Annotated in this window: 32 protein-coding genes (2 of these 32 running past the window's edge); 26 read left to right on the top strand and 6 right to left on the bottom strand. The window is 69.5% G+C overall.

The genetic code is table 11. The annotated features are described in order from the left end of the window. The 5 genes in view from KRR26_RS04120 to KRR26_RS04100 are tightly spaced (at most 38 nt apart) and all read left to right on the top strand, a layout consistent with a single transcriptional unit that may run on beyond the window. Positions 1–650, top strand: the 3' portion of a protein-coding gene (locus KRR26_RS04120) for an efflux RND transporter permease subunit (protein ID WP_328707053.1). Its footprint begins 1849 nt before the window's first position; the window shows 650 of its 2499 coding nt (coding positions 1850–2499); its start codon lies beyond the left edge, outside the window; its stop codon occupies positions 648–650. Beyond that, complete coding sequence (locus KRR26_RS04115) at positions 647–1624, top strand: phosphatase PAP2 family protein (RefSeq protein ID WP_233577384.1); 978 nt, start codon at positions 647–649, stop codon at positions 1622–1624. The genes KRR26_RS04120 and KRR26_RS04115 overlap by 4 nt, the downstream gene beginning before the upstream one ends. Positions 1625–1662: 38 nt before the next feature. Then, a complete protein-coding gene (locus tag KRR26_RS04110) occupies positions 1663–2856 on the top strand; it encodes an aminotransferase class I/II-fold pyridoxal phosphate-dependent enzyme (protein ID WP_217079165.1) in 1194 nt (397 codons plus the stop codon). A gap of 10 nt (positions 2857–2866) precedes the next feature. Further along, positions 2867–3589, top strand: coding sequence for a class I SAM-dependent methyltransferase (locus KRR26_RS04105; protein WP_120209452.1), 723 nt, complete (start codon positions 2867–2869; stop codon positions 3587–3589). Further along, entirely contained in the window at positions 3582–4565 is a 984-nt protein-coding gene (locus tag KRR26_RS04100) for a hydroxymethylglutaryl-CoA lyase (RefSeq protein WP_407931707.1), read from the top strand. The genes KRR26_RS04105 and KRR26_RS04100 overlap by 8 nt, the downstream gene beginning before the upstream one ends. Before the next feature lie 16 nt (positions 4566–4581). Here KRR26_RS04100 and KRR26_RS04095 read toward each other — a convergent pair whose 3' ends face one another. Then, positions 4582–6543 carry a TIM44-like domain-containing protein gene (locus tag KRR26_RS04095; protein WP_217079164.1) on the bottom strand — a complete coding sequence of 654 codons (1962 nt, stop codon included), beginning with the start codon at positions 6541–6543 and terminating at the stop codon, positions 4582–4584. A gap of 100 nt (positions 6544–6643) precedes the next feature. On the opposite strand from KRR26_RS04095, the gene KRR26_RS04090 reads away from it, so the two are divergent. After that, on the top strand, positions 6644–7420 hold the full coding sequence (locus KRR26_RS04090) for an enoyl-CoA hydratase-related protein (protein WP_217079163.1): 777 nt from the start codon (positions 6644–6646) through the stop codon (positions 7418–7420). 56 nt (positions 7421–7476) lie between these two features. On the opposite strand, the gene KRR26_RS04085 is transcribed toward KRR26_RS04090, so the two are convergent. Beyond that, on the bottom strand, positions 7477–7836 hold the full coding sequence (locus tag KRR26_RS04085) for a YtxH domain-containing protein (RefSeq protein WP_120209448.1): 360 nt from the start codon (positions 7834–7836) through the stop codon (positions 7477–7479). A gap of 204 nt (positions 7837–8040) precedes the next feature. Between KRR26_RS04085 and KRR26_RS04080 the strand changes: the two genes are divergently transcribed. The 14 genes from KRR26_RS04080 to KRR26_RS04015 all read left to right on the top strand — a co-directional run bounded on the left by KRR26_RS04080 (position 8041) and on the right by KRR26_RS04015 (position 21576). Further along, on the top strand, positions 8041–9570 hold the full coding sequence (locus KRR26_RS04080) for an acyl-CoA carboxylase subunit beta (protein ID WP_120209447.1): 1530 nt from the start codon (positions 8041–8043) through the stop codon (positions 9568–9570). Positions 9571–9640: 70 nt separating this feature from the next. After that, positions 9641–10786, top strand: coding sequence for an acyl-CoA dehydrogenase family protein (locus tag KRR26_RS04075; RefSeq protein WP_217079162.1), 1146 nt, complete (start codon positions 9641–9643; stop codon positions 10784–10786). Next, the gene (locus KRR26_RS04070; RefSeq protein WP_199723904.1) at positions 10786–11649 is read left to right on the top strand and encodes a hypothetical protein; all 864 of its coding nucleotides are present in this window, start codon (positions 10786–10788) and stop codon (positions 11647–11649) included. The genes KRR26_RS04075 and KRR26_RS04070 overlap by 1 nt, the downstream gene beginning before the upstream one ends. Positions 11650–11714: 65 nt before the next feature. Beyond that, positions 11715–12497 (top strand): ribonuclease III, encoded by a 783-nt coding sequence (gene rnc, locus KRR26_RS04065; protein ID WP_120209560.1) that lies wholly within the window; start codon positions 11715–11717, stop codon positions 12495–12497. A 66-nt stretch (positions 12498–12563) separates the two neighbouring features. Further along, positions 12564–13244: a peptidylprolyl isomerase gene (locus tag KRR26_RS04060; RefSeq protein WP_120209444.1), complete on the top strand. Its 681-nt coding sequence runs from the start codon at positions 12564–12566 to the stop codon at positions 13242–13244. Positions 13245–13315: 71 nt separating this feature from the next. Continuing rightward, positions 13316–13870, top strand: coding sequence for a peptidylprolyl isomerase (locus tag KRR26_RS04055; protein ID WP_120209443.1), 555 nt, complete (start codon positions 13316–13318; stop codon positions 13868–13870). Between the two features lie 89 nt (positions 13871–13959). Continuing rightward, on the top strand, positions 13960–14904 hold the full coding sequence (gene era, locus KRR26_RS04050) for a GTPase Era (protein ID WP_217079161.1): 945 nt from the start codon (positions 13960–13962) through the stop codon (positions 14902–14904). Positions 14905–14929: 25 nt separating this feature from the next. Continuing rightward, positions 14930–16321, top strand: a complete 1392-nt coding sequence (gene der / locus KRR26_RS04045) for a ribosome biogenesis GTPase Der (protein ID WP_120209441.1) — start codon at positions 14930–14932, stop codon at positions 16319–16321. Positions 16322–16412: 91 nt separating this feature from the next. Beyond that, a complete protein-coding gene (locus tag KRR26_RS04040) occupies positions 16413–17213 on the top strand; it encodes a tetratricopeptide repeat protein (RefSeq protein WP_120209559.1) in 801 nt (266 codons plus the stop codon). A gap of 10 nt (positions 17214–17223) precedes the next feature. Continuing rightward, positions 17224–18384, top strand: a complete 1161-nt coding sequence (locus tag KRR26_RS04035; protein ID WP_199723903.1) for an outer membrane protein assembly factor BamB family protein — start codon at positions 17224–17226, stop codon at positions 18382–18384. Further along, entirely contained in the window at positions 18381–18809 is a 429-nt protein-coding gene (locus tag KRR26_RS04030) for a (deoxy)nucleoside triphosphate pyrophosphohydrolase (protein ID WP_120209439.1), read from the top strand. Before KRR26_RS04035 ends, KRR26_RS04030 begins: the two co-directional genes overlap by 4 nt. Next, positions 18809–19690, top strand: a complete 882-nt coding sequence (locus tag KRR26_RS04025) for a ribonuclease H-like domain-containing protein (RefSeq protein WP_120209438.1) — start codon at positions 18809–18811, stop codon at positions 19688–19690. The genes KRR26_RS04030 and KRR26_RS04025 overlap by 1 nt, the downstream gene beginning before the upstream one ends. Before the next feature lie 68 nt (positions 19691–19758). Beyond that, positions 19759–20727: a hypothetical protein gene (locus tag KRR26_RS04020; RefSeq protein ID WP_217079160.1), complete on the top strand. Its 969-nt coding sequence runs from the start codon at positions 19759–19761 to the stop codon at positions 20725–20727. Positions 20728–20748: 21 nt separating this feature from the next. Next, entirely contained in the window at positions 20749–21576 is an 828-nt protein-coding gene (locus KRR26_RS04015) for a DUF3014 domain-containing protein (RefSeq protein ID WP_217079159.1), read from the top strand. A gap of 6 nt (positions 21577–21582) precedes the next feature. On the opposite strand, the gene KRR26_RS04010 is transcribed toward KRR26_RS04015, so the two are convergent. Then, complete coding sequence (locus KRR26_RS04010) at positions 21583–22146, bottom strand: hypothetical protein (RefSeq protein WP_120209435.1); 564 nt, start codon at positions 22144–22146, stop codon at positions 21583–21585. Positions 22147–22455: 309 nt separating this feature from the next. Here KRR26_RS04010 and KRR26_RS04005 point away from each other — a divergent pair, with 309 nt between their 5' ends. Then, entirely contained in the window at positions 22456–23070 is a 615-nt protein-coding gene (locus tag KRR26_RS04005) for an MBL fold metallo-hydrolase (RefSeq protein WP_217079158.1), read from the top strand. Positions 23071–23131: 61 nt separating this feature from the next. Here KRR26_RS04005 and KRR26_RS04000 read toward each other — a convergent pair whose 3' ends face one another. Continuing rightward, entirely contained in the window at positions 23132–23983 is an 852-nt protein-coding gene (locus KRR26_RS04000; protein WP_217079157.1) for an MBL fold metallo-hydrolase, read from the bottom strand. Between the two features lie 72 nt (positions 23984–24055). Here KRR26_RS04000 and KRR26_RS03995 point away from each other — a divergent pair, with 72 nt between their 5' ends. Further along, a complete protein-coding gene (locus tag KRR26_RS03995; RefSeq protein ID WP_217079156.1) occupies positions 24056–24910 on the top strand; it encodes a helix-turn-helix domain-containing protein in 855 nt (284 codons plus the stop codon). Positions 24911–25219: 309 nt separating this feature from the next. Beyond that, the gene (locus tag KRR26_RS03990; RefSeq protein WP_120209431.1) at positions 25220–27313 is read left to right on the top strand and encodes a S46 family peptidase; all 2094 of its coding nucleotides are present in this window, start codon (positions 25220–25222) and stop codon (positions 27311–27313) included. A gap of 84 nt (positions 27314–27397) precedes the next feature. Here KRR26_RS03990 and guaA read toward each other — a convergent pair whose 3' ends face one another. Continuing rightward, on the bottom strand, positions 27398–28951 hold the full coding sequence (guaA, locus tag KRR26_RS03985) for a glutamine-hydrolyzing GMP synthase (RefSeq protein WP_217079155.1): 1554 nt from the start codon (positions 28949–28951) through the stop codon (positions 27398–27400). Between the two features lie 104 nt (positions 28952–29055). On the opposite strand from guaA, the gene KRR26_RS03980 reads away from it, so the two are divergent. Then, positions 29056–29679: a hypothetical protein gene (locus KRR26_RS03980; protein ID WP_120209558.1), complete on the top strand. Its 624-nt coding sequence runs from the start codon at positions 29056–29058 to the stop codon at positions 29677–29679. Between the two features lie 51 nt (positions 29680–29730). On the opposite strand, the gene guaB is transcribed toward KRR26_RS03980, so the two are convergent. Continuing rightward, positions 29731–31188, bottom strand: coding sequence for an IMP dehydrogenase (gene guaB, locus KRR26_RS03975; protein WP_120209429.1), 1458 nt, complete (start codon positions 31186–31188; stop codon positions 29731–29733). Positions 31189–31344: 156 nt separating this feature from the next. Here guaB and KRR26_RS03970 point away from each other — a divergent pair, with 156 nt between their 5' ends. Together KRR26_RS03970 and KRR26_RS03965 are read left to right on the top strand one after the other, a co-directional pair. Further along, the gene (locus tag KRR26_RS03970; protein ID WP_217079154.1) at positions 31345–33597 is read left to right on the top strand and encodes a TIGR02266 family protein; all 2253 of its coding nucleotides are present in this window, start codon (positions 31345–31347) and stop codon (positions 33595–33597) included. Positions 33598–33734: 137 nt separating this feature from the next. Further along, positions 33735–57671, top strand: partial view of a non-ribosomal peptide synthase/polyketide synthase gene (locus KRR26_RS03965; RefSeq protein WP_217079153.1) — the 5' portion only. Its footprint extends 12444 nt past the window's final position; only the first 23937 of its 36381 coding nucleotides appear in the window; it begins with the start codon at positions 33735–33737; its stop codon lies beyond the right edge, outside the window.

Here is a 57671-nt window from a genome sequence, read left to right as displayed (position 1 = left end):
ACGAAGTGGTCGATGGCGCCAAGGCGCAGGGCATCAACCTGGCGGTGCTGGACAGCAACCGCATCGCGGCGCGCATCTTCTCGCTCGTGCGCGGTGATGGCCCGTTCATCCTCTGGTCCGCCGCGGTGGTCGTGTTCCTGGTCATCTTCGCCAGCCTGCGCAGCCTCAAGCGCGCGCTGCTCGTGGCCGGCCCGCTCTTCCTGGGCATGACGTGTCTGGCGGGCGGCATGTACCTGTTCGACGTGCAGCTCAACTTCATCAACGCGGTGGTGCTGCCCAACCTGTTGGCCATCGCGGTGGACAACTCGGTGCACCTGTTCCACCGGTACGAGGAGGAGGGCCCTGGCTCGCTCGGCAAGGTGGTCCGGCACACGGGCCTCGCCGCCGTGGTGGCGACCATCTCCAACGCGGCGGGTTACGGCGCGCTGCTCATCGCGAACCATCAGGGACTGCGCAGCATTGGACAGATTGCGCTCCTGGGGGTCGTGTGCACCTTTATGGGGACGACAGTGTTCTTCCCCGCCATGCTGGCGCTGCTGGAGCGATGGAAGGGGCGGCATCAGGGCGACAAGGTGGGCGTTCGGAACCTGGATCTCGGCGTGGCTGGCGACGTGTCGGCCGGGCCGCCGGGGGAGCGAAAGTCGGCGTGAGTTCCTGGTCCTTCACCCGAGAGCGCGGCCGAACCCTCGCGGATGCGCGCCAGCCGGTGGTCCGCTTCCGCGGCGTCGACATCGTCATCATCGTCGCCTGCTCGCTGGCCGCCCTGGTGCTCGTGGGGCCGGCGCGCTGGGGCTATCACGCCACGCGCAACGGCTGCCTGTTCGGGATGATGGCGCTCGGGCCCCTGGTGCTCCGCACCCTGGAGGCGCGCTTTCCGCGGCAGCGGCTACTGAGCGTCGCGGCGGACTTCTGGCTGCTGCCCGTGTCCGCCATGGTGCATGGGTGGCTGGGGCCGGTGGTGGACTGGGCCAACCCGCTCGTGAAGGACGCGCAGCTCATGGCCACGGATCAGCGCCTCTTCGGCCTCCAGGCCGCGGTGGAGCTGGCCCACCGGGTGCCTCCGCTGCTCACCGACGTACTGATGCTCTGCTACTACGGCCACTTCATGTGGCCGCTGTTGCTGGGCATCCTGCTCTACTACCGGGGGCGGGGCGCCACGGCGGCCTTTGACGAGTACCTCCTGGGCCTGGGCCTGCTCTTCAGCCTCAACTACGCGGCCTACTCGCTGGTGCCCGCGGTGGGCCCGCGCTACTTCCTCATCGGCGCGTTCGACGGTCCGGGGCTGCACGGCGGGCCGCTCACGCCGCTGCTCGAGTCGATGATGCGCACGCCGCTCTTCACCCGGGACTGTTTTCCTTCCGGGCACACCGGGGCGACGCTGCTGGTGCTCTTCTACGCGTTCCGGTTCTACCGCGGGCTGTTCTGGGTGATGTTGGCGCCGGGCATCGGGCTCATCATCGCGACGCTGGCGGGGCGGTTCCACTACGCCACGGATCTGCTGTGCGCGGTGCCGCTCGTGGTGCTGGTGACGAGCCTGGCCCTCGTGCTGTCTCGGGCCGTCCGGCAGCGTGCGAGCGAGGAAGCCGCGCGTTCCGTCCCGGTGGACGCTATCGTGCGCCCCTGAATGGCCGGTCCTCCGGCCCACCGGAGGACCCGTCCGCCATGCCCAGGCCCGTGTTCGCAGAGCGCGTCTCTCGCTTCGGCACCACCGTCTTCTCCGAGTTCAGCGCGCTCGCCGCCAAGCACGGCGCCGTCAACCTGGGGCAGGGGTTCCCCGACTTCGATGGCCCCGAGGCGGTGAAGGAAGCCGCTCAGCGCGCCATCCGCGACGGCATCAATCAGTACGCCATGGGCGTGGGCGCGAAGGACCTGCGGCAGGCCATTGCCGAGCACGCGCTGCGCTTCCATGGTCAGACGGTGGACCCCGACACCATGGTCACCGTCACCAGCGGGGCCACCGAGGCGATCCTTGATGTGCTCCTGGGCCTGGTGAACCCCGGCGACGAGGTGGTGGCCTTCGAGCCGTTCTACGACTCGTATGACGCGAACGTCGCGTTCCTGGGGGCCACCTCGCGCTACGTCCCGCTGCGCCCGCCGGACGCGGCGCACGCCACGTGGTGGTTCGATCGAGACGAGGTCCGCGCCGCGTTCGGTCCGCGCACACGCCTGCTCATCCTCAACACGCCCCACAATCCCACGGGCAAGGTCTTCACGCGCGAGGAGCTGGAATTCCTCGGCGGGCTGTGCGCGGAGCATGGGGCGTGGGTGCTCTCCGATGAGGTGTATGAGCACCTCGTCTTCGCGCCGGCCAGGCACCTGCGTCCCGCGACGCTGCCCGTCTTCGCGGATCGCACCGTCACGGTGAGCAGCGCGGGCAAGTCCTTCAGCCTCACCGGCTGGAAGGTGGGGTGGGTGATTGCGCCGCCGCCCCTGCGGGACGCCGTGCAGCGGGCCCACCAGTTCGTCACGTTCGCCACGGCGTCGCCGTTGCAGGCCGCCGTGGCCACCGCGCTGCGACTCCCGGACTCGTACTTCGAGGACCTGGCGCGCCTCTATCTGGGGAAGCGTGAGCGGCTGCTCGCGGGCCTGCGTGAAGCGGGGCTCCCCGTGCACACGCCCGAGGGCAGCTACTTCATCCTCGCGGACATCGCGCGCCACGGCTTCGCGGACGACGTGGCCTTCTGCCGGCACCTCGTCACGGAGGTGGGGGTGGCGGCCATTCCGCCCAGCGTCTTCTACAGCCCGGAGCACCGCCACCTGGGGCAGGGCATGGCGCGCTTCGCCTTCTGCAAGACGGACGCGGTGCTCGACGAGGCCTCGAAGCGCCTGCGCGCACGGCTCGCCCCCGCTCGCTGAGCCGCGCGCGGTGGGGTTCTTCGGCGAGCTGTACCTGCGCAGCACGTTGCCCTTCCTCTCCGAGCCCGTCACCGCGCGCGAGGCGGACTACCTCGCGTCCGCGTTCGCGTCGGTGCCCGGGCCGGTGGTGGACCTGGGCTGCGGGCACGGCCGCCACGCGGCGCGGCTGAACGCCTCGGGGCCCCTGGCGGGACGCGTGCTGGGCCTGGAGTTGGATCCGCTGTCCCTGGCCATGCGCCGGCGCGGCTTCCCCGCCGTGCGCGGGGACCTGCTCGCCCTGCCGTTTCGCGCCGCGTCGTTGGGGGGCGCCTATGCGTGGTACTCGACACTGTTCGCGTTCTCGGACGAGGCGCACGTGCGGCTCTTGCGAGAGGTGGCCCGGGTGCTCCGGCCCGGCGGCACGCTGGTCTTCCAGACCGTCCCCGCCGAGCGACTGGCGGCTTCGCCAAGCGCGGCGTTCACCCGGCGGTTACCGGATGGGAGTGTCCTGGAAGAGGAGAGCCACTTCGACGCGGTGCGTGGCCGTGATGTGGGGCGCCGCACCTTGACCCTCGCGGAGGGACGCGTGCTGTCCGCGTCCTACACCATCCGCTACTATCCCCTTGCGGAACTGACGCAACTGTTGGAAAGCACGGGGTTTTCGACGGCGTGGGTGCACGGCGGGCTGGAGGGCGAGCCACCGACCCCCGAATCGACCGAGCTCATCGTGGGAGCAGTGCTTCGACATGGCTGAGATGGCGCCGAACGAACGTCCCCGGAGTCCCGTGGCGCTGCTGGGGCAGCTGCCTCGCCGGGTGGATGTGTACGAAGTGGGCCCGCGCGACGGCCTCCAGAACGAGCTGCGGACGCTGCCCACGCGCGACAAGGCCCGGTTGATCGACGCGCTCGTCGCCTCGGGCGAGAAGCGCATCGAGGTGACGTCGTTCGTGTCGCCCAAGTGGATTCCGCAGCTCGCGGACGCCGAGGAGCTGATGAAGCTCGTGGGGCGGCGCGAGGGCGTGGTGTTCTCCGCGCTGGTGCCCAACCTCAAGGGCCTGGAGCGCGCGAAGGAGGCGGGCCTCCAGGAGGCCGCGGTGTTCATCTCCGCGTCCGAGGCCCACTCGAAGAAGAACATCAACAAGACCATCGCCGAAGCCCTGGCGGGCGCGCGCGAGGTGACGGCGGCGGCCCTCAAGGCGGGCCTGCGCGTGCGCGGCTACCTCTCCACCGTCTGGGGCTGCCCCTACGAGGGCCACGTCCCCGTCGAGCGCGTGGTGGACATCTGCCGCCAGCTCGCGGACGCCGGCATCTACCAGCTCAGCCTGGGGGACACGATTGGCGTGGGCACGCCGCGCCAGACGGGCGAAATCCTGGAGGCGCTGCTGCGCCACATCCCCGTGGAGAAGCTGGCGCTCCACCTGCACGACACGCGCGGCACCGCGCTCGCCAACACCCTGGTGGGCTTGTCCGCGGGCGTGACGACGTTCGATGCGAGCATCGGCGGTTTGGGCGGCTGCCCGTATGCGCCGGGCGCGGCGGGCAACCTGGCCACCGAGGACGCGGTCTTCATGCTCCACGGCATGGGCGTGGAGACGGGCATCGACCTGGACAAGCTGGTGGAGGCCGGGGAGATCGCCCAGGAGCTGATCGGCCGCAAGCTCGCGGGCAAGTACCTGCAGGCGGCGCTGGGAGAGCGGGAGAAGAAGGCCTCCCGCCGCGCCCAGACCTGAAGCCCGCGCCGGGCGCTCAGTGCCCGTCCAGCATCTGCGTGAGCTCCGCCTCCAACCCGAGGTGCGCGGCGGCCGTCTCCAGCATGCGCCGCTCCTTCCGGTCGATGCGGCCGTCGACGAGCGCGATGTCCACGATGTGCCGCAGGAAGACCTCGGCCTCGGGGCTGCCTCGGGGCAGGAGGCGCTCGAAGAGCTGCGGACCGGCGCCCAGGGCCATCTCCACGTTGGCCCACGCCACGCCCCAGCGCTCCGAGCACAGCTTCAGCATTCGCCGCTCGGCGGGGCTCACTTCGCCGTCCGCGGCCGCGATCGCCGCCATCATGTAGAGCAGGCGCTCGCGCTCCCGCACATCCGTCACCGCGCGAGCCCCCACGCTGGGCGACACCGCCGCGCCGCCGGGACGGGGAATCGGGCGCTGCGAGCGTTCCATGTCCCGGTAGCCGCCGCCCGCGCGGGCATTCCACGCCTCGAAGGGCAGGGCGGACGCGAGCACCCAGTCCCGGGCGCCCGTGCCCAGCTCGGCGCCGCAGAACTCGCAGGTCGTCGCGGCGCTGTCGGTGAGCGGCGCGTTGCACTGGGGGCAGCGGTCCGTGGACATGCCGTTGGCGGTGTTCGTCGTCGCACCGTGCCGGCGCGCGAGCGTGAAGATCCAGCGCTGCGGCACGGTGGGCAACTGCGGCGGGGCCTCGTTCACCGGCCCCACGCCCATGCGCGCGCTCCAGCGGATCTCCACCTGGGCGCGATCGAAGTCGCCGGCGTTCACCTCCAGCGCGCGCACGTCCACCGCGCCCACCGCGCACTCCAGGAACACGCGCCGCCGGCCCTGCTTCGCGAGCGCGTCCAGCTCTCCGCCCAGCTTCGTGACGGCCTCGGGCTGGGCCACCTTGCCCAACCGGCGCGCGTCGCCCCGGCTCTGGGCGTCGATCCACTTCCAGAACAGGAGCGAGGCGCGGTCCTCCAGCATCTCCAGGTTGAGCGCGGGATCCGCCTGCCGCGCCTCTCGCAGCCCGTCCACCGTGGTGTGGTAGCGCACGTGCTCCACGCCCTGGGTGATCTCCGCGAGCGTCCAGTCGTAGTTTCCGGAGTTCACCACCGCCTGGCAGAACTCGCAGCGGTTGCTCGCGCCCCCCTGGTAGGGCGCGCCGCAGTTGGGGCACTTGCCCTGGTACAGGTCCTCGCCGATGCGCGTCTTCGCCCCGGGCTTGCGCACGAAGGTCCAGACCTCGGTGAAGGGCTCCAAGGGGGCGCGCCGCGCGGCGGCCTCGGCCTGCGCCTCGCTGTAGCTGGCGGGAACGTCCGTGTCGCGCATGCGCGCGTGCACGCGCACGAGGACGCTGTCGTACCACTCGCTCTGGTGCAGCCCGATGAGCTGGAGGCCGAGGACCTCGATGTCGGTGATGGCGTCCCGCACCCCTTGGGAGTTCATGAGCTGGAGCTGCACGTTGAAGCGCTGCCACGTCGCGTCCGACAGGAACGGCCGCACCGGCGTCATGTCCCGGCGGAACCAGGACTGCTGCAGCTCCATGAAGAGCCAGCGCACCTTGCCGAGCAGTGCCTCGGGCTCGAAGTCTGGGTCCTTCAGCTTGAGCGCGTTGACCCAGCCCTGCACGTCGCGCTGGGACACCTGCGTTCGGACCTCGGCCTCACGCTGCTCCAGCGCGCGGCGCGTGGTGGCGGTGGGGTGCAGGTTGCGCTGATAGAGCCAATAGAAGGCGCCGCCAATGACGATGAGCGGGATCATCACCTTCGGATACATGAAGACGAGCTGAACGAGCCGGACCAGCAGGTAGATGGGGAGCCCGCCACCTCCACCGCCGCCCTCGTGGTCGTCGCTCTGGCTGGGGCGCGTGTAGTGCTCGCCGCCCCCGCCGCGGGCCCATGCGAGCAGGGGCACGGCCAGCGCCACCAGGGAGAGCAGGCCGGGCGAGCAGAGGGCCCGACGAAGGAGGCGGATCGAGGTGGAGGGACGCGGACGCATGGGGAAATCCTAACCGTTTCCGCCTTGCCAGACTGGGGAACCCGCCGCAGTCTGCGGCCCGCCACGGTGGGCCGCTGCGGGGCCCGAAAGGGAAGCAACCATGCCGGAATTCAAGGTCGACGCCCGGGGGGCCATCGAGATCTGGACCATCGACGGGGAGAGCCGTCGCAACGCCGTCAGCCGCGCCATGCTCCGCGAACTGGGTGAGATGGTGACGCGCGTGTCCACGGGCCGCCAGGTGCGGGCCGTCATCGTCACGGGCGCTGGCGACAAGGCCTTCTGCGCGGGCGCGGACCTCAAGGAGCGCGCCGGCATGAGCGAGGACGATGTCCGCGCCTTCCTCGACGGCCTGCGCGTCACGCTGCGCGCGGTGGAGCAGAGTGACTGCGTCTTCATCGCCGCCCTCAACGGCGCGGCCCTGGGGGGCGGCACCGAGCTGGCCCTCGCGTGCGACCTGCGCGTGGCGGCCCCCGCCGCGGAGCTGGGGCTCACCGAGGTGAAGCTGGGCATCATCCCCGGTGGTGGCGGCACCCAGCGGCTCACACGGCTGATTGGCCCGGGCCGCGCCAAGGACCTCATCCTCACCGCCCGGCGCCTCAACGCCGCCGAGGCCTTCAGCATCGGCCTGGTGAATCGGCTCGCGCCCGAGGGCCACCTGTTGGAGGTGGCCTTCCAACTCGCCGAGGCCGTGGTGGTCAACGCCCCCATCGCCGTCTCCACCGCCAAGCACGCCATCGACGAGGGCCTCGGCCTGGAACTCGGCGACGCGCTCGCGCTGGAGCTGCGCAAGTACGAAGAGGTCCTCAAGACCGAGGATCGCCTCGAGGGCCTGCGCGCCTTCGCCGAGAAGCGCGCCCCCGTCTACCAGGGGCGCTGAGGCACGCGGGGCCTGGAGCGCATGACTCCGGGCCCCCGCCTCGCCCGCGGGGGGCTTCAGGCGCTGGCGGTCTTCTCCGAGCCGAGCGTCACGCCCTGCTTGTTGAGATAGCCCATCGCCTTGTCCTTGACGGTGTTGCGCAGCTCGGTGCCGGGCCGCGGCGCCATCATCAGCCCCACCACGCTGCCCAGGGCCGCCCCGAGCACGAAGAGCCCCAGGCCGCCCAGCCCCGACCGCCCCGGCCGGTAGGTGGTCAGTCCGACATGATGCAGCGCATCATCCGGATCGAAGTCATCCCACTTGGCCTTCGCGTAGCGGGGGAACTGGTTGAGCAGCTTGTGGGCGAGGTAGCGGCGATACAGGTCGCTCCTGGCGATCCCCTTGGCCATCCACTTGGCTTTCTTCGTTTCGAACATGGTCGTTCCTCCCGGACGCGAGGGTTGCCGGGGGCGGCCTGCGCGCGAATCCCCCGTGCGACATGAAGCTAGGCAGGGGGGCTCGACCCGACATCCCCAGCGCCCCAAGGGAGGCGCGGTGCGTCGTGGGCTGGACGGCCGGCGAGGAAACGAACTGGCGAGAAGGGAGCCAGCCGGGGACCTTTTTGCTATGTCGCCGGGGCCATGGCCAACGACGTGAAGCTGCTCGAGAAGATTGCCCAGGTAGAGAAGGGCGGAGCCGAGAAGTACCACGCGAAGAACAAGGAGGCGGGCAAGCTCTTCGCTCGCGAGCGCATCCGCCTGCTCGTGGACGCGGGCTCGTTCGTCGAGGACGCCAAGCTCGCCAACAACGTGGATCCCGAGCTGCCCTCGGACGGCGTCATCATCGGCGTGGGCCGCGTGGCCGGCCGCACCGTCGCCATCATGGCGAACGACTCGACGGTGAAGGCCGGGAGCTGGGGCGCGCGCACGGTGGAGAAGATCCTCCGCATCCAGGAGACCGCGCGCTCGCTGCGCTGTCCGCTGCTGTACCTGGTGGACTCGGCGGGCGCTCGCATCACGGACCAGGTGGAGATGTTCCCCGGCCGGCGCGGCGCGGGCCGCATCTTCTACAACGAAGTGCACATGTCCGGCTTCGTGCCGCAGATCTGCCTGCTCTTCGGGCCGTCCGCCGCGGGTGGCGCGTACATCCCCGCGTTCTGCGACCTGGTCATCATGGTGGACGGCAACGCCTCCATGTACCTGGGAAGCCCGCGCATGGCGGAGATGGTGATTGGCGAGAAGGTCACCCTGGAGGAGATGGGCGGCGCGAAGATGCACTGCTCCGTCTCCGGCTGCGGCGACGTGCTGGTGAAGACCGAGGAGGAGGCCATCGCCGCCGCCAAGCAGTACCTCGGGTACTTCCCGGAGAACTTCAGCCAGACGCCGCCCCGCGCCGAGCTCAAGGCGCCCAAGGCGAGCGGCAAGACGGTGGACGAGATCATCCCCGCGGATCAGAACAAGCCCTTCGACATGCACGCCCTCATCGGCGAGCTCATCGACGAGGGGAGCTGGTTCGAGGTGAAGAAGCTCTTCGCCCAGGAGATCATCACCGGACTGGCGCGCATTGGCGGGCGCCCGGTGGGCATCGTGGCCAACCAGCCCAAGTACAAGGGCGGGGTGCTGTTCGTGGACAGCGCGGACAAGGCCGCCCGCTTCATCTGGCTCTGCGACGCGTTCAACATCCCGCTCCTGTACCTGGCGGACGTGCCCGGGTTCATGATCGGCACCAAGGTGGAGCGCGCCGGCATCATCCGCGCGGGCGCGAAGATGATCTCCGCGGTGTCCGAGGCCAGCGTGCCGCGCATCTGCGTGGTGGTGCGCAAGGCCTACGGCGCCGGCCTGTACGCCATGAGCGGCCCGGGCTTCGCGCCGGACGCCACCCTGGCGCTGCCCCAGGCGATGATCGCCGTCATGGGCCCCGAGGCCGCCGTCAACGCGGTCTACTTCAACAAGATCCAGGAGCTGCCGGAGGCCGAGCGGCCCGCCTACGTCCAGAAGCTGCGGGACGAGTACCGGGCGGACGTGGACATCTACAAGCTGGCCAGCGAGCTGGTCATCGATGAGATCGTCCCGGGCCAGCAGCTCCGCGACCAGCTCCTCCGGCGCTACGAGCTGTACTCCCAGCGACACGCGCCCCGCGCAGAGAAGAAGCACGGCGTCTATCCTGTCTGAGTAGCCCCACTTGAGCCCGGCAACAGCCGCCGCTCACGGCGACCCCCTCTGCTATACATCCAGCCCGACCATGGAATTCGATCTTCCCGAAAGCCACCGCGCCCTCCAGTCCTCCCTCCGTGACTTCTGCGAACGCCGCGTGAAGCCCTACGCCCGCGAGTGGGACAAGGACGAGAAGTTCCCCATGGAGGTCGTGCGCGAGCTGGGGCAGCTCGGCGTCATGGGCATCCTCGTCTCGGAGGACCTGGGCGGCGCGGGCATGGACGCGCTGGCGGTGGCCGTGGCGGTGGAGGAGATCGCCCGGTTCGACGGCTCGCTGGCCCTCACGGTGGCCAGCCACAACGGCCTGGGGACGAGCCACGTGCGCGTGTTCGGCAGCGACGCGCAGCGCGCGCGCTACCTGCCCAAGCTGGCGTCCGGCGAGTGGCTGGGCGCCTGGGGCCTGACCGAGCCGGGCTCGGGCTCGGACGCGGCCGGCATGCGCACCACGGCGGTGCGCAAGGGCAACGGCTGGGTGCTCAACGGGAGCAAGATGTTCATCACCCAGGGCACCGTGGGTGACGTGTTCGTCGTCCTGGCGGTGACCGCGCCGGAGAAGCGCCAGAAGGGCATCACGGCCTTCGTCCTGGAGAAGGGCCTGCCGGGGTTCAGCCAGCGCGCCATCCACGGCAAGCTGGGCATGCGGTCCTCGGACACCGCCGAGCTCATCCTGGAGAACGTGGAGGTGCCGGACTCGGCCCGCGTGGGCGAGCTGAACCACGGCTTCATCGACACGCTGAAGATCCTCGACCGCGGCCGCATCACCATCGGCGCGCTGGCGGTGGGCCTCGCCCGGGGCGCGCTGGAGGAGTCCGTCCGGTACTCGCGCGAGCGCACCGCCTTCGGGCAGGCCATCGGCGAGTTCCAGGGGCTGCGCTGGATGATGGCGGACATGAAGACGGAGCTGGAGGCGGCGCGCCTCCTGGTCCACCGCGCGGCGCGGCTGGCGGACGCGGGCCAGCCGTACTCGAAGGAGGCCTCCATGGCGAAGCTGTTCGCCTCGGAGGTGGCCACCCGGGCGTGCGGCAAGGCGGTCCAGATTCACGGCGGCTACGGCTACACGCGCGAGTTCCCCGTGGAGCGCTACCTCCGGGATGCCAAGCTGTGTGAGATTGGCGAGGGCACCAGCGAGATTCAGCGCAGCATCATCGCCAAAGAGCTCTTCAAAGGGGCCTGATGGACACCACGCGGCTGGAACAGCTCGGGTTGAAGGTTCATGAGGATGCGGCCGGCGTCGAGGCGCGTCTCGACCTGGAGTCCGCGCCGCTGGTGAACCCCATCACCAAGGCCTTCATCCCCGAGGTGACGTTCCAGGTGATGGGCGACCGGCTCATCCCCATCGCCCCCTCGGCGGTGGTGGGACTGGCGCCCATCCTCGTGGGGGCGGTGGCCGAGGTGCAGGACATCGAGGCGCTCCTGGCCGATGCCTTCAACGAGCACATCTTCCACGTGCAGCGCCGCTCCTCGGAGCTCCAGGTCCTGGGCTTCGTCCCGGAGGTGGACCCGGAGACCTTGGAGCTGGCGACGAACGTGGAGGAGGGGGGGCTGTCCGTCCACCTGGTGTCGGACCGCCTGGGCAACTTCCGCGTCGTCCGCGCCCGCCGCGCAGGGGAGGAGCTGCCCACGGCCGCCGGACACATGCTGGAGCTGTCCGAGTTCCGTGAGCGCGAGGCCCTCACCGGCTACCTGGCCGCCCTCTTCGGAGAGCCGCACGAGCGCCCCCGGCCCGCGCGCACCACCGCCGGGCTGGTGCGCTTCTCCGAGGTCGTGGAGAAGTTCGGCCTGGAGGCTCTGGTCCCCCCGCGCAGCGGCTTGGAGCTGCTCGCCCAGTTGCAGGTTGACGGACGGGCCTATCGGTTCGCCGCCGCCCGGGTGGCCGGCCGGACCTTCCGGGGCCTGCTGGCGGGAACGCAGGGAAAGGTCTGGGCCGGGCGTTTCGAGTTGGATGACTTTCCCGGCGTGGTCCGCATGGTCGCGAGCCTGCTGAACGTCCCCGCGGAGTCGGTGAGCCTGGTGGGCCCCGACACGCCACAGGAGTGAGCCACGGTGAGTCGCAGTCTGTTCCAGCGCGGGTCCCAGGAGTGAAGGCCTTGGAGAAGGACAAGATGCCCCCGGCCGAGCGAGTCCAGGCCCTCGAGGCGCGCCTGGGCGTGACGTTCGCGCGCCGCGAGCTGGGGCTGGAGGCCATCACCCACAAGACGTACGTCAACGAGAACCGCGAGCTGAACCTCAAGGACAATCAGCGCCTGGAGTTCCTCGGGGACACGGTGGTGAACCTGGCCGTGAGCCACCGGCTGATGGAGCGCTGCCCCGGGGTGCCCGAGGGCGAGCTGACCAAGATGCGCGCCCGCATCGTCCACGAGGAGGGGCTGGCTCGGGTGGCGCGCTCCATTCCACTGGGAGACCTGCTCCTGCTGGGCCGAGGCGAGGCGCTCTCGGGCGGGCGGGACAAGAACTCACTCCTGGCGGACGCGCTGGAGGCCGTGTTCGGGGCCGTGTACCTGAGCGCGGGCCTGGAGCCGGCGGTGTCGCTGGTGGACCGGTACTTCGCGGAGATGCTGGACGAGGTGTCCTCCGGAGCCGGGCGGCTGGACTACAAGACGCTGCTCCAGGAGCTGGCGCACGAGCGGCTGAAGGCCTCGCCGCGCTACCGGGTGGTGTCCGAGTCCGGCCCCGAACACTCCAAGCTGTTCGAGGTCGAGGTCACCATCGCCGAGGTCATCTACGCGCGGGCGACCGGGCGCAGCAAGAAGGAGGCGGAGCAGTCCGCGGCGCGCGCCACCTTGGAGCGGCTGAAGGTCACGGCGGACTCGCCCGTGCTCCCACCCCCTCCGCCCGGGGGGCTGGAGGCCTCCCTGGAAGTCCCACGAGGTGACAGCCCGGCGTGAAACCCCTTGGAGGGGGCGGGGGTTGCGAATAGGGTCCCCCGCCGTTTGCCAAGGGGATTGTCTCGCATGCACCGCATCCTGGGAGTCGCCGTCGCGCTGGTCGCCACCGTGGCGCTGGCTGGAGCCCCGTCTGCCGCGGGCAAGTGGACCCAGAAGGCGCAGGCGGGCCAGGAGCTGTTCGCCACCCTCAAGACGAGCGAGGGCACCCTCATCGTCCGGCTGTTCTCGAAGGACGCGCCCAAGACAGTGGCCAACTTCGTGGGTCTGGCCTCGGGCGAGAAGGAGTGGCGGGACCCGAAGTCCGGCGCCATGTCCAAGAAGCCCCTCTATGACGGCACCGTGTTCCACCGCGTCATCCCCGACTTCATGATTCAGGGCGGTGACCCCACCGGCACTGGAATGGGCGACCCGGGCTACCGCTTCGAGGACGAGTTCCAGAGCGGCCGCCGCTTCGACAAGAAGGGCCTCCTGGCCATGGCCAACGCGGGCCCCAACTCCAACGGCAGCCAGTTCTTCATCACCGTCTCCACGCCGGACTACCTGTCCGGGCGGCACACCATCTTCGGAGAGGTCGTCCAGGGCTACGACGTGGCGGAGAAGATTGCCCACGTGAAGCGCGACGGGCGGGACCGCCCCCAGACGCCGGTGGTCATCTCCCAGGTGGTGCTGAGCGACAAGGGCCCCAAGGGCGTGAGCGCCCCCAAGGCCCCCGCGGCGAGCAAGCCGCAGGCGGGCGCCAAGCCGTAGGGCAGGGCGAGCGCGCCGAGAACCGATGACAACCCCGGGGCCACGCGCCCCGAGACCACGAGGACGACACCATGGGAATGATGGAAGAGGCCCGCGCGGGCAAGGAGCTGTTCGCCACCTTCGACACCACCGAGGGCAAGGTGGTGGTGAAGCTGTTCAGCAAGGACGCGCCCAAGACGGTGGAGAACTTCGTGGGCCTGGCCACGGGCGAGAAGACCTGGAAGAACCCGGCCACGAACGCCCAGGAGACGGGCAAGTCCCTGTATAACGGGACGATCTTCCACCGCTGCATTGGCAACTTCATGATTCAGGGCGGCGATCCGCTCGGCCGGGGCACGGGTGGCCCGGGCTACAACTTCGAGGACGAGTTCCAGAGCGGCCGCCGCTTCGACAAGAAGGGCCTGCTCGCCATGGCGAACCGGGGCCCCAACACCAACGGCAGCCAGTTCTTCATCACCGTGGTGCCCACGCCGCACCTGAACAACGGCCACACCATCTTCGGTGAGGTCGTCCAGGGCTACGAGGTGGTGGACCGCATCGCGAACGAACTGCCCAAGGATCACAACGACCGTCCCAAGAAGGACGTGAAGATCAACACGCTGACCATCTCGACGTCGCAGCCGTAAGCCTGTAAGGGCCTGTCGCAAGACAGCAGCGCCGTCCTTGTCGCAACCCGGGGCCCTCGCGAGGGGGCCCTCAGATCACCTCCGGAAGCATGTCCCCCCAGCAGAAACATCGCGCCGGCTTCGCCGCGCTCATTGGTCGCCCCAACGTGGGCAAGAGCACGTTGCTCAACGCGCTCACGGGCGAGAAGATCGCCATCGTCTCGCCCAAGCCGCAGACCACCCGCAACCGCATCCTGGGCGTGGTGACGCGGCCCGAGGGCCAGGTGGCCTTCCTCGACACGCCCGGCATCCACCAGGCGAAGGGCGAGCTGAACCGCTACATGGTCGAGGTCGCCCTCACGGCGGCCGAGGAAGTGGACCTGGTCCTCTTCCTCATCGAGCCCCCCGCGGGCGAGACGCCGGATGTGAGCCCGGGCAACCGGGCCGTCCTGGAGCGGCTCCAGAAGATCGGCAAGCCGACCTTCCTCGTCATCAACAAGATCGACTCCATCCCCAAGCAGCAGCTGCTGCCGCTCATTGAGCTGTACCGCCACCAGTTCCCCTTCGCGGAGGTGGTGCCGGTGTCCGCGCGCGAGGGCGACGGCGTGGAGCACCTCTATGCGACGGTGCTGAGCCACCTGCCCGAAGGCGAGCGGCTCTTCGACGAGGACATGCTCACGGACCAGCAGGAGCGCGTGCTGGTGAGCGAGTACATCCGCGAGCAGGTGCTGCGTCACTGCCGCCAGGAGATTCCGTACTCCACGGCGGTGATGGTGGACGTGTTCGACGAGTCCGAGCGCGAGCCGCGCCCGGGCACGCCCCCCGGGCAACTGGGCGGGCTCATCCGCATCGCCGCGTCCATCTACGTGGAGCGCGACAGCCAGAAGGCCATCATCATCGGCAAGAAGGGCCAGATGCTGAAGGTCATCGGCACGGACGCGCGCAAGTCGGTGCAGCGCCTGTTGGGCGCGCACGTCTATCTGGATCTGCGCGTGCGGGTGGAGCCTCGGTGGAGCGAGCGCCCCGAGGGTCTCAAGAAGCTGGGTTACGAGTGAAGCTGTCGCAGGCGAAAGAGAATTCATGAAGCCGCTGGTCGCCATCGTGGGACGCCCCAACGTGGGCAAGAGCACCCTGTTCAACCGCCTGGCGGGTCGTCGCATCGCGCTCGTGGAGGACCTGCCCGGCGTCACGCGGGACAGGCACTACGCCGACGCCGAGTGGGCGGACCGCGCCTTCACCCTCATCGACACGGGCGGGTTCGTCCCCGGAGAGAAGGACACGCTGCTGTCGCAGGTGCGCGAGCAGGCGCAGCTGGCCGTGGAGGAGTGCGACGCCATCATCTTCGTCGCCGACGCGCGCGTGGGCCTCACCTCGGATGACGAGGCGGTGGCGTCCTACCTGCGCAAGAGCGGCAAGCCCGTGGTGGTGGCCGCCAACAAGCTCGACAACGAGTCCGGGCAGATGCAGGCCCTGGCCGCCGAGTTCTTCCGCGTGGGACTGGGCGAGGTGCAGGCCATCTCCGCCGAGCACAACCTGGGCGTCGCCAGCCTGATGGACGCCGTGGTGGCGAAGCTGCCGCCCAAGGAAGAGGGCGAGGACGCGGAGGCCCCGCCCGACGACGGCACCATCCGCGTGGCCATCATCGGACGGCCCAACGTGGGCAAGAGCACCCTGGTCAACGCGATCCTCAAGGAGAAGCGCGTGGTGGCCAGCGACGTGCCCGGCACCACGCGGGATCCCATCGACTCGGCCATCACCTACAAGGAAAAGAAGCTCATCCTCACGGACACCGCGGGCATCCGGCGCAAGAAGACCATTGCCCACCGCGTGGAGCAGTACTCGGTCGTCGCGGCCATGAAGGTGCTGGAGCGCAGCGACGTGGCCGTGCTGCTGATGGATGCCACCGAGCCCGCCGTGGATCAGGACGCCAAGCTGGCCGGCCTGACGGCGGACCGCGGTCGGGCGCTCGTCATCGTGGTGAACAAGTGGGACCTGGTGACCACGGACCAGCGCAAGCAGGACACCTATCGCGAGGACCTGAAGCTCGCGCTCAAGTTCGTGGGCTACGCGCCGGTCATCTTCACCTCGGCCCTCACGGGCTCCAAGGTGGAGAAGGTGGTGGACCTGGCGGTGGAGATGGCCGAGCAGTTCCGGTTCCGGGCCCCCACGCCCCAGCTCAACCGGTTGCTGGAACACATGGTGGACAACAACCCGGCCCCCATTGTTCGCGGCAAGCCCTTGCGCCTGTACTACATCGCCCAGGTGGGCATCGCGCCGCCCACCTTCGCCCTCACGTGCAATGTGCCCGAGGGCGTGCCTGACATGTACAAGCGGTACATCACCAACCAGATCCGCAAGACGTTCGACCTGCGGGTCCCCATCCGACTGCTGTTCCGAGAGCGACCGGGCAAGGCCAAGCGAGAGGCCCGCAAGAAGCCGCACCTGGTCAGTAAGAAGTCCGGGAAGCACTGACGCTCCAACGCGTTGACACTTCCGGTGGGCGCTCTTTACAGTGCGCCGCTTCTCAGAAAAGCACCGTCGAGCCGAGAGAGGTCCTGTGACCGTGGCCCAGCAGAAGACCGAGAAGATTCGCCAGCGTGAGCTTCGTCAGCCGGACGCCTTCCAGAAGGCGGGCGCCGACGCGCGCGATTGGCTCATGCAGCGCCAGAAGCTGCTCGCCATCGCCGCGGGCGTGCTCGTGGTGGGCGCCGTGGGCGTCGCCATTGGCAGTGAAGTGTCCAAGCGGGGCGAGGAGAAGGCCACCCAGGGACTCGGGCAGGCGCTGGCCGTGCTGGACCGTCCGGTGACGGGCGTGGACGCCGCCAACCCCTCGGATACCGAGCCGCCCTTCAAGTCGGTGAAGGAGAAGGACGAGGCGGTGGTGAAGTCCCTCACGGACTTCCGCAAGGAGCACGGGGGAACCCGGGCCGCGACGACGGCGGCCCTGCCGCTGGGCAAGGCCGAGTTCCGGCTGGGCAACTTCGACAACGCCCTGACCGCCTTCGGTGACTTCCTCAAGTCCGCGGCCCCGACTGATCCGCTGCGCGCCAGCGCGTTCGAGGGTCAGGGCTACGCGTACGAGGCCAAGGGCGACCACGCGAAGGCCATCGAGTCGTTCAGCCAGATGGACGCGGCGGACTCTGGCGAGTACCTGGCCGGCATGGGCCAGTACCACAAGGCCCGCATGCTCATCCTGGACAACAAGAAGGAAGAGGCCGCGCAGGTGCTGTCCAAGATTCCCACGGACCACCCGAACAGCGCGGCGGCGCGTCAGGCCACGGAGCGGTTGGCGGTGCTGAGCGCCGAGGGCGTGAAGGTTCCGGCGCCCACCCCCGCCGCGACGACGACGCAGGACGCGGGGTAGCGCAGTGACCATGAAGCAGCTCACGTGGTGGAAGCGTTGGGTGGGTGGCGCCGCGGCTGTTGGACTGCTGGGCGCGTGTGGTTCGGTGCCGTTGTACGGAAACCCGGAGCTGCCCCGGGCCCCCCGTCAACCACCGGTGAGCTTCTTCGAGATCGACTGGTGGACGCCGCTCGTCAAGCCACCGCTGCTCGAGTACGCGCCGCGCGAGTTCGCCTCGCCGGCGTTCGATCCCGACAGCCGCCACGTGGTGGCGCTCACGCGAGATGGCATCGCCCGCGGGCTCACGCCTGACGGGAAGGTCGTCTGGAGCGTGGAGACGGGCATCCGGTTCAACGCCGGCGCGGCCGTCCACAACGGCGTGGCCTACGTTCCGGGCGGCAACGGCATCCTCTACGCCATCGATGTCCGCACCGGCGCGGTGAAGTGGAAGTACACGGCGGGGGAGTCGCTCGCCACGGTGCCCGTCGTGGCGGACGGGCTCGTCCTCGTGGTGTCGGAGAGCGACACCCTGTTCGCGGTGAAGGCGGACGACGGCCAGTGGGCCTGGCAGTACCGCCGGGATCCGCCCTCGGGCTTCACCATCCATGGCGCGTGCCGGCCGCTCGTGCACGAGGAGACGGCCTACGTCGGGTTCTCCGATGGCTACCTGGTCGCGCTGAAGACGTCCGATGGCAGCGTGACCTGGGAGAAGTCCCTGTCGGGTGGTGGCACCGAGTTCCTGGACGTGGACACCACGCCGGTGCTCGACGAGGCCGGCCACCTGTATGTCGCGTCGTACAAGGGCGGGCTGTATGCCCTGGAGGCCGAGTCGGGCGATGTCGTCTGGAACACGGCGGTGGAGGGCATCACCTCGCTGCTCGCTCGGGGACAGGTCCTGTTCACCAGCGGGGACGGGCGGGTGGAGGCCTTCCTGGGAGAGAACGGCAAGCGCATCTGGACGCTGAAGCTTGGGGAACGCTCCGGCTATTCGCCCGTGTTCGCCAGGGGAATGCTGCTGGTTCCCATCCAGCGCGCGCTGCTCTTCGTGGATCCGGTGACGGGCCAGTCCCGGCTCTCGTGGAACCCGGGCGATGGCATCTCGGCCACCCCGTATGTGCAGGGCAGCAAGGTGTTCGTGCTGTCGAACAACGGCTACCTGTACTCCATGGACATCCTGGGGACGCACGGTTGACGGCCCCCGCGCCCAGGACGGTGCGGGTGGTGGCGGCCTTGATTCCCCAGCCAGGCCAGCCCCAGCGCTTCCTGGTGCAGCAGCGCCTGCCCGGCGGAAGCCGGGCGCTCCTGTGGGAGTTCCCGGGCGGCAAGGTGGAGCGCGGCGAGTCCGATGAGGCCGCGCTCGCCCGCGAGTGCCGTGAGGAGTTGGACGTGGAGCTGCGCGTGGGCCCGCGTCTGTGGGAGGGGCGGCACGCGTATCCCGACCTGACGGTGGAGCTGGCGCTGTACGGCGCGACGCTCGTGTCAGGTGAGCCTCGGCCGCTCGGCGCCCAGGCGCTCGCATTCCACACGCCCACGGAGATGCAGGCCCTGCCGTTCTGCGAGGCGGACGTGCCGCTCCTGGACGAACTCCTGGCCGGAAGATTGGGCGCTCCCACTTGATGTTGCAGCGAACCTTCCAGCACATCCCCGGCGTGGGACCGTGGCGCGAGAAGGACTTGTGGTCGCGCGGGATCCGCACCTGGGATGACTTCCCGGCGGCGGGCACTGGCATCGCCATCAACCGCAAGTCGGACGACGTGGCGCGCGCGCGGATCGCCCAGGCGCGCGAGGCGTTGGCGCGCAGAGACCTGCAGGCGCTGGCGCAGCTCTTGCCATCCCGCGAGCACTGGCGACTGTACCCAGAGTTCGCACAGGAGGCCGTCTACTTCGACATCGAGACGGACGGCAGCAAGACCCAGGTCCCCACGGTGGTGAGCCTGTTCGACGCCTCGGGGCTGAGCGTCTTCGTCCAGGGCCGGAACATGGACGCGCTGCCCGAGGCGATGGCCGCTCGGCGGCTGTGGGTGACGTTCAACGGCTCCTGCTTCGATGTCCCCGTGTTGAGGGACTACTTCGGCCACGGGCGGTTCCCGGTTCCCGCGGCGCACATCGACCTCCGGTTCGTCACGCGACGCCTGGGCATGGGCGGCGGGCTCAAGGAGATCGAGGACAAGATCGGCGCCGCGAGGCCACCGCACCTCAAGGGCGTGCATGGCTGGGACGCAGTGCTGCTGTGGCGCGCCTATCTGCGCCGCGGTGACGTGGAAGCCCTGCGGTTCCTCGTCGAGTACAACCTGTACGACGCGTTCCAGCTCCGGACGTTGATGGACGTGACCTACAACCGAGGCGCGGACGATCTGAACCAGGACGTTCCCCGGCTGCCCGTGTTCGATCGCGGAGATGTGCTCTACGACGTGAGCCGGGTCATCCTGGAGCTGGGGCCCACCGAGCGCGACCTCGACACGCTCGCGCGCGTGCGCGCCATGGAGCAGGACGCCTGAGTCCGCCTGGGGACAGGAACCTCCCCAGCCATGCGGTCCGCCTCATCCGGCAGGACCTGCCTCGGCCGGTGCAGGTGGAGTGGGCCCGAGACGGTGTCATTCGCGGAACGTCCGATCGCGTCCTGGGGTTGCCCTCGGGCCCGGGGCGACTCACGCTGCTGCGCGCCTCGGATGATTGGCACGTGGGGCCGGGCTTGGAGATTCCGCTCCACGCGACGCGATTGGCGCTGCATCCCGACCTGGAGCGACTCATCGTCATGGGACCCGGACGACTGGAGCTGCGCCGAGGGACGCCACGAGACGTGCCCACGCTGGGGTCTCGGCTCTGGCCGCATCCGTCGCTGGCGCTGGGCTTCGATGCCTCCGGCCAGGAGCTTTGGACCAGTGAGGAGGCCGGGGGCCAGCATGTCGTCCGGGTCCTCGATGGCGAGACGCTGACCGATGGAGCCTCGGGCCCGGGCGCGGTCACCGCGGTCCTCGACCCGGAGCTGGAGGGGCTGCATGAGCTGATGCCGCATCCGTCGGCGCCCGTGATGGGCGTGTCCGTGAGCCAAGGCCAGGATGGCACCTGGCTCGTGTTCCTCCGGCGCGAGCGTGGCCGCCTGGTTCGCGAGGGCGCGCTCGACAGCCCGGATGCGCCGTTCTTTCCCGCGGGCTTCGATGCCTCGGGGACGAGCTTCATCGGCATTGGCGGGACCTGGGTCCGGCGCTGGAGCTTCCCGGGGTGTGCGCTGCTGGCCGAGTACGCGCTGCCGGAGGACACCGGGACGCAGGTCACGGACTATTCAGGGCTCGTGACCGCGGACTCGGTCTTCGTGGTCATGGAAGGGCTGGACGCAGAGGGAGCAGGGGAGTCACAGCGATTCTCGCTCCTCCAACTCGACGCGGGCACGCTGCGGCCGACGCATCGGCTGGAGCTCCCCCTGGAGCACGAGGCCATTGGGGCCTTGCAGCTCTTGCCGGGGGGATTCCTCATGGCGGATGGCCGGCGCCTGTGGCGGCTGGCGGACTGGAATGCGCCAAGGACTCGTTTGTAGCTGGATGGACTGGAGACACCCATGAATGAGCCCAACTTCGTGAAGCCCCCTGGAGACACCCCCGAGGCCACCATCCAGCCAGCTCGATCACCCCGGGCCATGGTCATGGGCACCGTGGCGGCACTCGCGGTGCTTGCCGTGGTCGGCTCGTACTTCGGGCTGCGCCGAGACGCCGAGACGCCGCCTGTGGCCACACCCTCCGTGCCAGCGCCGGTGCCTGCTGCGCCGCCGGCCGAGGTTCCGGTCGCCGCCGCATCGCTGCCCGACAGCGACGGCCGAGTTCGAGAGCTGGTGGGCAAGCTGTCGCTGGAAGCCGAACTGGCGAAGTGGCTCCAGGAGAAGGACCTCATCCGGCGGTTCACCGCGGCCGTCAGCAACATCGCGGACGGCGAGAGCCCGCGCACGGTGCTCGGCTTCCTGGCGCCCACGGGGGCCTTTGAAGTGAACGAGGCCCGCGGCGCGGCGACCACCATCCATCCGCGAACCTACGCGCGCTACGACGCCGTGGCCCGTGTCCTGGGGACGATCGACGCTCGGGGTTCCGGCCTGGTGTTCCGCGAACTGCATCCGCTGATGGATCAGGCCTACGCGGAGATTGCACCGCCGGGCCAGACGTTTGATCAGGCATTGTCGCGGGCCATTGCGGCGATGCTGGCCGTGCCCGCAGCCGAGAGCCCCGTGGAGGTCCATCCGCAAGGCGCGCTGTATGCCTACGCGGCGCCGGAGCTGGAGGGCCTGAGCCGAGCCCAGAAGCACTTGCTGCGCATGGGCCCCGCGAACATTCGGATCATCCAGGCGAAGCTGCGGGAGCTCCAGGTCGAGCTGAAGCTCCCGGTGGCAGGCCGGTAGGGCCCGCTACTTGTGTTTCTTCTTCTTGGCCTTGGACTTGGCAGGCGCCGGCGAAGGCTTGGGCTTTTCCTTTTCGCCGGCGACCTGGAACTGAGCCCGGAGGTCATCGATGTCGTGGCCCTGGGCATCGGTGAGGGACGAGCCGGTCTGCGCGTCGACGACCAGCGTGTACGAGAAGCCCGTCTTGAGCGGCTCTGGTAGGCCGATCCGGTACTCGAGGCCGGTCTCGGACTCGGTGGCGCGGTCATCCGAGACGACCGCGCGGTCCGATTCATCGAAGAGCCGGACCCGGTAGTTGCGCAGCGGCACCGAGCTGCGCAGCTCCAGCACTGAGGTGGGCTCGACCAACGGCTTCTCATCGAGCGCCAGCGGGATGGTCGCCAGTCCCGCGTCCGGGGACTGGTACTGGAGCGAGAAGACAGCGACCGGCGGGGCGATGCCCGCATCCACGACGCTCGCGGCGACGCCGCCATCAAGGCCGGGCGCGGGAGTCTTGCTGGGGCAGCCCGCGAGAACGAGCGCCAGGCCACAGCACGTGGCGGCGAATCCGGTTCGAAGAAGAGGACGCATATGGGGCGGCAACCGTAGGTGCCGGAAGGCGGCCCGAAAAGCCCCAAGTCAGGGCCGCGCATCCCCCTGTCCCTCTCTGAACGGGACGTCTGATAAGATGCGTTATGTAAACTAACCAAATGGGGTCCCAGGGGCTCCAGAGGCCATTGGAAACCCGCCATTCGGGGCTCCGGTTCGCGCACGGATCCGCTCGTTCATTCGCGTGTTCCGGCGCGCGTTGTGCGAGCGTCGCGGCCCCATATGACTCTCCCCCAGCCGCTGACTCTCCCCCAGCCTCGCTTCCTCGATTCCACACTGCGGTCTCCGATCATGCATCTGCCGGTTCGCTCGGTGGTCTTCGAGCTCGAACAAGGTCGCGTGCTGTTGTCCCCGGGCACCCAACTCACGCCTGAGCAGCTCAAGGATGCGGGCCCCGTCACCGACATCGTGGCGCCGTGCCTGCCGCACACCGCGGGCATGAAGGCCGCCGCGGCGGCGCATCCCAACGCTCGGCTTTGGGGTCCGGTGGGCATCCGGGAAAAGCACCCGGACCTGAAGTTCCATGGACTGCTGGGCGTCGACCCCTGGCCGTATGAGCGCGAGCTGCCGATCCTGCCTCTTCCGGGCATGCCCAAGCTCAACGAGACAGCGTTCCTGCACCGGGCCTCCAAGGCGCTCTACCTGACCGACATGGTGTTCAACATCGCCAAACCCAAGGGCCTGCTGGCGTGGATGTTCTTCCTCACGTTCGGCACGTACCGGCGCTTCGCGGTCAGCAAGCTGTTCCTGCGGTTCGCCACGGACCGGGCCGCGCTCGAGGCCGCGGTCGCGAAGCTCGTCGAGATGGACTTCGAACACGTGGTGCCGTCGCACGGAGAGCCGGTGATGAACGAAGGCAAGCCTCGGCTGCTCGCGGCGCTTCGGGAGCGCCGGCTGATCGCGTAGCGCCCCGACGTTCCATGGCGACGACGGGCCCAGGGGTTCGACTCAACGCCCCTGCCCGCCCTCAAGCGGCTCCGCGCACGGAGTCCTCGCGGCTCGTGTGGCGGTCGAACTCCACGGCGCAGTGCGCGGAGAACACTTGAACCTGCGGTCCGTGGCTCTGCACCAGTTCGCGCAGCCGCTGTTGATTCGACAGGCGTCGCGCGTTGTCCACGGACCGCAGCCGCTGGAACAGCGCCAGCCCGAAGGGACTGCGCGGCGACTTCCAGTCCAGCTCGCGGTGGCTGAAGTAGGCGTCTCCGGCGTGCAACAGCCAGCCCTCGCCAGTCTTCACCGCGACGCCGCAATGTCCCGCGGTATGGCCCACCAGGGGCACCAAGGCGAGCTCCTCGGACAGCCCCGGGATGGCGCGCACAGAGTCGAAGCCGAACCAGCGCTCGCCCGCCACCGCGTAGGAAACCCACTGCGGCCCATGCTCCCAGAGCACGGGCCGGTAACCGAAGCGCGGGTCCGGGGCCACGGGCCGCCGCGCCGACTCCAGCTCGTCACGAAAGACGTGCACCCGCGCATGCGGGAAGTCCGCGAGTCCGCCCACGTGGTCGAGGTCCAGGTGCGTCGGGATGATGTGCCGCACGTCCTCGCGACGGAAGCCGAGCCGCTCGACATGCGCCAGCGCCGTCTCCGCGGGACTCAACCGGGGCGCGTTGCGGCGCACGAAGCGCTTCCCGAGTCGCCCCTTCGGGTCCTGGAGATCCCGCGTGCCCAAGCCCGTGTCCACCAGGACCAGGCCGTCGCTCGACTCGATGAGCAAGCAGTGGCACACCAATCGCGCTCGGGCGAACAGGCTGCCTTCTCCCACGACGAGTCGTGAGCTCGCGGGACACAGCGTCCCGCAGTTGATGTGATGAATCCTCATGTCCGCATGGCCTCCTGGCTGGGTCCGTCAAAGCTAGGAACGCCACCACGCGCCCGATTGGAGAAATCGGCCATGGCCCCGCGTGCGCCTCGCGGCCAGGTTGAAGCACCGCGAGGTGTGGCCCATGCTCGACGCGTGAACCTGGCCTCCGCCCCCGTCGTCCCGCACGACGCCCTCTCTCGGTTCGTGCATGGGGTTCGCGTCCTGACGCGAGCCCCGGAGCAAGACAGCTACGTGCGCCTGCCCAACGGCGAGGTGGATCTCATCGTCCGCAACACCGCATCGGGCGCGGACGTCTACGCCTTGGGGACGCGGCTCCAGATGCTGCGCAAGCCCGTGTCCGAGGTTCCTCCCGGGAGCATCGGCCTGCACTTCAAGCCCGGCGGCGCCTACCCCTTCTTCGGCGTCCCCATCTCCGAGTTGACCAACCGCGTGGTGCCCATCGAGGCCCTGTGGAGCCCCGCCGAGGGCCAGCGACTGCGCGAGCGCCTGTCCGCGGCCCCGTCGGTGGTCGCGCGCATGGACGTGCTCCGCCAGGCCCTCATCGCCCGCCTGCGCCGGGACGACGTGTACGAGCCCGCGTCCGCGCACCTCGTCCTCCGCGCCGTGAGGCTCCTCTCGGACGCGCGCGAGTTGCCTCGGGTGGATGCGCTCGCGCGCACCGTGGGCGTCAGCGAGCGCCAACTGCGCCGGGCCTTCGATGAGGTGGTGGGCATGGGCCCCAAGGCCTACGCGCGCATCGTTCGGTTCCAGCGCGCCGTGCGCGCCTCGCGCCTCCAGTCCTCACCGGACTGGGGCACCATCGCGACGGCGGTGGGCTACTACGATCAAGCCCACCTCATCGCGGACTTCCGCGCGCTCACCGGCACCACGCCTGGAAGCTTCTCGCGGGGCCGCCACGCCGCGCGAACCCAAGCAACACCCTGAATCCAATCCAGACATCGAACCTGACGTGTTGCGTCGTGCCTCGTGGGGGCGATGCTCCAGGTCATCACGGGCCCTTCCGGCGAAAGCCTTGCGACAATTCTGGCCGAGCCTCGTTTAACTTCATGGGTTCGAGGATTCCCTAAGGGTTTCCAGGGGATGGCGCGACGCCTGTCCCCCACCCAAGGAATCGTTCGGCCGCTCATTCGTTACCGGAGGCGCGGGGTATTTCCCAGCTTGACCCTCCCTGTGGCTTCCCGCAGAAACACCACACTGCCCTGGCCGTAACCACGGCCTGAAAGGACTCACTTCATGAAGCGTCTGGTCATGATTGCCGCTTTCCTCGGTGCCGCTCCGGCGCTCGCCGACGAAGGCATGTGGACGTACAACAATTTCCCGGCCGCGAAGGTGAAGGAGAAGTACGGCTTCGAGCCCACCCAGCAATGGCTCGACACGATGCGGCTCGGTTCGGCGCGTCTGGCGGGCGGTTGCTCGGCCAGCTTCGTGTCGCCGGATGGCCTGGTGATGACCAACCACCACTGCGCGCGCGGATGCGTGGAGCAGCTCTCCAGCGCCAAGCAGGACTACCTCGCGAACGGCTTCTACGCGAAGAGCCAGGCCGAGGAGAAGCAGTGCCCGGCCATGGAGCTGAACCAGCTGGTCGACATCACGGATGTCACCGAGGCGCTGAACAAGTCGACCCAGGGCATGGCCGGCAAGCAGTACGCCGAGACGCTCAAGGCCGAGATGAACAAGCTGGAGAAGGACTGTGTCGCGGGCGACGACAAGGTCCGCTGTGACGTCGTCACCCTGTACCAGGGCGGCAAGTACAACCTGTACAAGTACCGCCGGTTCCAGGACGTGCGCCTCGTGTTCGCCCCGGAGCACGCCATCGCCTTCTTCGGCGGTGACCCGGACAACTTCGAGTTCCCCCGGTACGACCTGGACGTGTCCTTCGTGCGCGTCTACCAGGACGGCAAGCCGGCGAAGATGGACCACTACTTCAAGTGGTCCGAGCACGGAGCCAAGGAGGGCGAGCTGACGTTCGTCTCCGGCAACCCGGGCCGCACCTCGCGCGGGCTGACCATCGCCGAGCTGGAGTACCAGCGCGACGTGATGCTGCCCAAGACGCTCATGTCGCTCTCCGAGCTGCGCGGCATGATCACCGAGTTCCAGCGCCGGGGCCCTGAGCAGAAGCGCATCTCCAGCAACCTGCTCTTCGGCGTGGAGAACGCGCTGAAGGCCATGAAGGGCAAGCACGAGGCGCTGCTCGACAAGGCGTTCTTCGCGCAGAAGGTCGCCGCCGAGCAGGAGCTGCGCAAGAAGGTCGACGCGAACCCGGAGATGAAGAAGAAGTACGCCGGCTCCTGGGATGAGATCGCCAAGGCCGAGGAGCAGCTGACCCACATCCGCAAGGAACTGGCCTTCATGGAGCAGGGCTCGGGCTTCTCGTCCCAGCTCTTCTACATCGCCCGCGCGCTCGTGCGCGGCGCGGATGAGCTGCCCAAGGACAACGGCCAGCGGCTGCGTGAGTTCTCGGACGCCAACCTGCCCGCCCTCAAGGCGAACGTCTTCAGCCCGGCGCCCATCTACGCGGAGCTGGAGATCGCCCGCCTGACCTTCAGCCTCACCAAGCTGCGTGAGGAGCTGGGGCCGTCCCACCCGTTCGTGAAGAAGGTGCTGGGCAAGGAGTCGCCCGCCACGATGGCCGCCCGCGTCGTCAAGGGCTCCAAGTTGGCGGACGTGAAGGCGCGCCAGGCCGTGTTCGCGGGTGGCAAGGCCGCCATCGACTCCTCCAAGGACACGATGATCCAGCTGGCCCGTCTGGTGGACGAGGACGCGCGCGGCATCCGCAAGACGTTCGAGGATGACATCGAGTCCGTCATCCGGAAGAACAGCGAGCTGGTCGCCAAGGCGAAGTTCGACATCTACGGCACCAGCATGTACCCGGACGCCACGTTCAGCATGCGGCTGTCCTACGGCTCGGTGAAGGGCTACTCGGCGAGCGGCAAGACGGTGGCCCCCATCACCCAGATGTCGGGCACCTTCGAGCACGCGACGGGCGAGGAGCCCTTCGCCCTGCCGAAGTCCTGGCTCAAGGCGCAGAGCAGCCTGACGCCGACCACGGGCATGAACTTCGTCACCACCAACGACATCATCGGCGGCAACTCCGGCTCGCCCATGCTGAACAAGAACGCGGAGATCGTCGGCCTGGTGTTCGACGGCAACATCCAGTCGCTCGGCGGTGACTACGGCTTCGACGAGTCCGTGAACCGCACGGTGGCCGTGCACAGCGACGCGATCATCGAAGCGCTCCAGAAGGTCTACGGTGCGAACCGCGTCCTCGAGGAGCTGCGCCCGGGCAGCACCCAGACGCCGCCCGTGAAGGCGAACCCGGCGGGGTAGTCGTCCCAGTCTCCTGAAGCAAAAGAGGCTGCCCGGTTCATCCCGGGCAGCCTCTTGTCATTCAGGCCCTCGCGGGGCTGGGGCCTACTCCCACTCGATGGTCGCGGGCGGCTTGGACGAGATGTCGTAGACAACGCGGTTGATGCCACGCACCTCGTTGGTGATGCGCGTGGAGATGCGCTCCAGCACCGGGAACGGGAGCCGCGCCCAGTCCGCCGTCATGCCATCCACGCTGGTGACGGCGCGCAGCACGCAGGTGGACTCGTAGGTGCGCTCGTCGCCCATCACGCCCACGCTCTGCACTGGCAGCAGCACGGCGAAGGCCTGCCACACCTGGGTGTACAGCCCCGCGGCGCGGATCTCCTCCTGGACGATGGCGTCCGCGCGGCGCACCAGCTCCAGCCGCGGCTCGGTCACCTCGCCCAGCACGCGGATGGCCAGGCCGGGGCCGGGGAACGGCTGCCGGTTCACCATCTCCTCGGGGAGCCCCAGCTCGCGGCCGAGCGCGCGAACCTCGTCCTTGAACAGCTCGCGCAGCGGCTCCACCAGCTTGAGCTTCATCTGCTCGGGCAGGCCGCCCACGTTGTGATGGCTCTTGATGGTGACGGACGGGCCTTTGTAGGACACCGACTCGATGACGTCCGGGTAGAGCGTGCCCTGCGCCAGGAAGCTGGCGTCCTGGATGTCGCGGGAGGCCTCCTCGAACACCGCGATGAACTCGCGGCCGATGATCTTCCGCTTCTTCTCCGGATCCGTGACGCCGGCGAGCTTCTCCAGGAAGCGCGCGCGGGCATCCACCGTGATGAGCGGCACGTGGAAGCGATCCACGAAGAGGGCCTCCACCTGCGCCCGCTCGCCCTGCCGGAGCACGCCGTTGTCCACGAAGATGCACTGGAGCCGGGGGCCGATGGCCCGGTGCAGCAACAGCGCGGCGACGGAGCTGTCCACGCCGCCGGAGAGCGCGCAGATGACCCTGCCCTGCTCCCCCACCCGCTGGCGGATGGTCGTGACGGCCTCGTCGATGAAGCCCTTCATCGTCCAGGAGCCCGTCACCTTGCAGTCGTTGAACAGGAAGGCGCGCAGCAAGGCCTTGCCCTGCGGCGTATGGGCCACCTCGGGGTGGAACTGGAGGCCGTACCAGGGCTTGCTCGTGTGCGCGGCCGCGGCGAACGGCGAGTTGCCGCTGCGACCGATGGCCTCGAAGCCCGGCGGGAGTGCGTCCACGCGATCGCCGTGGCTCATCCACACCTGGACGCGGTCTCCAGGGCGGAAGTCGGACAGCGGGCCGCGCGCGGCGAGCACCTCCACCTCCGCGTTGCCGTACTCACGATGGGCGCCCCGGTCCACGCGGCCGCCCAAGAGCTTCGCCAGGAGCTGCAGGCCGTAGCAGATGCCCAGCACGGGCACCTCGGCCTCGAACACGTAGGGATCGCACCGGGGCGAGCCCGGCGCTTCCACGGAGGCAGGGCCCCCGGAGAGGATGATTCCCCGGGGGGCGAACCGGCGGATCTCCTCCTTGGAGAGGTCCGGCCGGTGGATTTCACAGTAGACGCCCAATTCCCGCACGCGGCGGGCAATGAGCTGGGTGTACTGACTCCCGAAATCGAGGATCAGGATCTTCTCGGCGTGCAGGTCCACCAGAGGGTCTCCAATAGGGGGCGTCGTTGACGGGTGGGGGGCCTTATCGCTACAAACTTCGGGAAACAACGCCGAAAGCCCGCCAATTGTTCTTCGAGGTTCGGATGCGCCTGTCCGCTTCCAGTGCTGTTGCTGCGACCGTCCTGATGCTGTCCTCCGCTGGTTGCGTGAAGGAGATTACGTCCGACGAGCGGTTGGACCGCGACACGAAAAATCTCTCCGTGAAGGAGACTCCCGGAGCGGCCGAGCTGCAGAAGCTCTCCTGTGACGACACTTCCGAGGCCTTGAACAAGGCTCGCAACGTGAACCGTCCGGAGACCGACCGCCTGGTTGACTACATCCAGCTCTACTCCTCGCTCCGCAAGCGGACGGCCACGTTCGAGGAGGCGATGAACCGCAACCCCGACCTGAGCTACCGCGAGGGCAGCCAGTCCATCGTCGCCGCCAAGGAGGCCTGCGTGCAGCAGTCCGCCGACGTGCGCGTCGAGTTCGAGACGTACCTGCGCGAGCTGATCGAGGTGCCCACGGTGCAGGAGATCAAGGGCGGCAACACCGTCACGGTGGCGCGCCTGGACTTCAACACCCTGCGGCAGGCCATCGAGACGCTCGAGCCGGACGACAAGGATCAGCTCGTGGGCAAGGTGAACGGCGCGGAGAAGAAGGTCTCCGGCACCACCGCTCCCGCCAGCGACGAGGCGGCGAGTGGCAAGGAGCGCCGCCGCAAGTAGCCACGCGGTCGGGGGCCCGCCTCCAGGCCCCCTCCCCGAGCGCGGAGCGCCCTACTCCATCCGGTAGTTGGGCGCTTCCTCGGTGATGATGACGTCGTGCACGTGGCTCTCCTTGAGTCCGGCCGACGTGATTCGCACGAAGGTGGCCTGGGTGCGCAGGGCCTCGATGGTGCCGCAGCCCACGTAGCCCATGCCGCTGCGAATGCCGCCCAGCATCTGGTGCACGTTCATGGCCAGCGTGCCCTTGTACGGCACGCGCCCCTCGATGCCCTCGGGCACGAGCTTGACCGCCTCCACGTCCGACTGGAAGTAGCGGTCCTTGGCGCCCTGCTTCATGGCGCCCAGGCTGCCCATGCCCCGGTAGCTCTTGTAGCTGCGGCCCTGGTACAGGATGACGTCTCCCGGGGCCTCCTCGGTGCCGGCGAACAGCGAGCCGATCATCACCGAGCTGGCACCCGCGGCGAGCGCCTTGACGATGTCGCCCGAGTACTTGATGCCGCCGTCCGAGATGATGGGGATGCCGTGCTTGTCCGCCTCGCGGGCGCAGTCATCCACCGCGGTGACCTGGGGCACGCCCACGCCGGCCACCACGCGGGTGGTGCAGATGGAGCCGGGCCCGATGCCCACCTTCACCGCGTCCACGCCCGCCTGGATGAGCGCGCGGGTGGCCTCGGCGGTGGCGACGTTGCCGGCGATGAGCTCGAAGCCGTGGAAGTTCGTGCGCGTGTCGCGCACCGAGTCCACCACGCCGCGCTGATGTCCGTGGGCCGTGTCCACCACGATGACGTCCACGCCGGCCTTGCTCAGCGCGTCCACGCGGGCCTCGCGGTCCGCGCCCACGCCCACCGCGGCGGCGACGAGCAGCCGGCCCTTGGCGTCCTTGGCCGCGTTGGGGTGCGTGCGGCGCTTCTCGATGTCCTTGATGGTGATGAGCCCCTTGAGCTCGAACCCCTCGTTGACGACGAGGAGCTTCTCGATGCGGTGCTCGTGCAGGAGCCGCTGGGCATCTTCCTGCTTGATGCCCACCTGGCCGGTGATGAGCTTGCGCGTCATCACGGCTTCCACCTTCTGCGTGACGTTCTTCTCGAAGCGCACGTCGCGGCTGGTGACGATGCCGACGAGCAGCTTGCCCTTCACGACGGGGATGCCGGAGATGCCGTGGTGGCGCATCAGCTCGAGGGCGCGGGACAGCGGCGCGTCGGGCTCGATGGTGACGGGATCCACCACCATGCCGCTCTCGAACTTCTTCACCTTGAGGACCTCGAGCGCCTGTTGCTCGGGGGTCATGTTCTTGTGGATGACGCCGATGCCGCCTTCCTGCGCCATGGCGATGGCCGTGCGCGCTTCCGTCACGGTGTCCATGGCCGCCGAGAGCAGCGGGATGTTCAGGCGGAGGTTGCGCGTGAGGCGGGTCGTCAGGTCGGCGTCACGCGGGACGATGGCGCTGTCGGCCGGCAGCAGCAGGACGTCATCGAAGGTGAGGGCCAACCGGATATCGGGGTTCAGCATGGGGGCTCCCGGAGGCCCCGCGAGGCACCAGCGCCCCGCGGGTGCGTGTCCATACGAGTTACGAGGCGCGTGCGCAACGGAGAAGGCCTTTTTTGACGCCCGTTCGCCAGGACTTCGGGCGATACTCGGCACGCACTCACGTCTCGGGACATCGCATTGACGGAATCGAATCAGGGGGCGGTCGGGCTGGTGGTGAAGCTGCCCTTCGCGACACCCGAAGAGTTCCTTGCGAAGTACGGAGGCAACATCACCCGAGGCGGCATCTATTTGCGCGCCAAGGCGGTGAAGCCCCCCGGGACGCCCGTCACCCTGGACCTCCGCCTGGCGAGCGGTGAGCGCATTGTCTACGCCTCGGCCGTGGTGCACTTCGTCACGGGCCAGCAAGGCCAGGGCATCCCGGGCATGGGGCTGCGCTTCGTGCAGCTCGATCCGCAGACCCGGCGCTTCCTGGACTCGGCCGCCGCCAGCCTCCCGCATGCGCAGTCCGACACGCCGCCGTTGCCGAACGGGGTCGGGCCCGCCGACCACACCCTCCCACCCTCCCCGGCTCCTCCGCCGCTGAGCGCGGCCCCCATCGCGAGCGCCGCGCCCCGAGCGGCGGCTGGCTCGGCCGCTCCGGGGCCAGCCCAGGGCGACGTGGTCATCATGTCGGCGGAGGCGTTGGGGCTGAGCACCGAGGAGCCCAAGCGCACGGGCCCGGTCATTGGCATCGACCTGGGGACGACGAACTCCTGCGCCGCGTTTGTGCGCAACACCAAGCCCGCGGTGCTCCACAGCCGCGAGGGCCACAACACGGTGCCCTCCATCCTCGCGCTCAACTCGCGCGCCAAGCTGGTGGTGGGACATCCGGCCAAGGGGCAGATGCTCACCAACCCGCGCCAGACCGTCTATGGCGCGAAGCGGCTGGTGGGGCGCCCGTACGAATCGCCCATTGTTCAACACATCAAGGACCGCTTTCACTACGAGATCGCCCCGGGAGACGGAGGCGAGGCGGCGGTGCGGTTGGGCGATCGCATCTACTCGCTCCAGCAGATCTCCGCGCTCATCCTGCGCGAGGTGCGCGAGGTGGCGCAGAACCAGCTCGGCCAGCCCATCTCGCGCGCGGTCATCACCGTCCCGGCCTACTACAACGACAACCAGCGCCAGGCGGTGCGCGAGGCCGGGAAGCTGGCGGGCCTGGTGGTGGAGCGCATCCTCAACGAGCCCACCGCGGCGGCGCTCGCGTATGGCTATGGGCGCAAGCTCAACCAGCGAGTGCTCGTCTATGACCTGGGCGGCGGCACCTTCGACGCGTCCGTGTTGGAGCTGGCGGACACCGTCTACGAGGTCATCTCCACGGGCGGCGACACGTTCCTGGGGGGCCTCGACTTCGACAACGCGATTGTCGAGTACCTGCTGAACGAGTTCCGCAAGGCCACGGGCCGCGCGTTCCAGGGCGATCGCGTGGCCATGCAGCGCATCAACGACGCGGCGGAGCGGGCCAAGTGCGCGCTGTCCGAGCGCTCGGAGATGCGGGTGCACGTGGCCTTCGTGACGATGATCGACGACAAGCCCTACGACCTGGACGTCACGCTCACGCGGCAGAAGCTGACCGAGCTGACGGAGAAGCTCGTCGACCGCACGCTCCAGGTCTGCGACGAGGTCCTCCGCGCGAAGAACCTGGGGCCCAAGGACATCGACGAGGTCATCCTCGTGGGAGGCCAGAGCCGCTTCCCGCTCGTGCACGAGAAGATCACCCGCTTCTTCGGCAAGCCGCCCAGCAAGGGCGTCCACCCCGACGAGGCCGTGGCGCTGGGCGCGGCGCTCCTGGCGCACAGCCTGGGGCAGCTCGAAGGCGTGGTGCTCATCGACGTGCTCCCCATGGCCATTGGCGTGGGCCTGCCGGGTGGCCGCTTCAAGCCCGTGCTGGAGCGCAACGTGTCGCTGCCGGCCACCAAGAGCTACACGGTGGCCACGCACCGCGATGAGCAGACGGAGCTGGAGCTGTCCGTGTTCCAGGGCGACTCGGATCGCGCGGCGGACAATGAGTACCTGGGAACGTTGAAGCTCACCGGGTTGCCGAGGCGGCCCCGCGGCGCCGTGCAGGTCACCATCACCTTCGAGGTGAGCAACGAGTCGCTCCTGAAGGTGACGGCTCGCGAGGGCACCACGGGCCGCGAGGTCTCCAGCACGTTCACCACGCGCGACACCCCCGAGGCCGCGCGCGCCCGCGTGTCACGACTGGAGGCGGAGGTGGCTCCAGCCGCTCCGTCGCCTGCGCGCGCGAACAGCCGGCCGCCTCCGTCCGCGACCGCGCCGCGCACTCCGTCATCTCCGCCAACGAAGTCCACCCCGCCCGAGCCACCTCCTGTCGTGCCATCGAAACGAAGTTTGATGGGCTGGTTGAAAGGGCTGTTCGGGCGCGCGTGATGCGCGGAGTTTTGAATCGCCGCTGAACGCCTCCGCGTGGAGGTGCATGTGGTTTTTCCCGTCTTTTCCAATCTCGCGCATATGGACTGGTATGACCGGTTTGTTCGCGATTGGACATCGAACCGACGGGCTCTCCCATGCACGAGACTTCGAGGACGCTCCTCGCGCTGTTGCAGCAGCGCGCATTGGACTCACGAATTCAGGAGCGGCTGTTCACGTTCCTGGGTCCTGATGGCGCCGACGGGGAGGTCCTAGGCGCACGGGGGCTGGAGGTGCGCGCGCGGCGCATCGCTGTCGCGCTCCAGGCGAGGGGCGCGGAGGGGCAGCGGGTGCTGCTGCTCTATCCGCCGGGCCTCGAGTACATCGCGGGCTTCTTCGGGTGTCTGCTGGCGGGGGCCGTGGCCGTGCCCGCGTATCCACCGGATCCCACGCGGCTGGAGCGCACCCTTCCCCGCCTGCGCGCCATCATCCAGGACGCCGAGGCGACGGTGGTGCTCACCACCTCCGGCATCCTGTCGCTCACGGACTTCGTGTTCGAGCAGGCGCCGGACTTCCGCGCGCTGCAATGGCTGGCCACGGACACGCTGCCCGCCGGTGGGGAGTCCTCGTGGCGTGAGCCGGCGTGCGGCCCCGAATCCCTGGCGTTCCTCCAGTACACCTCGGGCTCCACGGGCACCCCCAAGGGGGTGATGATCAGCCACGCGAACCTGCTGCACAACCTGCGGTTGATCGCTGGCGCGTTCGAGGTTGGCCCCGAGAGCCGGGGCGTCATCTGGCTGCCGCCGTACCATGACATGGGGCTCATTGGCGGCATCCTCCAGCCGCTCTACGCGGGCTTCCCCGTCACGCTGATGTCGCCCATGGACTTCCTCCAGCGCCCGATGCGTTGGTTGCGAGCCGTCTCGGAGCGACGCGCCACCGTCAGCGGAGGCCCCAACTTCGCGTTCGAGCTGTGCGCGCGACGCGCGACGCCCGAGGACCTGGAGGGCTTGGAGCTCAGCCACTGGGACGTGGCGTTCTGTGGCGCGGAGCCCATCCGCGCCGCGACGCTGGAGCGCTTCACGCAGGTGTTCGGCCCAAGCGGCTTCCGGCCCGAGGCCTTCCTCCCGTGCTACGGGCTCGCCGAGGGGACGCTCATCGTCACCGGCGAGCGCAAGGGGCGCGGCGCGCGCCTCCACCCCGTAGAGGAGTCCGAGCTGGCGCGAGGCCGGGGGGGCGCGGGCGCGCCCGAGACACCGGGCACGCGCTCGCTCATCGGATGCGGCGCCACGCTGGAGACGCAGCGGCTGCGCGTGGTGGATCCTGAGTCCCGCGTGCCACGCGCGCCCGGCGAGGTGGGAGAGATCTGGGTGTCGGGGCCGAGCGTCGCCCAAGGCTATTGGCGCAAGCCCTCGGAGACCGAGGCGATGTTCCATGCCCGTCTCGCCGTGAGCCACCCCGAGGAGGCCGAGGCGCATTACTTGCGCACCGGCGATCTGGGGGTGTTGACCGAGGATGGCCAGCTCCTCGTCACGGGGCGGCGCAAGGATTTGATCATCCTGCGCGGTCGCAACGTGTACCCGCAGGACGTCGAGTCGGTGGTCGAACGCGCGCATCCCCGCGTGCGGCCCGGCGGCGTGGCGGCGTTCTCCGTGGAGACCTCGGGCGGCGAAGCGCTCGCGGTGGTGGCCGAAGTGGCGCGTGAGCTGGCGGAAGCCGGCGATGCCCAGGCGCTGATGGCCGTGGGCCAATCGGTGCGAGAAGCCATCGCGCGTGCCCTGGAGCTCCAGCCCCACGTGGTGGCGCTGCTCGCACCCGGGAGTATCCCCAAGACGTCGAGCGGGAAGCTGCAGCGCTTCGCCTGCCGCGAGGGACTGGCCCAAGGCACCCTGGCCATGGTGTGGCGCGATGAGGGGCAAGCCCCCGCACGAGCGCGCACCGAGGCACCGGCTTCGCGCCCCCCAGACGCGGTGGAGCAGGTCCTCCTCGATGAACTGCGCGCGGTGCTGGGCGCGGGGACCGCGACAATCGACGTGAGTGCGCCGCTCACTCGGCTGGGCCTGGATTCGTTGGGCGCGGCTGAGCTCCAGGACCGCATCGAGACGCGGCTCGGCAAGCGTGTCCCCGCGGCGTCGTTGCTGGATGACCTGAGTGTGGAGCGTCTGGCGCGACGACTCGCGACGGAGCAGGAGGCCGCGGCGCTGCCTCCGCCCCACCCTCGGCCGGGGCGGACGGCGGATGCCCCCACGTCCTTCGCGCAGCGACGCCTGTGGGTGTTGCAGCAGTTGGAGCCAACCTCCACGGCCTCGCACATCCCGCTGGCCCTTCACTTTCAAGGGGCCTTGGACGTGGCGGTGCTCGAACGGGCTTGGACGGAGATCGTCCGTCGGCACGAGGTCCTGCGCACCACCTTCGATGTTCGCGCGAGCGAGCCCTGGCAACGGATCCATCCTCCCGCGCCGCAAGGCTTCACCGTCCTGGCTGTCCCGAGCGCGTCGCCCGAATCGCGTCAGGCGGAGCTGGAGGCCCAGGCCGCGCGCGATGGACAGCACCCCATGGACCTGTCCGTGGGGCCGCTGTGGCGTGGCACGCTGCTGCGCTTCGCGGACGACGCACATGTGCTCGTGTTGTCGCTGCATCACCTGGTGGTGGACGGCTGGTCCGTGGGACTGCTCGTGCGCGAGCTGGCCTCCCTCTATTCCGCCTGGGCCTCGGGCCAGGCATCTCCGCTCGCGGAGCCTGTCCTTCAGTACGCGGACCTCGCGGCGTGGCAGCGCGAGCACCTGACCGCGCGCGCGATGGCGGCCGAGCTGGGGTGGTGGCGGCGCACGCTCGCCGAGGCGCCGCCGATGGTGGTCCTCCCAACGGATCGCCCGCGTCCGTCGCGGCTGTCCTTCCACGGGGCGCGACGGTCGCGACGAGTGCCCGCGGCGCTCATGGCCCGGCTTCATGCGCTCGGGAGAAGCCAGGGGGCGACGCCATTCATGTGCGTGGTGTCGGCCCTGGCCACCGTGCTGCATCGCTGGAGTCAGCAAGCCGACTTCGTCTTGGGGACGGCGGTCTCGGGGCGTGACGTCCCAGGCATCCGAACGCTGGTGGGCGACTGCACCAACTTCGTCCCGTTGCGCATCCAGGTTCCCGCCGAAGGGACGATGACGGCGCTGCTCTCCCGGGTGAAAGAGAGCACGTTGGGCGCGCTCGCGCATGGACACTGCCCGTTCGACCATGTGCTCGCGGCGGCACAGCCGGGCTCGTCGCGGCGCGAGCTGTACAACATCGCGTTCGTCCTCGATGACTACGACATTCCTCGCGCGCTCTCCCTGGATGAGGGGTTGTCGCTCGACGTGGCGCTGTTGGACAACCACACCGCCGAGTTGGACCTCACGTTTGAGGCGGCCCACGGCCCGGATGGACTCTGGGTGGGCTGCAAGTACGCCACCGACCTGTTCGACGCGGAGACCATCGACCGACTGCTCGGCCATCTGGAAGTGGTCATCGGCGCGATGGTGGAGGAGCCCTCGCGCGCCGTTGCGACCGTGCCGTTGATGGCGGAGTCCGAGCGGCAACAGGTGCTGCACGCGTGGAACCCCGGCGAGGACGCGCCTCGACAGCCCACCTTGGTGGAGCGCTTCGAGGCGCAGGTGGACCGCACGCCCGAGGCGTTCGCCGTGAGCTGCGCGGGAGCGTCGCTGACCTATCGCGCGCTCGATGTGCGAGCGAACGCGCTGGCCCAGGTCCTGGCTCGGCGCGGCGTGGGCCCGGACGTGCTCGTCGGCGTGTGTCTGGAGCGCGGGCTGGACCTCGTGGTCGCGCTGCTCGGCATCCTCAAGGCGGGCGGCGCGTATCTCCCGTTGGATCCGTCATATCCGCGAGAGCAGCTCGCGTTCATGCTGGAGGACGCGCAGGCGCCAGTCCTCATCACCCAGACGTCGTTGGAACAATGCGTGCCCGCTCCGGGGGCCACCGTGCTCCGGATGGACAGCGACCTGAGGGAGGCACTGTCCAAGGGGGCGCCGCGTCCATTGGGATGCAACGCGCCCACGGATCTGGCCTACGTCATCTACACCTCGGGCTCCACGGGGAAGCCCAAGGGCGTGATGGTGCAACATGACCACGTCTCGCGCCTCTTCTCCGCGACCGACGCGTGGTTCCACTTCGACGCGTCCGACGTGTGGACGCTGTTCCATTCCTACGCCTTCGACTTCTCCGTCTGGGAGCTGTGGGGCGCGCTGCTTCATGGCGGGCGGCTGGTCGTCGTCCCGTACTGGGTGAGCCGTTCGCCCGAGGCGTTCCTGCGCCTCCTTGCCGATGAAGGCGTCACGGTCCTCAATCAGACGCCCACGGCCTTCCGACAACTCATCCACGCGGAGGCACAGGCCCTGGAGCCGCGCGAGCTGGCGCTGCGGTTCGTCATCTTCGGGGGGGAGGCGCTGGACGTGGCCGCGCTGCGCCCGTGGTTCGAGCGTCACGGGGACGCACGGCCTCGGCTGATCAACATGTACGGCATCACCGAGACCACGGTGCATGTCACCTACCGCCCGGTGGGCATCAAGGACCTGGAGCGGCCGTGGTCCAGTGTCATTGGCCGCCCGATTCCGGACCTGAGCATCTATCTGCTCGACGCGGCCGGGCAGCCCGTGCCGGTGGGGGTACCGGGCGAGATTCACGTCGGTGGCGCGGGCGTGGCCCGCGGGTATCTGCGCCGGCCGGAGCTGACGGCGGCCCGCTTCGTCGAGGATCGCTTCGGCCCCACGCCTGGACGCCGGCTCTACCGCGCGGGCGACCTCGCACGCCGACTCCCCTCGGGAGACCTGGAGTACCTGGGGCGCATCGACACCCAGGTGAAGCTTCGTGGCTTCCGCATCGAGCTGGGTGAGATTGAATCCTCGCTCAGCGCGCAGCCCTCCGTGCGGGATGTCGTGGTGGTCGCCCGCGAGGACTCGCCCGGGGACAAGCGGCTCGCGGCCTACATCGTCCTGGGCGAGCTGGAGTCCGCGGGCGCGGGGGAGCAGACGGCCCAGTGGAAGGCCGTCTACGACGAGACCTATGCGCTCGGAGTCGCGAGCGAGGATCCCACCTTCGACATCTCGGGCTGGAACGACAGCTACTCGGGTGGGCCGCTGCCCGCCGAGCAGATGCGGGAGTGGGTCAACACGACCGTGAGGCAGATCCTCCAGCTCCGGCCCCGTCGCATCCTGGAGCTGGGGTGTGGCACGGGGTTGTTGCTCTACCGCCTCGCGCCCCGTTGCGAGGCGTACTGGGGCATCGACTTCGCGCGCCCCGCGCTCGATCGCATCGAGGCCCAGCGCGAGCGGATGGGCGACGCGCTGCGCTCCGTGACACTCCTGCACCGGAGCGTGGACGACCTCTCCGGAGTGGAGCCGGGCACATTCGACACGGTCATCCTCAACTCGGTCATCCAATACTTCCCCAGCGCCGAGTACTTGATTCAGGTGCTGCGAGGCGCGGTGGGCGTGCTGCGCCCCGGGGGACGCATCTTCCTGGGGGACGTGCGCAACCTCACGCTCTTGGAGGCGTTCCGCGCCTCGGTGCGACTGGCGCGTGCCTCCCCGACGCTGTCCACCGCGCAGCTCTGGTATCGCGCGCAGCAGGACGTGCTGGGCGAAGAAGAGCTGTTGCTCTCGCCCGCGTTCTTCGCGGCGTTGCCGGAGCTGCTTCCCGGCATCTCGCACGTCGAAGTGCTCCCCAAGCATGGCCGGTATGACAACGAGCTGACCCGCTTCCGCTACGAGGTCATCCTCCATGTCGCCTCCGCCGACGCACCTCGGTTCCATCCGACGGAGTGGGCGGAGGGCTCGGAGGCAACGCTGGAGTCGATGCGAGAGCGCTTGCTCACGCGCCCCGAGGTATTCGCCCTACGGCGCGTCCCCAATGCCCGCGTGTGGCAGGACGCGCGCGCGGTGGAGTTGCTCACGGGGTCCGGCAGACCCGCCACGGTGGCCTCATTGCGAGAAGCGCTCCGCGACTGGCCGGGGCCGCGTGGCGTGGAGCCCGAGGACCTGTACGCCCTGGGGGGAGCGCTTGGGTACGACGTGCAGGTGAGCTGGGGCGGGGCCTATCGCGACGGCGCGATGGATGTCGCGTTCAGTCGGACGGGCTCGGGAACGCGGATCGCGCTGACGCCGGAGCCGTCGCGGTTCGAGGGGGCACCCGTCGCCACGTCGAATGAGCCCACGCGCGGAGCCCGTGCCTCGCGCGAAGTGACGCGGCTGCGGCAGGTGCTGACGGAGAAGCTGCCGCCGCACATGGTGCCGTCGGTCTTCGTGGTGCTGCCGTCCTTGCCACTGACGCCGAGCGGCAAGGTGAACCGCGCCGCGCTCCCCGCGCCCGAGGCGGATCGCTCCGCGCTGAAAGAGGAGTACGTGGCCCCCAGCACGCCCACCGAGGAGGCCGTGGCCCAGGTCTTCTCCGAAGTGCTCGGGCAGCCGCGCGTGGGGGCTCGCGATGACTTCTTCGCGCTCGGCGGGCATTCGCTGCTGGCGACTCAGGTGGTGACGCGGCTGCGTGCTCGGGCTGGTGTTCCGGTTTCCCTGCGCGCCGTCTTCGAGGCTCCGACGGTCGCGCTCCTCGCCGCGCGTCTCGATGCCCTCCGTGGATCAGAGCCCTCCACGCCAGCCACTCTGTCTGTTCCACGGCTGCCACGCTCCGCGGATCCGAGCACCCCTACCGTCCTGGCGTCCTCGTTCGCGCAGCAGCGACTCTGGTTCCTGGAGCAGCTCCAGCCCGGACAAGCGGCGTACACCATTCCCATCGCCTTGCGGCTCACCGGGGCCCTGCACGTCGATGTCCTGCGACGAACCTTCGCAGCGCTGGTCCAACGACACGAACCACTGCGCACCACGTTCCTCCCGGGCGACGGCGCGCCGAGCCAGTGCATCCACCCCGCCCCCACGGACTGGGCGCTCCCCATCGAGGACCTGAGCAGCCTGACGCCCCTCGCGCGCGAACAGACCTTGGCGCAGCGAATGGAGGAAGAGGCGCATCGTCCGTTCTCGCTGTCCGACGGCCCGTTGCTGCGCACCGTGCTCCTGCGCACGCAAGCGCAGGAGCACGTGCTGCTCCTCTGCATGCACCACATCCTCTCGGATGGCTGGTCCATGGGCGTGCTCGTCCGCGAGGTCGCCACGCTCTATGCCGCGCTGGCGGAAGGGCGTGCGTCCCCGCTCTCACCGCTGCCACTCCAATACGCCGACCAGGCGGCGTGGGAGCGTCACGAGCAGGAAGGGCCCACGCTCGAAGCCCAACGGGCTTGGTGGACAGCGCACCTGCACGGAGTTCCCACGCTGGAGCTTCCGACGGATTCGCCACGTCCGGCCGTGCGCAGCTCGCGCGGGGACACGGTGTTCTTCACGCTCCCTGCGCCGCTGGTGAGCGCGCTGGAGAAGCGCGGCCAGGAGCACGGCGCCACCTTGTTCATGGTCTTGATGGCGGGCTGGCAAGCCCTGCTGTCGCGGCTGTCGGGGCAGCGTGACTTCTGTGTGGGCACGCCCGTGGCCCACCGCGTCCGGCCCGAACTGGAGGGGCTGCTCGGGTTCTTCGTCAACACCCTCGCGATGCGCGCCCGCTGGGAGGGAGAGCCCACCTTCGCGGAGTTGTTGGCCGGAGTGCAGCAGGAGTCCCTGGCCGCGTTCGCCCATCAAGACGTGCCCTTGGATCGACTGGTCGAGTCGCTCGGCGGAGGGCGCGACCTTTCGCGCACGCCGCTGTTCCAGACCGCGTTCGTGCTGCAGAACGCGCCGCTGCCTCCTCCCGCGCTGCCCGAGCTGCGCGTGGAGCTGATGCGATGGACCACGCGAACCGCCAAGTTCGACCTCACCGTGTCGCTCCTGGAGCGCGGGGGGGAGCTGGAGGGACAGCTCGAATACAGCCGGGACCTGTTCACCGCCGCGACGGCTCAGCGCATGGCGGAGCAGTTCCAGCGCCTCCTGCGCGAGGCCTCACGCGGCATGGACCGGAAGCTGAGCGCGCTTCCGCTCATGAGCGAGGACGAGCGCCGGACGGTCCTCGTCGAATGGAACGCGACGCAGGCGGACTACCCGAAGGAGGCGAACCTCGCGGAGTTGTTCCTCGCCCAGGCGCGACGTACCCCTTCGGCCATCGCGGTCGAGTCCGCGGAGGGGCGGCTCACCTACGCGCAGTTGGATGCACGGGCGAATCAGCTCGCGCGGCATCTGCTGGAGTCGAAGCTGAGCAGCACGCCGCGCATCGCGGTGTGCCTGCCGCGCGGGCTGGACATGGTCGTGGGCGTGCTCGCCATCATCAAGGCGGGCGGAACGTATGTCCCCATCGATCCGGCCTACCCGGCCGCGCGACTCGCGTTCCTGTTCGAAGACTCGGGCGTGGTCGCGACCCTCACCACGCGCGCGCTCGTGGAGAAGCTGCCTGCGGGGCTCGGCGGCGTGGTGTGCGTGGACTCCGAGACCGCGCAGATCGCCTCCCGGTCGTCCGATGCACTCTCGGTCCTGACCCCTCCCGAGGCCTGGGCTTACGTGACGTACACCTCGGGCTCCACGGGGAAGCCCAAGGGCGTGGCCATCCCGCATCGCGGCGTGGTGCGGCTGTTGTTCGGCTCGACCTTCGTTCACCTCGGGCCGGAGGAGGTGGTGCTCCAACTCGCCACGCTCTCCTTCGATGCGTCCACCTTGGAGATCTGGGGCGCGCTCCTGCACGGGGCTCGGCTGGTTCTCTTCCCACCCGGTGCGCCGGATCTGGCCGAACTGGCGCGTGTCCTCATCGACCATCGCGTGTCCGTGCTCTTCCTCACCACGGCGCTGTTCGATCAGATGCAGCAACACCACCCCGAAGCCCTGGCTGGCGTGCGTCAGCTCATGGCCGGAGGCGAGGTGATGCCAGCGGAGCGCGTGCGCGAGCGGCTCGCGTCGGGGTGCGCGCTCATCCACGCCTACGGCCCCACCGAGAGCACGACCTTCACCACCTGCCACCTGCTGTCGCCCGGAGACACCGTGGGGGAGGCGGTCTCCATTGGCCGGCCCATCGCCAACACCCAGGTCTTCCTCCTCGACGCCTCGCTGCATCCCGTCCCCATCGGCGTCCCGGGCGACCTCTTCATCGGCGGCGATGGCCTCGCCCATGGCTACCTCCGCAACCCCGCCCTCTCCGCTGAACGCTTCATCCCCCACCCCTTCTCCTTCTCCCCAGGCGCTCGCCTCTACCGCTCCGGCGACAGGGCTCGCTGGCTCCCGGACGGCTCCCTCCTCTTCCTGGGCCGCTCCGACTTCCAGGTGAAGCTGCGCGGCTTCCGCATCGAGCTGGGGGAAGTCGAAGCCGCTCTTCGCTCCTTCCCCTCTCTTCGCGAGGCCCTCTCACTCGTTCGTGAGGACTCTCCCGGCGACAAGCGCCTCGTCGCTTACGTCTCTCCCTCCTCCATCGACCCCGCAGCGCTTCGCTCTCACCTCCGGCTCCTCCTGCCGGAGTTCATGCTCCCCTCCTCCTTCGTCCTCCTCGACTCGCTGCCCCTCTCTCCTCACGGCAAGCTCGACCGCCACGCCCTCCCGCCGCCGGGCCGCGTGAAGGGCTCGGAGGATTCGGAGGCGTGGACGCTGCTCCAGGAACAAGTGGGCGCGCTGTTCCGCGAAGTGCTGCACCTGGAGCAGGTCGGCCTCCGCGATGACTTCTTCAGCTTGGGCGGCCACTCATTGCTCGCCACCCAGCTGGTCACCCGCGTCCGGGCACGCTTGGGGGTCGACCTGTCATTGCGCACGTTCTTCGAGGCGCCGACCATCGAGCGGCTCGCCGAGCAGCTCGACTCGACGTTGCGCGGGGCCTCGCGCGCGGCGATGCCGCCGCTGCGTCCGGTGGCTCGCGAGGACGTGCTGCCCTTGTCCTTCGCACAGCAGCGGCTGTGGTTCCTGGATCAACTCCAGCCAGGACAGGCCGCGTACAACGTCCCCGTGGCCCTGCGCCTTTCGGGACCGCTCGATGTTGACGCCCTCCGCGCCACCTTCGCGCGGCTGGTCGAGCGACATGAAGTGCTGCGCACCACGTTCGTGGTCCGCGATGGCCAGCCCTGGCAGCGCATCCATTCCGCGCCCGGCACATGGCCACTCCCCGTGGAAGACGTCGGCGCGCTCTCGGAGCCCCGCCTGCGCGAGCGGATCGCGGAGGAGTCACACCATCCGTTCGACCTGAGCACGGGCCCCCTGCTGCGCACCCGCCTGCTCCGCGTGACCGAGGACGAGCACGTCCTGCTGCTGTGCATGCACCACCTCGTCTCGGACGGGTGGTCCATGGGCGTGCTCGTGACCGAGGTCGCCGCGCACTACGACGCGCTCACGCGGCACAGCGCCACGGCCTTGCCGGCCCTGGCGCTCCAGTACGCGGACTTCGCGAGCTGGCAGCGAGAGTGGGTGCGCTCCGACGCGCTCCAGTCCCAAGTCGAGGTCCTGCGCGCGCGCCTCCAGGATGTGCCCGTGCTGGAGCTGCCCACAGACTTCCGCCGACCCGCGACCCGCAGCCTCCGAGGTGCCAGTCACTTCTTCGTCATCCCCGAGGAGCGCGTGGTCGCGCTGGAGCGACTGGGGCGCGCCGAGGGCTCGACCTTGTTCATGGTCTTGCTCGCCGCGTTCCAGACCCTGTTGGCGCGCTACTCGGGACAGGAGGACTTCTGCGTCGGCAGCCCCATTGCGCAGCGGAGTCACCCGGAGCTGGAGCCCCTCATCGGGTTCTTCGTCAACACGGTGGTCCTGCGCGCGGACCTCCAGGGAGATCCCTCCTTCACGGAGCTGGTCCGCCGCGTGCGCGCCGAGGCCCTGACGGCCTACGCGCATCAAGACGTTCCCTTTGATCGACTCGTGGACGCGGTGGGGGGCGAGCGCGACACGGAGCGTGGCTCGCTGTTCCAGGTGATGTTCGCGTTGCAGAACGCCCCCATGGCGCCGCCGTCGTTGCCGGGCGTTCGCGTGGACATTCTTCCGAATGCGCCGGACACCGCGCGGTTCGACCTGGGCCTGTCCCTCATGGCGCGCGGCGGGACCCTGGAGGGCGCGCTCGAATACAGCCAGGACCTCTTCACCCCGGCGACCGCCGGTCGCTTCGCGTCGCACTTCCTGAATCTTCTGCAGGTCGTCACTCAGGATGCCGGAGCGCGGATCAGCGCGCTCACCCTCATGACGGTCGGGGAGCAACGGCAGATCCTCGAGGACTGGAACGCCACGCAGGTGGACTATCCGCGCGAGGCCACGGTGCCGGAGTTGTTCGCGCTCCAGGTCCACCGCGCCCCCACGTCGGTCGCCGTCGAGTTCGAAGACGAGGCCCTCACCTACGCGGAGCTGGAAGCGCGAGCCAATCAGCTCGCGTGGCATTTGCTGAGCTTGAGGCTTGGGCCCGCACCGCGCGTCGCGGTCTGCATGCACCGGAGCCTGGACCTCATCGTGGGATTGCTGGGCATCCTCAAGATGGGTGGGAGCTATGTGGCGCTCGACGCGGCCCAACCCTCGGAGCGGTTGTCCTTCCTCTTCGACGATTCGGACGCGGCGGCGGTGCTCACGCAGGAGGCGCTGGCGTCAGCGCTGCCCGTGGGGACTCGCCCGGTCGTGCGCCTGGACACCGAGGCCGAGCAGCTTGCTCGTGCCCGCAGCGACGCACCGCCACGGGAGGTCTGGGCGGAGAGCCTCGCGTACGTGACGTACACCTCGGGCTCCACGGGGAAGCCCAAGGGCGTGGCCATCCCGCATCGCGGCGTGGTGCGCCTGTTGTTCGGCTCGACCTTCGTCCAGTTTGGGCCGCAGGAGGTCATCCTCCAATCGACCGCGCTGACGTTCGATCCGTCGACGCTGGAGATCTGGGGCGCGTTGCTGCATGGCGGCCGGTTGGTCCTCGCGCCACCGCATGCGCCAGATGTAGCAGAGCTCGCGCGCGTCATCACTGCGCGGAGGATCTCCACGATCTTCACGTCCGCCGCGCTCTTCGACCTGATGCAGCAGCACGCGCCCGAAGCGCTCGCGCAGGTCCGGCAGCTCGTCGCGGGCGGTGATGTGATGCCGGTGCCCAGTGCTCGCGCCCGGCTGGCCCAGGGGCGCTCGGTGCTCAATGCCTACGGTCCCACCGAGAGCACGGCGATCACCACGAGTCTCCTCCTCTCGCCTGGAGACACCGTGGGGGAGGCGGTCTCCATTGGCCGGCCCATCGCCAATACCCAGGTCTTCCTCCTCGACGCCTCGCTGCATCCCGTCCCCATCGGCGTCCCGGGCGACCTCTTCATCGGCGGCGATGGCCTCGCCCATGGCTACCTCCGCAACCCCGCCCTCTCCGCTGAACGCTTCATCCCCCACCCCTTCTCCTCCTCCCCAGGCGCTCGCCTCTACCGCTCCGGCGACAGGGCTCGCTGGCTCCCGGACGGCTCCCTCCTCTTCCTGGGCCGCTCCGACTTCCAGGTGAAGCTGCGCGGCTTCCGCATCGAGCTGGGGGAAGTCGAAGCCGCTCTTCGCTCCTTCCCCTCTCTTCGCGAGGCCCTCTCACTCGTTCGTGAGGACTCTCCCGGCGACAAGCGCCTCGTCGCTTACGTCTCTCCCTCCTCCATCGACCCCGCAGCGCTTCGCTCTCACCTCCGGCTCCTCCTGCCGGAGTTCATGCTCCCCTCCTCCTTCGTCCTCCTCGACTCGCTGCCCCTCTCTCCTCACGGCAAGCTCGACCGCCACGCCCTCCCGCCGCCGCCGTCCGATGTCGAGCGGAGCCCAGGGGCTCGCCCGGTTGAACGGCTGACTCCGTTCCAACAACGAGTCGCGGAGCTGTTCCGCGACGTGCTCCGCGTCGAGCCTGTGGGCCTCCACGACGACTTCTTCGCGCTGGGAGGCCACTCGCTCATGGCCACCCAGCTCGTGTCTCGGCTGCGGTCCACGTTCCATGTCGAGCTTCCGCTGCGCGCGTTCTTCGGCGCGGCCACCGTCGCCCGCGTCACCGAGTTCGTCGAAGAGCAGTTCCTGGTGCGCCAGCCGAGCACGGCACAGGTGCCGCCCCTGCGGACCATTCCTCGCGACGGGGAGCTGCCACTGTCGTTCGCGCAACAGCGGCTCTGGGTACTCGATCAAGTCCAGCCGGGCGGCAGTCACTACAACATGGTCGGCGCGCTCCGGATGGAAGGCGCGCTGAACACCGAAGCGCTGCGGCTGGCCCTTGAATACCTCGTGCTCCGGCATGAGCCATTGCGCGCCACCTTCGCCCTGAAGGACGGCCAGCCGGTGCAGCGGATCCAGCCTCCCGGAGCCTGGGCACTTCCGCTCACCGATCTGGAGGAAGTCGCCGCCGAAGCGCGCGAGGCCGCGGCCCAGCGCCTGTGCATCGAGGAGGCCCAGCGGTCCTTTGACCTGTCCACCGGGCCGTTGCTGCGCACGCGCCTGCTGCGACTCTCGGAGGACACGCACCTGTTGTTGCTGTGCATGCACCACATCGTCTCGGACGGCTGGTCCATGGGCGTCATGGTGCGGGAGGTGGCCGCGGGCTACGTGGCCTTCGCATCGGGCCACAAGCCGGAGCTGCCCGCGTTGCCCGTGCAGTACGTCGACTTCGCCGCGTGGCAGCGGCAGTGGCTCCAGGGTGAGGTGCTCGATCGTCACGTGGCGTGGTGGCAGGACGCCCTCGCCGCTGCCACGCGGGTGCTGGAGCTACCCACCGACAAGTCTCGGCCGACGGTCCGCTCGATGCGCGGCGGGCTGCATCCCGTCCACGTGCCTCGCGAGCTGTCCCAGCGATTGCTGACCCTGGCCCGCCAGGAAGGCGCCACGCCCTTCATGGCCCTGTTGGGGGCCTGGGCCATCCTGCTGTCGCGCTACAGCCGGCAGGAGGACCTCCTGATCGGCTCACCCATCGCGGGACGTCGCCAGGGTGAACTCGAAGGGCTCGTAGGCTTCTTCGTCAACACGCTCGTCCTTCGCGCGCGCGTGCGGGCCCAGGACTCGTTCCGAGCCCTGCTCGCCCAGCTTCGCGAGACCACGCTGTCCGCCTACGAGCACCAGGAGCTGCCCTTCGAGAAGCTCGTCGAGGCGCTGCATCCGCAACGCGACCTGAGCCGAGGGCCGCTGGTCCAGGTCATCTTCTCGCTCCAGAACACGCCCGCCGAGGAGCTGCACGCTCCCGGCCTCCGCTTGCGCCCCGTGGAGGTGGACAACGCCACGGCGCGCTTCGAGCTGGGGCTGATGCTCACCGAGACCTCAGACGGGGTGCGCGGTCACATCGAGTACAGCAGCGACCTGTACACGCCGGATACCGCGGAGCGGCTCGCGCGCCAGCTCCACATGCTGTTGGAATCCGTGGTCGCGCAGCCGGACACGCGCGTCTCGCGGCTGGAGTTCCTGCCCGCGGACGAGCGGCGCAAGGTCGTCCTCGATTGGAATGACACGCAGCGACCGTATCCGTCGGACGTGACCCTCGCGGAGCACTTCGCGCGGCGGGCCGCGGCACACCCGGACCGCCTCGCGGTGGAGTGCGGCGAGGAGCGCCTGACGTATGGCCAGCTCGACCTGCGCGCCAATCGCCTCGCGCACTGGCTGCGCGAACAGGGCGTGGGTCTGGATGACCGCGTCGCGGTGTGCATGGAGCGCGGACTCCCCCTGGTGGTGTCGACGTTGGCGATCATCAAGGCCGGAGGCGCGTACATCCCCCTGGATGCGTCCTATCCCGCGCACCGGCTCGCGCTGATGCTGGAGGACGGTGGGCCTCGCCTGTTGCTCACGACGCGCGCGCTGCATGGGCAGCTGTCCCTGCCGGACTCCCAGGTGCCCGTCGCCTTCACCGAGGAGTTGGAGCTGGGTTCGCGGCCGACCACGGCCCCCCACGCGGGGGCCGGACCGCGCAACCTCGCCTACGTCATCTTCACCTCGGGCAGCACGGGCCGCCCCAAGGGCGTGGCCATCGAGCACCGGGGAATCCTCCGGCTGCTGCACAGCGCGACCTTCGAGGGGTTGGGAGAGAGGGAGACGTGGCTCCTGTTGGCCCCGCTCTCCTTCGACCTGTCCGTCCTGGAGATGTGGAATCCGCTGCTCCATGGGAGTCGGCTGGTCATCTATCCGGCCGATGCGCTCGCCACGGATCTGGCTCGGCTGGAGCAAGTGGTGACGCAGCACGGCGTCACGTTCGCGCAATTCTCCCCCAGCCTGTTCGCGCAGATTGTCGAGCACCGTCCCAGCCTCCTCGCACGGCTGCGGGCCACTCACGTGGGCGGGGACATCATCCCCGCGGTCCACACGCGCCGCGCCCTGGAGCTGACCGGGATCCCCGTCACCAACGGCTACGGACCCACCGAGTGCACGGTCATCGCGACCGCGTTCCCCATGACGGACCCCACGCAGGTCGGGGACGTGGTGCCCATCGGGCCACCGCTCGATAACACCGTGGCGCTCGTGCTGGATGCGCAGTTGCAGCCGGTGCCCATCGGAGTTCCCGGGGAGCTGTATCTCGGCGGACATGGCCTGGCGCGCGGCTATGTTTCGCGTCCGGACCTGACGGCCGAGCGCTTCCTCCCCAACCCCGTCGCCACGACTCCCGGTGAGCGGCTCTATCGCACGGGCGACCTGGTGCGCTGGCGCGCGGACGGGGCGCTCGACTTCCTGGGACGCATCGATCACCAGGTGAAGGTGCGCGGCTTCCGCATCGAGCTGGCCGAGGTGCAGGCCGCGGTGCGCGCGCTTCCCGGCGTGGAGGACTGCATCGTCGTGGTCCGAGAGGACGTGCCCGGCGACCGCAAGCTCGTGGCCTATGTGGCGTCGGGCTCGGGGCGACCGCCGCTGGACTCCGCCACGCTGCGGTCCGGCGTGCGCGAGCGGCTCCCCGAGTACATGGTCCCCACGCTCTTCGTCCTGCTGTCGCAGCTGCCGACGAGCCCCAGCGGCAAGGTGGACCGCAAGGCTCTTCCGCCACCGGACGCGGTGACGACAGGCCGACAGGGGCGCTTCGTGGAGCCCAGCCATCCGCTCGAAACGCAGCTCGCGACGCTGTGGGCGCGCGAGCTGGGCGTGGAACGCGTGGGAGTGCACGACCACCTCTTCGACGACCTGGGTGGCACCTCGCTGTCCGTCGTCCGCATCACCGCGCGCCTGCGAGAAACCTTGCAGCGTGAGCTCCCCGTCGTGTGGCTCTTCGAGCACCCCACCGTGCACGACCTCGCTCGGCGACTGGCGAAGGAGGCCGCGCCGGTGGAGATCCCCGCTCCGAACCCGACGCGCGAGGCACCGCGGCCCGTCGCCGGGGCCGGCGACATCGCCATCATCGGCATGGCGGGGCGCTTCCCTGGCGCGGGATCGCTCCGTGAGTTCTGGCGCAACCTGCGCGAGGGCGTCGAGTCCATCACCCACTTCCCGCCCGAGGCGCTGGAGCGCCTGCCCGGGCTTCCCGAGGGGATGGAGCTGTCGCAGCACCCAGGCTTTGTCCCGGCCGGTGGCGTGCTGGAGGGCATTGATCGCTTCGACGCGGCCTTCTTCGGTCTGTCCCTGCGGGAGGCGCAGTGGATGGACCCGCAGCAGCGCCTCTTCCTCCAGTGCGCCTGGACCGCGTTGGAGGACGCGGGCATTGATCCACGGCGTCCCCCGGGGCCCATCTCGCTGTACGCGGGCGCGATGGACTCGGGCTACGCGGAGGCGGTCCGAGGCAGCGCGGCCTTGGACGTCGCGTCCGTCTTCGAGCTGTACGGCACCGCGACGCACGAGGCGCTCGCGACCAAGACGTCCTTCAAGCTGGGGCTCACGGGCGAGAGCACGATGCTCTACACCGCGTGCTCCACGGGCCTGGTGGCCGTGCACCTCGCCAGCCAGAACCTGCGCTCGGGCCTGTCCGACGTGGCCCTTGCGGGAGCGACGCGAATCGCCGTGCCGCAGCGCACGGGCTACATCTATCAGGAGGGCATGGTGTCCTCACCGGATGGGCACTGCCGCCCATTCGACGCGCGGGCACAGGGCACCGTCGGTGGCAACGGTGTGGCCTGCGTGGTGCTCAAGCGCGTGGAGGACGCCGTGCGGGACGGCGACGCCATCTACGCCGTCATCAAGTCCACCGCGACCAACAACGACGGGCACGTGAAGTCGGGCTACACCGCGCCCAGCGTACAGGGGCAGGCCGCGGTCATCACCCAGGCGCTGGCGCGTGCTGGGGTGAAGCCCAGGGACATCCAGTACGTCGAGGCCCACGGCACGGCCACGCCGCTGGGAGACCCCATCGAGGTGGCTGCGCTCCAACGCGCCTATTCCCTCGGGAACGAGCATCGCGCCACCATCGCGCTCGCCTCGGTGAAGTCGAACATTGGCCACCTGGATACGGTAGCGGGACTGGCGGGGCTCATCAAGGCCGCGCTGTCGCTGCATCACGGAGAGATCCCCGCCAGCCTCCACTTCGAGAAGCCCAACCCGCAGATTGCTTTCGACGCGGGTCCCTTCTTCGTCAACACCGCCCTCCGTCCCTGGCCTCGCTGCGAGACGCCCCGCCGCGCGGCGGTCAGCTCCTTCGGCATCGGAGGCACCAACGCCCACGCCATCCTCGAGGAGTCCCCCATGTCGCGGAGCGGATCCACGCACCGCCCCCACCACGTCGTTGTCGTCTCGGCGCGCAGCCCCGAGGCGCTGGACGCAGCGGCGCGGAACCTCGCGGAGCATGCCCAGGCGAATGCGGAGTCGTTGTCGCTCGCGGACGTGGCCTTCACGCACGCCACCGGTCGGCAGGGCTTCGAGTACCGCCGTGCCGTGGTGGCCTCCGATGCGGCCTCGCTGGCGCGTCAGCTGGTGAAGTCCGCCACGCCTCGCCATGTCGCGGAGCCTGAGTCGGCCCGCGAGCGCCGCGTGGCCTTCGTCTTCCCAGGACAAGGCGCGCAGCAGCTCGGCATGGGGAGCGAGCTGTACGCCGCGGAGCCGGACTTCCGCGCGACAGTGGAGACGTGCCTCCGTCAGTTGGAGGCGCCGCTCGCCGCTTCCGTGCGCGCCTTGCTGGGCCTTGGTGAAGCGTCCGCCACCCCGCTGCTGGGTGACACCCGCGTCGCGCTGCCCGCGCTGTTCATCGTGGAGTTCGCGCTGGCGCGACTGTGGATGACCTGGGGCATCCGTCCTCACGCGGTCGTGGGGCACAGCTTCGGTGAGTACGCCGCGGCTTGCGTCGCCGGGGTGCTCTCGCTGGAGGACGCCCTGCGGCTGTCGGTGGTTCGCGGCGAACTCATACACCGCCTGCCCGAGGGCGCAATGGTGGGCGTGGCGATGCCGGAGGCGCAGCTCCTGCCGCTGCTGTCACCGAAGCTGAGCGTGGCGGCGATCAACGCGCCGGATCGCTGCGTCGCCTCGGGGCCCGTGGCGGAGATTGAGCGACTCCAGGCCGAGCTGAAGCGCCGAGGCGTTGGTGTGGTGCGGATGCCCGCGTCCCATGCGTTCCACTCCGCGGACGTGGAGCCGCTGATGCCCGCGCTCGCGCGAGAGGTCGCCACGATGCGGTGTGGGGCGCCCACCCTGCGCTACGCGTCCGGGTTCTCGGGGACATGGAGCCGAGCGGGTGAGCTGAGCACGCCGACCTACTGGGCCGAGCAGATGCGGCAGCCCGTGCGCTTCGCGAACGCCGTGGGCGCGCTGCTCGAAGAGGGCTGTAGCATCCTGCTCGAAGTGGGACCGGGCCAGGACCTGACGCCGCTGGTGCGTGCGTGCCTGGGCGCGGACAAGGACCGCGTGACGGCGCTGGCCTCACTGCGGCGCGGAGGCGCGACGCCCGAGCACGCGGGGGTGATGACGGCCCTGGGCGATCTGTGGAGCCTGGGGTTGGAGCCGGATTGGAGCGCCGTTCACGCGCATGAACAATGCCGACGCCTGCACCTGCCCACCTATCCGTTCCAGGAGATCCGATGCTGGGTCGAGCCCAAGCCCAAGCCCAAGCCCAGCGCCGCGGCCACGGTCGCTCCCGCGCGGAGGGCCCCCGAGCAGGCGCGCGAGGAGGTGGCACCTCCTCCGGCACCTTCCGCGCCGCCGCCCGGACGGGAGGATGCCCCTCGGGGTGACATCGAGGAGCGGCTGGCGTCGCTGTGGCGCGAGCGACTGGGCGTGCCGTTCGTCGGGCGCGACGACAACTTCCTGGAGATTGGTGGCAACTCGCTGATGGCAGCGCAGCTCCTCAACCAGGTGCGCGAAGCCTTCGGCGTCCAACTCCCGCTCGCCGCGCTCTTCGAAGCGCCCACGGTGGCGGGCATCGCCGAGCGCCTGGAGCCGCTGCTGCGTCAGGCGCCCGCTGTCACGGAGAGCGTCGAGCTGCCGCTCGTGCCGCTGCCGCGCACAGGTGAGCTGCCGCTGTCGTTCGTCCAGGAGCGCGTGTGGCGTCTGGAGCAGCATCGCCCCGGCCTCTCCGCGTACAACATCCCGTTCATCCTTCGCCTGGAGGGTGAGCTGGACGCGAAGCTGCTGGACCGCAGCCTCCAGGAAGTCGTCCAACGCCACGAGGCGCTGCGCACGACCTACGACACCGTCGAGGGCCGCCCCGTTCAGCGCTTCCACCCGCACGTCCACGTCCCCATGGACGTGGTGGAGCTGGCCGGTACGCCCGAGGAGCGCGAAGCCGAGGCGCTCCGGCTGGCGAGGGAGGACTCGGCGCGCCCGTACGACCTCGTCAACGGGCCCGTCCTCCGCGCCACGCTGCTGCGGCTCGGAGCTCGGCTGCACGTGTTGATCGGCGGCATCCACCACATCGTCTGCGACACGCTGTCCATCGCGCTGTTCGTCCATGAACTCGGGCAGCTCTACGGCGCGTTCCGGCAGGGACGTCCCTCGCCGCTGTCGCCCTTGCCCGTTCAGTACGCCGACTTCGGTGCGTGGCAACGACGGGAGATCAACGAAGGCCGGCTGGCCGAGCAGGAGCAATGGTGGCGCCAGCGACTGGCGGGCATGCCGCGCCACCTCGATGTGCCCACGGATCGCCCTCGGCCTCCAACGAGCCCCCTCACCTCCGTGCGCATGTCGGTGGACTTCCCGCCGGACCTCGCGCGCGAGTTGGGGGCCTTCGGCAAGCGCGAAGGCTTCACCTCGTACATGGTGGTTCTGGCGGCCTGGAACACGGTGCTGCATCGCTACAGTGGCCAGACGGACATCATCGTCGGCACGCCCATTGGCAATCGCACCCGCGCCGAGTTGCTCCCGCTGATTGGCTACGTGGCGCATTCGGCCGCGTTCCGCACGGGCTTCGCGGATGATCCGACGTTCCGCGAGCTGCTCGGTCGGGTGAAGCAGGACGTGGCGGACGCGCAGGGACAGCCGGATGTCCCGTTCGAATACCTCGTGGAGAAGCTCATCCCCGGCAAGGACATTGGCCGGGGCCGCATGACGGACACCGTCTTCGTGTTCCACAGCGGGATTGCCGGGGGCGCGGCGGCGCTGGAGCTGACGGGGGTTCGCGGCTCGTTGATCGATCTGCCGGACGCGCCCGTGCAATGGGGTGCCACGCTGTCCGACCTGACCTTGGTGCTCGCCGAGGAGCCTGGGCGCGTCCACGGCGCCCTGGAGTACGCGACCGAGTTGTTCGATGCCCCCACCGTGAAGCGCCTGGTGGAGCACCTCCAGGTGTTGCTGGGGGCTGCCCTCGCGGCTCCGGAGACGCGCGTCTCCCGCCTCCCCCTCGCGACGCCCGAGGAGCACCGCTCCTGGCCGCGGCCCGCGCGTCCGACCGCGTCTCCCGGGGTGACCACTCGGCTCGCGGAGCAGCTCGCGCGCGGACCCGAGGCCGTGGCGATGGTGCGTGGCGAAGCGGCCTGGACCTGGCGTGCCTTGGCCGACTGGGCGAAGGGCATCGCGATACGCCTGCGGACCCTCGGCGTGCGTTCGGGAGACCCGGTGGTGCTCTGCCTGCGCGCCACGCCCGAGAAGCTCGCGGCGCAATGGGGCGCCTTGGAGGCCGGCGCGGCGGTGGTGGCCCTGGGGCCAACCGACCTGGGCACCCTCGCCCTGTACTCACCCGAGGGCTCGGTCTCGCCGCTCATCCTCACGTGGCGGGGCATGGTGACCTCCGCGCGGCTGGACCCCTCGCGGGTCGTGTTCGTGGAAGCGCCGCGGGATGCACCGCCTCCGTCCTTCGAAGCCGCGCCACCGGGGTCCGACTCACTCGCCTGGATCCTTCCCGCCGGAGCGGGACAGCCAGCCTGGACGCTCGACCACCGCGCGTTGGCGTCTCTGTTCTCCGCGATGGAGGCTCGGCTGTCCCCGAGCGCCGAGGGGACGTGGCTCGCCGCCGCGGACTCCTCCCCGGAGCATGCCGACCTGGAATCCCTGTGGGCGCTGTCGCGCGGCATGCGCGTCGTGTTCCCAGCGGATCAAGTCTCCGCGCGGCTGGTGCGGTTGCAGGGCGGTGGGCCCCGTTCGCGCGCGCTGGACGTGAGCCTCCTGTACTTCGCCAACGACGAGGACTCGCTCAGCGGACCCAAGTACGAACTGCTCGTCGAGGGCGCGAAGTTCGCGGACGCCCACGGGTTCTCCGCCGTGTGGACTCCGGAGCGTCACTTCCATTCCTTCGGTGGGCTCTATCCGCAGCCCGCGGTGGTCGCCGCTGCGCTGTCCACCGTCACTCGGAATCTGCGCCTGCGCTCTGGCAGCGTCGTGTTGCCTCTGCATGATCCGCTGCTCGTCGCCGAGCAGTGGTCCGTGGTGGACAACCTGTCCGGTGGACGCGTGGACATCTCGGTGGCCACGGGCTGGCACGTGCACGACTTCTCGTTCGCGCCGCAGAACTACGAGGACCGCCGCACCATCCTCCTACGCAACCTGGAGACCCTGCGCGCGTTGTGGCGGGGGGAGCGGATCCGCCGGACGGGCGGCGGAGGCGTCCAGGTGGAGGTCGCGCTGCGGCCCCGCCCCGTGCAGCGCGAGCTGCCCGTGTGGCTCACCGCCACATCGAGCCCCGAGACCTTCCGACTGGCCGGAGAGCTGGGCGCCGGCGTGCTCACGGGCCTGATGGTCCAGCCGCTGGAAGAACTGAAGCAGAAGGTGGCGCTCTACCGCGAAGCGTGGCGTCGCAACGGACACCCGGGCCGAGGCCACGTCACGGTGATGCTCCACACGTTCATCGGCGACGACGAGCAGGAAGTGCTGAGGACGGTGCGGCAGCCGTTGATGAGCTACTTCCGCAGTTCCGCGGAGATCACCGCGTCGCTGCTGGCGGCCCAGGGCTACCAGGGGGAGATCGACAAGGTCTCCGAGGAAGACCTTCACGCCATCCTGGAGCACACGTTCGAGGGGCACGCGAAGCAAACGGGCCTCATCGGCACCATCGACAGCGGGGTGAAGCGCCTGAGCGTGGTGCGCGAGGCCGACGTGGACGAGGTCGCGTGCCTCATCGACTTCGGGCTGGAGACTCCCGTCGTCCTGGAGGGCCTGCGCCGACTGGCCAAGGTGCGGGAGCAGCTCGAACACGAGGAAGCGGCGCACCGCGTCCAGGTCGTGGCGGAGGCCGAACAGGGCGTGGATGCGCTGCTGGAGCTGGCTCGGCAGTCCGGCGCCACGTTGCTGCACACCTCCGCGCGGCTCGCTCGGACGCTCGCGGAGCTGCCTCGAGCGAAGGAGTCGCTGGGCCCCGTGGGTACCCTCGTCCTGGACAGCGCGTCCACGGAGTTGGCGAGCGCCCTGTATCGCGCGGCCGGCGTGGAGGTCCTCCTCGCGGGTGGCCCTCGCGAGGGCGCATTGCTTCCCCGCGCGCCGCACGAGCGCGTGCCCGAGGGACTTCAGCCGTGGATCCTCGACTCGGGCGGACAGCCGGTGCCGGTGGGCGTGGTGGGGGAGCTGGCCCTGGCCGGCGCGGGCTTGCCTCGTGGGCTCTGGCGCGCTGAAGCGGAGGCCGCGCGGCGACTCGTGCCGCATCCATTGGATGCCGAGGCGTGGTTGTACCGGACGGGACGCAGCGCGCGGCTCCGCACGGAGGGGCGGGTCGAACCCGTGACCCTCCCCTCGGCGAAACCTCCTGTGCCCGCGCCAAAGCCGCGGACCGAGACACCCGGGGCGCCTCGCCCAGCAGCCCCCGCGCCGCGTCCAGCCGACGTCCCGGGGGCCACCGCGATTCCGCGCGCGCGAAGGGATCGGCCTCTGCCGCTGTCCTTCGCCCAGCAGCGACTCTGGTACCTGCAACAGCTCGATCCTTCGAGCGTGGCCTACAACAACGCCTCCAACTTCCGCCTCACGGGGGCGCTCGATGTGGCGGCGCTCCAGGCAGCGCTCGATGAATTGGTGAGGCGCCACGAAGTGCTGCGCACGACCTACGCCCTCACGGAGAGCGGCGCCGTACAGCGCATCGCCGATACAGGCGGACTGCCCATGCGCGTGGAGGACATCGCGGGCGCCACGGTGGAGGACCGCGAGGAGGCGATGCTGCGCCGTTGCCGGGAGCACTCCGCCCTGCCCTTCGACCTGTCCACGGGCCCGGTGGCGCGAGCCGTGCTGTTCCGACTGGGCGCGGAGCAACACGTGTTGAGCCTGGTGCTGCACCACGTCGTCTCCGATGCATGGTGCACGATGGTGCTCGCGCGTGAGCTGACGGTGCTCTACGCGTGCTTCGGCGCGGGGATTCCGTCGCCGCTGCCGCCCCTGCCGATTCAGTACGTGGACTATGCGGTGTGGCAGCGCGAGTGGCTGGAAGGCTCGGTGCTGGCGGACCAATTGCGGTGGTGGAACGAGCAGTTGCGCCACGTCCCAGCGCTGGAGTTGCCCACGGATCGGCCCAGGCCCGCCGTGCAGTCCTATGCGGGCGCGAGCCTGCGGTTGCAGTTGTCGCGTGACCTGTCCGAGCCGTTGCTCCAGCTTGGCAGGCGGGAGGGGGCGACCTCCTTCATGGTGCTGCTGGCGCTGTTCCAGACCCTGCTCGGGCGCTACTCGGGCCAGGAAGACTTCGCGGTGGGCACCCCCATCGCGGGCCGGACGCGCCCCGAGGTCGAGGGACTCATCGGCTGCTTCGTGAACACGCTGGCGTTCCGCGCGCGCTTGTCCGGCACCCCCACCTTCCGCGAGCTGCTCGGCCGAGTGCGGCAGCAAGCCCTGGAGTCCTATTCACGGCAGGACGCGCCCTTCGAGCGGCTCATGGACATGCTCCAGGTCCCGCGAGACCAGAGCCGCACGCCCGTGTTCCAGGTCGTCCTG

The sequence above is a fragment of the Citreicoccus inhibens genome (assembly GCF_019039035.1).
GTDB lineage: Bacteria > Myxococcota > Myxococcia > Myxococcales > Myxococcaceae > Citreicoccus > Citreicoccus inhibens.
This window is presented reverse-complemented; position numbering and strand designations above follow the sequence as displayed.

Bases quoted from the DNA above. Each gene is read 5' to 3' on its own strand.
- rnc (WP_120209560.1), top strand. From the start codon at position 11,715: ATGCCCCCGGCCGAGCGAGTCCAGGCCCTCGAGGCGCGCCTGGGCGTG.
- guaB (WP_120209429.1), bottom strand. From the start codon at position 31,188: ATGCTGAACCCCGATATCCGGTTGGCCCTCACCTTCGATGACGTCCTG.
- der (WP_120209441.1), top strand. From the start codon at position 14,930: ATGAAGCCGCTGGTCGCCATCGTGGGACGCCCCAACGTGGGCAAGAGC.
- KRR26_RS04070 (WP_199723904.1), top strand. From the start codon at position 10,786: ATGGACACCACGCGGCTGGAACAGCTCGGGTTGAAGGTTCATGAGGAT.
- KRR26_RS04095 (WP_217079164.1), bottom strand. From the start codon at position 6,543: ATGCGTCCGCGTCCCTCCACCTCGATCCGCCTCCTTCGTCGGGCCCTC.
- KRR26_RS04010 (WP_120209435.1), bottom strand. From the start codon at position 22,146: ATGCGTCCTCTTCTTCGAACCGGATTCGCCGCCACGTGCTGTGGCCTG.
- era (WP_217079161.1), top strand. From the start codon at position 13,960: ATGTCCCCCCAGCAGAAACATCGCGCCGGCTTCGCCGCGCTCATTGGT.
- KRR26_RS04000 (WP_217079157.1), bottom strand. From the start codon at position 23,983: ATGAGGATTCATCACATCAACTGCGGGACGCTGTGTCCCGCGAGCTCA.
- KRR26_RS04015 (WP_217079159.1), top strand. From the start codon at position 20,749: ATGAATGAGCCCAACTTCGTGAAGCCCCCTGGAGACACCCCCGAGGCC.
- KRR26_RS04055 (WP_120209443.1), top strand. From the start codon at position 13,316: ATGGGAATGATGGAAGAGGCCCGCGCGGGCAAGGAGCTGTTCGCCACC.
- KRR26_RS04035 (WP_199723903.1), top strand. From the start codon at position 17,224: ATGAAGCAGCTCACGTGGTGGAAGCGTTGGGTGGGTGGCGCCGCGGCT.
- KRR26_RS04005 (WP_217079158.1), top strand. From the start codon at position 22,456: ATGCATCTGCCGGTTCGCTCGGTGGTCTTCGAGCTCGAACAAGGTCGC.
- KRR26_RS04025 (WP_120209438.1), top strand. From the start codon at position 18,809: ATGTTGCAGCGAACCTTCCAGCACATCCCCGGCGTGGGACCGTGGCGC.
- KRR26_RS04110 (WP_217079165.1), top strand. From the start codon at position 1,663: ATGCCCAGGCCCGTGTTCGCAGAGCGCGTCTCTCGCTTCGGCACCACC.
- KRR26_RS03990 (WP_120209431.1), top strand. From the start codon at position 25,220: ATGAAGCGTCTGGTCATGATTGCCGCTTTCCTCGGTGCCGCTCCGGCG.
- KRR26_RS03980 (WP_120209558.1), top strand. From the start codon at position 29,056: ATGCGCCTGTCCGCTTCCAGTGCTGTTGCTGCGACCGTCCTGATGCTG.
- KRR26_RS04075 (WP_217079162.1), top strand. From the start codon at position 9,641: ATGGAATTCGATCTTCCCGAAAGCCACCGCGCCCTCCAGTCCTCCCTC.
- KRR26_RS04060 (WP_120209444.1), top strand. From the start codon at position 12,564: ATGCACCGCATCCTGGGAGTCGCCGTCGCGCTGGTCGCCACCGTGGCG.
- KRR26_RS04085 (WP_120209448.1), bottom strand. From the start codon at position 7,836: ATGTTCGAAACGAAGAAAGCCAAGTGGATGGCCAAGGGGATCGCCAGG.
- KRR26_RS03995 (WP_217079156.1), top strand. From the start codon at position 24,056: ATGGCCCCGCGTGCGCCTCGCGGCCAGGTTGAAGCACCGCGAGGTGTG.
- KRR26_RS04080 (WP_120209447.1), top strand. From the start codon at position 8,041: ATGGCCAACGACGTGAAGCTGCTCGAGAAGATTGCCCAGGTAGAGAAG.
- KRR26_RS04090 (WP_217079163.1), top strand. From the start codon at position 6,644: ATGCCGGAATTCAAGGTCGACGCCCGGGGGGCCATCGAGATCTGGACC.
- KRR26_RS04100 (WP_407931707.1), top strand. From the start codon at position 3,582: ATGGCTGAGATGGCGCCGAACGAACGTCCCCGGAGTCCCGTGGCGCTG.